This window comes from Sphingopyxis sp. (assembly GCF_050725655.1).
Lineage (GTDB): Bacteria > Pseudomonadota > Alphaproteobacteria > Sphingomonadales > Sphingomonadaceae > Sphingopyxis.
Map to the genome: position 1 here is coordinate 57672 of NZ_JBOHHT010000070.1, position 56431 is coordinate 114102.

Below are 56431 nucleotides of genomic sequence, written 5' to 3' on the forward strand. Positions count from 1 at the left end.
GCACGGCCGTCGCCTTCGGCCTCGCCGGTGCCCATCATCGCCTTGCCCATTTCGCGCATCACGCTGCGCACGTCGGCAAAGTCGAGGTTGATGAGGCCGGGCATGACCATCAGGTCGGTGATGCCGCGCACGCCCTGCTGCAACACTTCATCCGCCATGGTGAAGGCTTCTTTGAAGGTCGTGTTGGGATTGGCGACCAGGAACAGATTCTGGTTCGGGATGACGATCAGCGTGTCGACATGATCCTGCAGCTCGGCAATGCCCGAGTCCGCCGAACGCATGCGGCGCTGGCCTTCGAAGGTGAAGGGCTTGGTCACAACGCCGACGGTCAGGATGCCGCGGTCGCGCGCCGCCTTGGCGATCACAGGCGCCGCACCGGTGCCGGTGCCGCCGCCCATTCCGGCCGCGATAAAGCACATGTGCGCGCCGTTCAGCGCCTCTTCGACCTGTGCGATGCTTTCCTCGGCGGCCGCGCGGCCGACCTCGGGCCGCGAACCCGCGCCAAGCCCCTGGGTGATCTGTGTCCCCAGCTGGATGCGCCTCTCGGCCGGCGAAGCATTGAGCGCCTGCGCGTCGGTGTTGGCGACGATGAAATCGACCCCCTCGACACGTGCCGCAATCATGTTTGCGATGGCATTGCCGCCCGCGCCGCCGACGCCGATCACCGCGATGCGCGGCTTCAGCTCATCGACCTGCGGCGGGCCAATATTGATGCTCATCAAATAGTCTCCCTGCAGCGGCGGACAGGTGCCGCTTCCCCAACCTTGCGACCCAGCCGGGCGGTAGTCCGTCCGCCCGGTTTTCTACTACCGCATTGCACTATTGTGACGTGGGAATCACCCAAAAAATTAACCTTTTCGTCGCTTGTCATCTAAAAACTGCTTTTCAATGCTGCCATCAACCGGTGCAGGATCGACGTGCCCGCGGGCTTGTATACATCCTGCGCCATCATCGGCAGATCGCGGAGGTCCACGGGGTCCGACGCGGCATAGAGAACCAGACCCGCGAGCGTCGCGAAAGCGGGGCCACTATGCGCATCGGGCAGACCGTGCAAGCCGCGCGGTCGCCCGACGCGCGCGGCGCGGCCGAGCGCGCTTTGGGTGTAGTCGGCGATGCCTTTCAGGTCAGCACCACCACCGACGAGCACAACCTGACGCCCGATCGGGCCGACGAAATGCAGGTCTTTCAGTGTCCGGCCGATCTCGCCCATCATCGCGTCGAGCCGCTGGCGGATCACCGCCACCAACTGCGCGCGCGTGATGCGCGGGGAATCACCGTTTGTCGGAGCGCCCGGTTCGAGTTCGATGATCTCGTTATTGTCGCGCGGGCTGGCCGAGGCCGAGCCGTAGAAGCTCTGGAGCCGCTGCGCCTGGCTGCGGCGAATGCCAAAGGCCGAGGCGATGTCATCGGTGATGTCGCTGGCGCCGAAGGGCAGCGACGCCATTTCGACCAGCATCCCGCCCGCATAGAGCGACACCGTCGTGACTGCTGCACCGAGTTCGACCAGCGCGACGCCGAGGTCGCGCTCCTCGTCCGAAAGGCAGGCGAGCCCGGCGGCGATCGGCGAGGCGACGACCGCGTTGACGTCGAGATGCGCCTGCCGAACCGCGGCCTCGAGGTTCCGCACCGGGGCGCCGTCGGCCATGATGATATGAATATCAACGCCGAGGCGGTCGGCGTGGAGGCCGATCGGGTTCTTGACCCCCGTCAGCCCGTCGAGCGTGTAGAGCGCGGGCTGCGCATGGAGGATCATGCGGCCTTCGGGGTCGATGCCTGCGCGGCCCGCGGCGAGCAGGTCGTCAATATCCTCCTTCTCGATACGGTGACCGCCGAGTTCGCTTTCGATCGGCGCGACGTCGCTCAAAAGGCCGCCAGCCGAGAAGCTGACCCACACGTCGTCGATGTTCAGGCCCGCGATGCGTTCTGCCTGTTCGATCGCCTCGCGCACGATATGCTCGGTCTGTTCCATGTCGGCGACATAGCCGCGCTGGACCCCGCGGCTCTCGCGCTGTCCGGTGCCGAGCACGTGCAGCTGGCCGTCGGCGGTCTGCCCCGCGATCAGCGCGCAGACCTTCCACGACCCGACATCGAGCGCGGTGATGATCTTTTCGATGCGCGGCGGCGCCATGGCTTATCCCTTCTCCGCCGAGGCTTCGGCGACGGCATCGACCGCGGCGCGTGCATCGTCGAGTTTTGCGGGTGCCACCTGCCCTTCGTGCGGCAGGCGTAGCACGAAGCGCGCGGGGTCGCGCATGTCGAAGCGCAATATGCCGCGCCCGAGTAAACGGTTGGCGCCGTCCATATGCGCGAATTTGGCGAGCGCGGCCTTCGCCTCGGCCTCGCCTTCAGGAAGCGACAGCGTCTCGCCGCTGCGGAAACGCAGATCCCAGCGGCGGTTGCCGACCCAGGTTGCGCCCGCGAGCAATTCCTTGAGGCTGCTCGCCTCGGTCAGCAAACGGTCGAGGTCTTGCGAGCGCTGGTTCGCCTTCGGCCCGATGACGAGCGGCAGGTCGGGCATCATCGCAACGGTGACGGGTTCGAGCACCACGCCCTTTTCGTCGATCAGCGACAGGCGGTTGTTGTGCTGCCAGATCGCCGCCGGGGTGCGCTCGACGATATCGACGACGAGCGTGTCGGGCAGGCGGCGCGACACGCGCGCATCCTTGATCCAGCCGTAGCGCATCAGGTGGTCGCGCACGTCCTCGAGGTCGACCGCCGCCATCGAGCGGTCCTTCTGCGCGAGTGCGATGTCATAGACTTTGAGCCGGTCGATGCGGTCGGCGCCGACGACTTCGACCTTCTTGACCTGGAACCCCGCGCGGCCGACCGCCTGCGCATATTCCTCGTGGATCTTCGCGGTCACGCCGGTGGCATGTGCGCCGATCGCGACGACAGCGCACAGGCTGAGACCGATCGTCCAGTTGGCGACCTTTTGCAGCCGCTGCGGGCTGATCGGCAGCGCGTTGATGATCGCGTTGAGGCGCGAGGTCTGAACCTTCCGCCGCTTCTTCGGCGCGCGCGCCGGGCGGCGCGGCGGCGCCTTCCCCCGCTTGATCTGTGTCTTGCTCATGATAACGCTTCCCCCACGATGCGTTCGACCAGTTCGGCATAGTCCATGCCCATCGCCCTCCCCTGTTCGGGCACGAGGCTGAGCGCCGTCATCCCCGGTTGGGTATTGACCTCGAGCAGGAAAATGCCCGCGAGGCCATGTTCGTCGTCCCAGCGGAAATCCGAGCGCGAGGCGCCCTTGCAGCCGAGCAGCCGATGCGATTGCAGCGCCAGATCCATCATCCGCTGCGCAACGTCGGCGGGGACGTCGGCGGGGCAGACATGCTCGGTCAGCCCGTCGGTATATTTGGCGTCATAGTCGTAGAAACCAGACTTGACGCGGAGTTCGGTAACCGCGAGCGCCTGATCGGCGAGCACCGCGACGGTCAGTTCGCGTCCCTTGATGAAAGGTTCGGCGAGCAGGCGGTCGAACTCCTGCCAAGGGCCGACGGCTTCGCGCGCGATCGGGTTGCCGTAATTGCTGTCGTCCTTGACGATCGCGACCCCGACCGACGAGCCTTCGTTGACAGGCTTCAGGACGTAGGGGCGCGGCAAGGGGTCGACTGTAAAGAGGCTTTCGCTGTCGACCATGGTCCCCGTCGGCATCGGGATTCCATGCGGCACAAGCGCCTGTTTCGTCAATTCCTTGTCGATCGCGATCACCGAGGTGACGAGCCCGCTGTGCGTATATTTGAGGCCCATCAGGTCGAGCATGCCCTGCACGGTGCCGTCCTCACCCGGGACGCCGTGGAGCGCGTTGAACACGACGTCGGGTTTCGCCTCGGTCAGCCGCAGCGCGACGTCGCGGTCCATGTCGATGCGCGTGACCTTGTGGCCGCGGCTTTCCAGCGCATCGGCGACACCGTTGCCGCTCATCAGCGACACTTCGCGCTCGGCCGACCAGCCGCCCATCAGGACCGCGACGTGCCACGGACCCCGGCTCATGAATTCATCCTTTGGCTGTAAAGTGGGGGCTGCGCAGCGATAACAGCCTCGTCGCAACCCTCCTCCCACGGGAACAGACGCTGTTCAACACCCGGCCAGACGATCTGAAACGCCGTTTCCATCGGACGTCCCAATTCGCGCCGATGCACCCACATCGCCGAATTGAAATAGTCTGCGAGATTTTCGTTCAGAACACGGCGGGCAACACAGGAGTAGCCTTCGATCAGACCCTCGAGGATTTGCTCATCGGTCAGGACAAGGCCCTTCCGGTACTGGGCCGCCACTTCATTTATCATGAAATGCATCAGGTCCTTTGGCAGACCGAAGACAACAATGTCGGGCTGTCCGACCGAAACCGGCAAGCCGGCCGAATAGGAGAAGGATTTGATCTTGTTCGCCGGGTCGAAGACGTATGTGACCTGACAGTCGTGATTTTCGATATTCCGAAGCAGCGTGGTTTCATATTCCGTAAGGGTTGGATCAGCGGTCACGTTCCCACTCCTACGCGCTGAATCTCCCATTGCAGTTCGATGCCGCTCTTGTCCCTCACCCGGCGGCGGACTTCCTCGCCGAGTGCTTCGATGTCGGCGCTGGTCGCATCGCCGGTGTTGATCAGGAAATTGGTGTGCTTCTCGCTGACCTGCGCGCCGCCGACGGCAAAACCGCGGCAGCCCGCATCGTCGACGAGCTGCCAAGCCTTGTGGCCGTCGGGATTCTTGAAGGTCGAACCGCCGGTCTTCGAGCGTAGCGGCTGTGAAGCTTCGCGGCTCGCCGAGATGCGGTCCATTTCGGCCTGGATGACCGTGGGTTCGCCGGGCTGCCCCCGGAAAGTCGCGCCAATCACGACCGCGCCTTTGGGCAATTCGCTGTGGCGATAAGTATAGCCGAGGCCGGCGAGCGGCAGCGTCCTCTGATCGCCCGAACGCAGCACGACGTCGCAATCGATGAGGATGTCCTTTACCTCAGCCCCATAAGCGCCGCCGTTCATGCGCACGAAGCCGCCGACGGTGCCGGGGATCGAGCGCAGAAATTCCATGCCCGCGATACCCGCGTCGCGCGCGGTTGAGGAAACGAGAATGCCCGACGCGCCACCACCGCACCGGAGCGTCGTTGCGTCGACAGCTTCGACTTTGGCGAACGCCTTGCCAAGCCGGACGACGACGCCCGGAAAGCCGCCGTCGCGGACGATGAGGTTCGATCCGAGCCCGAGCGCCATCACCGGCGCCGCGGGATCGAGTTCGCGCAGAAAATCGGCAAGGTCGTCGGCGTCCTTGGGCTCGAACAGCCAGTCGGCAGGGCCACCCGACTTGAACCAGACGAGCGGCGCCAGCGGCGCTTTCGCCGTCAGCTTGCCGCGCACGGCGGGGAGGGTGTCGGCAGCGCTCATGCCGCCTCCACCGCCGCGGCGAGACCCGCCGCCATTTTGGTGATATCGCCCGCGCCGAGGCAGATGATCTTGTCGCCTGCACCGAGGTCGCCGGCGGCGATGTTCGCAGCGATGGCGGAGGCCAGCGCGCCGGCATCGGCGACGACATTCGCCTGGCGGTGACCGCGGTCGCGCAACCCTTCGACCAGAGCATCCGAAGACACGCCGTCGATCGGCGCTTCGCCTGCCGCATAGACGGGCAGCGCAAGCACGATGTCGGCGTCGTTAAACGCCTGCTGGAAATCGTCCATATGATCGCGCAGGCGCGTGAAACGGTGCGGCTGGACGACGCCGACGACGCGGCCCGCGCCGACGCCTTCGCGTGCGGCGGACAGAACGGCGCGGATTTCGACGGGATGATGCGCATAGTCGTCGATCACCGTCACTACGCCGTCACCCGCGGCGATCTCGCCGACCTTGGTGAAGCGGCGCTTGACCCCGGCAAAGCCGTGGAAACCCGACACGATCTTGTCGTCCGAAACGCCCATGTGCAGCGCGACCGCAATCGCCGCGAGCGAGTTCTGGACATTGTGGCGGCCCGACATCGGCAAATGAATGCCCTCGATCGTGCGGCTGTGGCCGTCGCGGTCGCGTACGACGACGTCGAAGCGGTTGCCGTTGGATCCCGGCGTCACATTGGTGCCGCGCACGTCCGCTTGGGCAGAAAAACCATAGGTGATGATCCGCCGGTCGCGGATGCGCGGGATGATCGCCTGCACCTCGGGATGGTCGAGGCAGAGCATCGCGGCGCCATAGAAAGGCACATTCTCGATAAACTCGACGAAGGCGTCCTTGATTGCGTCGAAGCTGCCATAATGGTCGAGATGCTCGGGGTCGATGTTGGTGACGACCGCGATCGTTCCGTCGAGGCGCAGGAAACTGCCGTCGCTCTCATCGGCCTCGACGACCATCCAATCCGACGCGCCGAGCCGAGCGTTCGAACCATAATTGTTGATGATGCCGCCGTTGATCACGGTCGGGTCGATCCCGCCGGCGTCGAGCAAGGCCGCGACAAGGCTGGTCGTCGTCGTCTTGCCGTGCGTGCCGGCGATCGCGACGGTCGATTTGAGCCGCATCAGTTCGGCGAGCATTTCGGCGCGGCGGACGAGCGGGATGCGGCTGGCGAGCGCGGCTTCGACCTCGGGATTGCCGCGCTTGACCGCGGTCGAGGTGACGACGACCGCGACGCCGTCAACGTTCGATGCCTCATGGCCGATCGCGACCTTGATGCCTTTTTTGCGCAGGCCCTCGACGACGTAGCTATCGGCGATGTCGCTGCCCTGCACCTGATAGCCGAGGTTGTGCATCACCTCGGCGATCCCCGACATGCCGATGCCGCCGATGCCGATGAAGTGGATGGTGCCGATGTCGGTCGCGACGCCGCGCATCATTCGCCTCCCGTGCGGGCAGAGGCCATGCCACTTGCGGCCGCACGCTGACCCGAGGGCGCACCGACGCGGATCACGTCCATCATCGGCGGCGCGGCGAGCGATTCGACTAGATCGGCAAGATCGCGGGTCGCGTCGGGCAATCCGCAGCTTGCCGCACGTTCCGCCGCATTTTCCAGTGCGCCGGGTTCGAGCGCCATGCGTTGAATATGCTTCGCGACCTCAGCCGGCGTGAAATCGGGCTGCCGGAACGAAATCGCCCCGCCCGCCTCGACAAGGTCGACGACATTATAGGTTTGATGATCGTCCATCGCGCTCGGATAGGGAACGAAGATCGCGGGGCGCCCGGCACACGCCAGTTCGGCGACGGTCGACGCGCCGGCGCGCGCGATCACGAGATGCGCCCAGCGCAGCCGCTCGGGGAAATCGGCGATATAGGGGGCACATTCGGCCGCGACGCCGAGTTCGGCATATTTGGCGCGCACCGTCTCCAGATCGGCCTCGCGGCACTGCTGCACGACTTGCAGGCGGCTGAGCAGTGCCGGGGGCAACATCGCGATGGCGGCCGGAACAACCTCGCTGAGCACCGTCGCGCCGAGGCTACCGCCGACGACAAGGAGGCGAACAATGCCATCCTCGGGCAGCGGCGGGTAGCCTTCTTCGCGGATCGCGATGATTTCGTCGCGCACCGGGTTGCCGGTGATATGCTTCTTGAGTTCATGCCCGGCGGGATAACGCTGAATATTATGATAGGCGACCGCGACGGCATCGACGCGCGGCGCCATCATCCGGTTGACACGGCCGAGCACGGCATTTTGCTCGTGGAGCACGCGCGGCCGTTTCGTCGTGCCCGCGGCGAGCAAACTGGGGAGCGAAGGATAGCCGCCAAAGCCGACGACGACCGCAGGGTCGAACTCGCGGATCAACTCGATCGCCATGCGGCGGCCCTTGCGGATCGCGAGCGCGGCCTTGAGCCAGCCAACCGGCCCGCCCGATACGCGGCCGGCAGGCAGGACGTGTGTTTCCATCTCGGCAGGGGCGCCGGGAATCTTGAGTCCGCGGTCGTCGCTGACCAGCGCGACGCGGTGTCCGCGCGAAATCAATTCGCCCGCGAGGGCGTAGGCGGGCAGCATATGTCCTCCCGTCCCGCCGGCGGCGAGAAGGAAGTGGCGCGTCGCTGTCATTTTTGGGCGCTCATTTCTTGTTCCAGTTGCGGGTCATCGACACCCGTGCCGCATAGGGGTTCCGCCGGGTCAGCGACAAGAGCAAACCCATGCCGATCGACAAAGCGATGAAAGAGGAGCCGCCATAGCTGATGAAAGGCAAGGTCATCCCCTTCGACGGGAATATCTGCGTGTTCACCGCCATGTTGATCACCGCCTGCCCGCCGAACTGCGCGATCAGGCCCGCGACCGCGAGGATCAGGAAGCTGTCTTCCTCATCGAGCAAGCGGACGAGGACGCGGACGATGATCGCAAGATAGAGCACCGCGATCGCGATGCACGCGATCATCCCGAATTCCTCGCCGATGACTGAGAAAATATAATCGGTGTGCGCCTCCGGCAGTTGGAACTTCGCGAGACCCGCGCCGGGGCCGGTGCCGATGAGGCCGCCCGCGGTCAAAGTCGCATGCGCTTTGTCGACCTGGAAGCTGTCGCCCTCGGCGAAAAGCCAGATGTTGATACGCTGCTGCGCGACAGGATAGAAGAAATAGGCGAGGACAAGCCCGACAACCCCGGCCCCTGCAAGGCCGGCGAGGATGCGCATCGACAGACCCGCAACCATCACCAGCACCAGCCAGGTCGCGACGAAAATGACCGTCTGACCGAGGTCGGGCTGACCCATGAGGAGCAGCGCGATGACGCCGGTGAGCGCGAGCGCCAGTGGCACGACCGGCAGGCTCTGGTCGTGCAGCCGAAGCGACAGCACCCATGCGAGCGCGACCGCGAAGAAGGGCTTGAGGAACTCCGACGGCTGAAGGCGGAACACCCCGCTGCCGATCCACCGCTGCGCGCCATTCACCGACGTGCCGACCAGCGGCACGAGGAAGAGCAGGAACAGAAAGGCGATGGTGCCATAGATGGCGAAGCGCCGCGCCTGTGCCTTGGGCAGCATCGATACCATCAGCATCACCGGCACGCCGACGATCACCCACATCAGCTGGCGATAGAAATAATAGAGCGGGTCGAGCGACGCGGTCGACGTCGACAGCTTTTGCGCCGCAACGGGCGAAGCGGCCGCCACGGCGACCAACCCGACCGCGACGAGAATCGACACGAGCAGCAGCAGCACACGGTCGATTTCCCAGAACCACAGGCCCAGCGGGGTGCGGTCGGCGCGGCTGAGGCGCGGGCCGCGGCGTTTCGTCGTACGCGTGGCGGCGATCACCGGCCTTTCGGTCGTGGCGTCCATATTGTCCCCCCCGCTCATGCCCCGAGCGCCTGCACGAGGGTGCGGAACATGTCGCCGCGCTCCTCATAATCCTTGAACTGGTCGAACGACGCGCACGCTGGCGACAGCAGCACAATGTCTCCAGGCTTCGCGGCCGCTGCGGCATGCGCGACCGCGGTCGCCATGTCGCCTGCCCGGTCGACGGGCAGCGCGTCGCCGATCTCGGCCGCGAACGGCTCCATCGCCTCACCGATCAGATAGGCCCGTTTGACATGGCCGAACCAGGGGCGGCACGCCGCGAGGCCGTCGCCCTTGGCCTTGCCGCCGGCGATCCAGTGAAGACGCTGGTCCGGCGCCGGCGGGAAAGCCGCCAGCGCCGGTGCAGCGGAAGCCGCGTTGGTAGCCTTGCTGTCATTGAACCAGCTGACCCCCCCGACTTCGCCGACCAATTCCATACGATGCGGCAGCGACTTGTACGTCGCGAGGCCGCGTTCGATCTGCTCGTCATTCAGCCCCAGAACGCGGGACACGGCGATCGCGCACACGGCGTTCTGGGCATTGTGCGGCCCCTGCAATGCGGGCCAGCGCGCCTGATCGACCGGGTCGACATCCTTTGCCGACACGCGGTGGAGGCGGTGATTGATCCGGCTCGCGACCATCTTCGACGGATCATCGTCAATCGCGACGATCGCGACCTGATCGCGGTGCTGGAGCGAGAAGAGCCGTGCCTTCGATGCGGCGTAACCGGTGAAGCCGTCGTAGCGGTCGAGGTGATCGGGGCTGAGGTTGGTGAGCACCGCGATATCGCACGCGAGGCTTTGCGAAAGGTCGATCTGGTAGCTCGACAGTTCGAGCACATAGACGCCGCCTTCGGGGAGCGGGTCGCGCGACAGGATCGGCAGCCCGATATTGCCGCCCATCAGCGACGGCACCCCGGCGCTTTCGAGCACATGCTGGACGAGCGCGGTGACGGTCGATTTGCCGTTGGTGCCGGTGATGCCGACGACCTTGTGCGCGGGCAGCTCGTCACGCGCCTCGGCAAAGAGTTCGATGTCGCCGATCACCGGCACATGCGCCTCGCGCGCGTGCGCGGCGATCGGGTGGCGGTTGAGCGGCACGCCGGGCGACACGACGACGCCGGCAAAACCGATCAAATCGATCTCGAGTGGATTGCCGATGTCGGCGCCGAGCGCCATCGCGTCGTCGCGCGCTTCCTCGCGGTCGTCCCACGCGGTCACGCCCGCGCCACTGGCGACGAGCGCCTCGACGGTCGCCAGACCCGAGCGCGCCAGTCCCAGCACCGCATAGCGGCGACCAGCAAAGACGCGCGAGGAGATCACCGGAGTTTCAAGGTCGCGAGTCCGGCAAGCGCGAGGACAATCGAGACGATCCAGAAGCGGATGACAACGGTGGATTCGGGCCAGCCGAGCTGCTCGAAATGGTGGTGGATTGGCGCCATGCGGAACACGCGCCTGCCCGTCCTTTTGTACCAGAAGACCTGGATGATGACCGACAGCGCCTCGACCACAAACAGCCCGCCGATGAGGACGAGGACAAGCTCATGCTGCGCCGTCACCGCGATCGTCGCGAGCGCGCCGCCCAGCGCAAGGCTGCCAGTGTCGCCCATGAAGACCGCCGCTGGGGGCGCATTGAACCAGAGGAAGGCAAGGCAGGCACCGATGATCGCGGCGGCGAAGATTGCCAACTCACCCGCGCCGGGAACATGTGGGATGCCCAGATATTCGGCAAACTTCACGTTACCCGACAAATAGACAATGACCAGCATAGCCATGCTGGCGATGAGCACCGGGAAGGTCGCGAGGCCGTCGAGACCATCGGTGAGGTTCACCGCATTGCCGAAACCGACGATCAGCACCATCGCAAAGACATAATAGAGCGGCCCAAGCTCGATCGCGACGTCGCTGAAAAAGGGCAGGTACAGGTCGGTCCCGGTACGCGACACAATCAGGAACACCGCGACCGCGGCGATCAGGAATTCGACCAACAGGCGCACGCGTCCCGGAATTCCGCGGTGGCTGGCCTTCGTCACCTTGTCGAGATCGTCAAGGAAGCCGACCGCCGCGAAACCGCCAGTGACGAACAGGCAGGCCCAGACGAAACGGTTAGACAGGTCCATCCAGAGCAGCGCCGAAATCATCAGCGAGATCAGAATCATCAGCCCGCCCATCGTCGGCGTGCCCTTTTTGGCGAGATGGCTTTGCGGGCCGTCCTCGCGGATCGGCTGCCCCTTCCCTTGCCGCATGCGCAGCATCAGGATGAAGCGCGGGCCGATCCACAATCCGATAATGAGTGCGGTCGCAACCGCAGCCCCTGAGCGGAAGCTCAGGTAGCGAATGAGGTTGAGAGCCCCCGGAAAGCCAAGCCATTCCGCCAGCCAATATAGCATCAATAGTCCCCGTTGGTCAGCGCCGTCACGACATGCGACAGCCCGACGCTGTTCGACCCCTTGACCAGCACGGCGTCGCCCGGACGGATCAGGTCCTTCAGCCGCCCTACCGCGGCCGAGTGGGCGGGCACATGCTCGAAATCGATGCGTCCCTCAAGCGCTTTGGCGAGCGGCGCCATCTCTTCACCGACAAGCAGGGCGAATTGCACCCCCGCCGCGACGAGCGGAGCCGCGAGATCGGCGTGATACGCCTCCCCGTCCGGCCCCAGCTCCTTCATCGCGCCGAGAATCGCGATCTTGCGGTCGGCGGATTCGGTCGCCAGCTGGCCGATCGTCGCGGCCATCGAAGCGGGGTTCGCATTATAGCTTTCGTCGATGACCAGGATGTGCCCGCCCGGAACCTCGACGCGGTGACGCACGCCGCGACCGGCGAGCCCGCCCATCTCGGCGAAAGCGAGGCCCGCCGCGGGAAGGTCGCCGCCGACCGCCTTGACGGCCGCGAGCACGGCGAGTGAATTGGACACCCAATGCGCGCCGGCCTGCGCGATGGTGAAGCAGAGCAGCGAATCCTGCACCTGCGCGGTGACGAGCGAACCGCCCTTCCCGTCCGAGAGCCAGTCAACCGCACGCACATCGGCGCCCGTGCCAAGGCCGAAACTCACGATATGGGCGGCGTGCTTTTCCGCCTTGGCGCGCAAGCGCGCATAATGCGGGCTATCGAATGGGACGATCGCGGTGCCGCCGGGTTCGAGCCCTTCGAAAATCTCGCCCTTGGCGTCAGCGATAGCCTCTTCGCTGCCAAAATATTCCATATGCGCCGGGGCGATGGTGGTCACGATGGCGACATGCGGCCGAACCATACGCGTCAGCTCGGCGAGTTCGCCCGCATGGTTCATCCCCATTTCGAAGATGCCGAAATCGGCGGTCGAGGGCATGCGCGCGAGGCTGAGCGGAACGCCGACGTGGTTGTTGTAGCTTTTGACCGAGCGGTGAGCCTTGCCGGGACGAAAACGATCGAGCGCGGCGAACAGCGCTTCCTTCGTCCCGGTCTTGCCCGCCGAGCCGGTGACGCCGATGATGCGGCCATGGCTGCGCGCGCGCGACGCGGAGCCGAGCGCGTTCAGCGCCTCGGCGCTGTCGGCGACGCGAACATGCGGATGGTCGATCGCGCTTTCGCAGACGATGCCTGTGGCGCCCGCCGCGATCGCCTTGTCGATGAACTTGTGCCCGTCGGTCGCCTCGCCCTTCATCGCGACGAAGAGGTCGCCCTTCGTCACTTCGCGCGAGTCGAAGGCGACGCCCTGCACGGTGAAGTCGGCGCTCGCATCGCCCCCGGTGGCAGCAGCAATGGTGCGGGCGGTCCAGAGCGGGTTCATGCCGCCTCCTCACGCGTAACGGTCACATCGTCGAACGGAATGACGCGTATCGCGTCGCCGCGGCCGACAATCTGGCCCTGTTCGTGGCCCTTGCCCGCGATGCAAATAATGTCGTCGGCGTTTGCTTCGGCGATCGCGGCGGCGATCGCGGCGCGGCGGTCGCCGATGACCTGCGCATTGGGTGCGGCGGAAGCGATTGCGCCCCGAATGACGGCGGGATCTTCGCCGCGCGGATTGTCGTCGGTGATGATCAGCACGTCAGCCTTGGCAACCGCCACCTTGCCCATCTCGGGACGCTTTGCCCGGTCGCGGTCGCCGCCGGCGCCGAAAACGAGGATCAGACGGCCGGTTGCGTGCGGGCGCAGCGCGTCGAGCGCGGCCTCGATCGCGCCGGGGGTATGCGCATAGTCGACATAGACGGGCGCGCCGATCCGGGTGATCGCCGCGCGTTCGAGGCGGCCGCGCACCGGCTGCAGCCGCGCGAGATTGCCGAGCGTCTGCGCCGCATCGCCGCCGGTCGCGATGACCAGCCCGGCCGACACGAGCGCGTTTGCGACCTGATAGGCGCCGATCAACGGCAGGTTGATCTTTTGCGTGAGGTCGCCCGCCGCGATGACGAGCGCCTGGCCGAGCTGGGTCGGCTCACGCGAGACGAGGCGGAGCGTTTCGCCCTTGCTGCCTACGGTCAGCAGACGGACACTCCGCGCCGTCACCGCATCGATCACTTCGGCCGAATAGGCGTCGTCGGCCCATATGACCGCCGCGCCGTCCCGCTCGACCACCTCGTCAAAAAGCCGCATCTTGGCGGCGAGATAGGCATCCATCGTGCCGTGATAGTCGAGGTGGTCGTGGCTGAGGTTGGTGAAGGCGGCCGCCTTCACGGGCAGGCCCTCGGTGCGATACTGGTCGAGGCCGTGGCTCGACGCTTCGAACGCGGCGTGGGTGATGCCTTCGGCCGCGAGACCCGACATGTTCGAGAGGAAGGTGACGATGTCGGGTGTCGTCAGTCCCGTCGAGGCGCTGTCCTGCGAGGTCGTGATGCCGAGCGTCCCGATCGACGCGGCGTTGAACCCGGCCATCCGCCAGAGCTGACGCGTCATCTCGACGGTCGAGGTCTTGCCGTTCGTGCCCGTCACCGCGACGCAGGTCGCGGGAAAGCGGTGGAAGAAGCGCGCGGCGATATGCGCAAACGCGCGGCGCGGGTTGGCGTCGGCGATATGCACCGCGCCCTCGACTCGCGCTTCCGGACGCGCGACGATCGCGACCGCACCCGCTTCGACGGCAGCCGCAATAAATTCCTCGCCGTTGAACTTTTCACCGACGAAGGCGCCAAAGATGGTTCCGGGCGCAACCTTGCGATGGTCGATTGCGAGTCCCGTAACGACGGGATCGCTGCCCTCCAGCGCCTGATCTTCGAGCAGCGCGGCGAGACGCATCAGTGCGTTTCCTCGCCTCTCCGCAGCAGCGGGGTCAGTTCGGAGACATCAACGTCGCGGCTTTCGTCGGGGAAGACGCCCAACATCGGACCGGCGCGCGTTACGACCTTGCGCACCACCGGCGCCGCGGTCCAGCCGGCGGTCCGCTGGCCGGAGCTGAAGGCATTGCCCTTGGGCTCGTCGATCATCACCAGCACCACATAGCGCGGATTGTCCATCGGGAAAGCCGCCGCGAAGGTCGAGACGAGCGAATGACGGCGATAACCGCCCGCGCCCGGCTTTTCGGCCGATCCGGTCTTGCCACCGACGCGGAAGCCCGGCGCCTCGGCCTGCTTGCCGGTGCCGTCGGATACGATCAGGCGGAGCAGTTGGCGCATCCGCGCGCTGGTCGACGCCTTGAACACGCGGCGGCCCTGCGGCGGCGCCTTGTCGCCAAGCTTGAGCATCGTCGCCGGGCGATACATGCCGCCGTTGACGAGCGCGGCGTAGGCGCTGGCGAGGTGCAGCGGCGTTACCGCGATGCCGTGACCATAGCTGGTCGTCATCGTGGTCAGGCGCCCCCAATCCTTGGGCCACAGCGGAAAGGCACGCTCCTTGAGTTCGATTTGGGGGCGTTTGTCGAAGTCGAGATTGCGGAACAATTTTTCCATATTCTCGCGGCCGAGTTCGTCGGCGATGCGCGCGGTTGCGATGTTCGAGCTTTCGATCAGCGTTTCGGGCACATTGTACCAGCGCCCCGGGTGGCTGTCGCGGATGCGGAAGCCGGCGATCGCAAGCGGTGCCGAGGCATCGTAGCGGCGCGCCATATTGGTGATCGTGCCGTCGTCGATGGCGGCGCCGATCGAGAGCGGCTTGAAGGTCGAGCCGAGCTCGTAGAGATTATAGGTCACGGCGTTGCGGCGCGTCGCCGGATCGCTGCCGGTCAGCTTGTTCGGGTTGAAGGTCGGCAGCGAGGTCATCGCCGCGACTTCGCCGGTGTGGACGTCGAGGATGATCCCCGCGCCGCCGATCGCCTCGAGGTTGGCGACCGCCGAGCTCAGCTCGCTTTCGAGCACGCCCTGCACGCGCGCGTCGATCGACAGCGCGAGCGGCTCGCCGCGCGTCGCCTTGTCGATCAACCGCTGGTCGAATGCACCCTCGACGCCGGTGACGCCGTGCCCTTCGGCATTGGTGAAGCCGAGCACATGCGCGGCCAAGGTCAGCTGCGGATAGAGACGTTCCTTTTCGCGCGGGAAGTCGAAGCCGACGTCGCCGATCGCATTCACCGCCGCGACCTGATCGGGCAGCGCGCGGCGGCGGATATAGGTCGGGCGCGACCCGCTGACCTTTGCGAGCAGTTCCTCGCGCGGCATGTCGGGGAAAATCTTGTGCAGTTCGTCGGCGAGATATTGCCGGTTGTTGAGCAGCTTCGACGGGACGACGCGGATCGAATAGCCGTCGATCGTGCGTGCGAGCGGCACGCCGTTGCGGTCGACGATATCGGCACGCGCCGGGACGAAGGCGGTCGCCGCATTGGCGCTCGACGAGGTATCGAACAGCGCGAAATAGAGCAGCCGCACCGACACCACGAAAAATGCCGCCATGAACAGCAGCATCAGGATCATCAAACGCTGTTGTGCGGTCAGCAATATCTGCTGCCGCACCCCAGCGGTTCGAACCCGTGTTGGACGGACGACCAGCGTGTTCATCGGCCGGACTTGCCTCCTGCCGCTTCCACCGCCGCCGCGCGCTTGAGGTCGGCGAGCGTCGATTCGGCGAGCAACTGATCCTCGATCATCTTCAGCTGTTCGCGGCGGCGCGTCGGCGCCATCCGCGGCGGGGTGTCGCTGCGGATCGCGGTGTCGGCCTGCGCCAGGACGACCGGCTTGGCGGTGACAGGCTTCACCGCCGCGGGTTTGCTGGCCACCGGGCTTTCTTTCGGCGCACTAACGGCTGGCGTGCCAACGGGCGACACCATTGCCATCAGCACCGGCGCGACCTCATTGGCGCCGCGGGCGCGCGGCAGGCGGTCGAGCGACGCAAGCTGGCGCTCGTTCGCCAGATACTGCCCCGCATCGGGCGCCGAATAGCCGAAGGTGTCGGCATTCCACTGCTCGAGCTGGCGCATCGAGGCGCGCACCGCGAGTTCGGATTCGAGGTAGCGGATATTGTCGCGCGTCCGGTCGATCTGCCGTTCGATGCGCGTCAATTCGCTGCGTGTCGCCGCGACTTTCAGCGACACGGGATAGAGCATCATCGCGAAGATGAGCACGAGCAGGACCAGGCCGATCCCCTGGAGCTTGCGGGCCGCCATCAGCATGACATTGCCTCCTTCCCTGAATTTCCTCGGGTCGAATACGCCGGAGCAGCAGTCCGGATCGCACTGCGCAGCGTTGCCGAACGAGCGCGCGGGTTGCGCGTCTCTTCGGCCTTGCCCGGGCGCACCTTGCGTGCCGGGGTTTCGAAAGTTGCGGCCCGCGCCAGAGGGAGCGGCGCGGGCCGGTGGCGCGAACCCGCGGCATCGCCACCGCTGCGTTCGCGCAGGAAGTTCTTCACGATCCGGTCCTCGGTGCTGTGGAAGCTGACCACCGCCAGCCGGCCGCCGGGACGAAGCAGCCGTTCGGCGGCATTGAGGCCGGCGATCAATTCGTCGAGTTCGCCGTTCACATGGATGCGGATGGCTTGAAAGCTCTTGGTCGAGGGATCCTTGGGCGCGCCCGGCGGATGGCGCAGCGCCTTGCGGATCACCGTCGCGAGCTCATTGGTCCGGGTGAGCGGACGTGCCGCTACGATCGCGCGCGCAACGCGGCGCGACTGGCGCTCGTCGCCATAGTGAAAGAGCACGTCGGCGATGACATGCTCGTCGGCGCTGTTCAGCCAGTCAGCGGCGCTTTCGCCTTCCTGCGCCATGCGCATGTCGAGCGGCCCGTCCTTCTGGAACGAAAAGCCGCGCTCACCCTGGTCGAGCTGCATCGACGACACGCCGATGTCGAAGGTGATACCATCGACCGCCTCGACCCCGCGCTCGGCGAGCAGCCGGTCGATCTCGCCGAAGCGGCCGTGAATCAGCGTAAGCTTGCCGCCGGCCTCGGCGACCAGCGCCTGCCCCCCGGCAATCGCATCGGGATCGCGGTCGCAGGCGATGACGTCGGCGCCCGCGGCGAGCATCGCACGCGTGTAGCCGCCGGCGCCGAAGGTCGCGTCGACGTGGCACTCGCCCGGGGCGATGGCGAGCGCGGCGAGGACTTCTTCACGGAGGACCGGATCGTGGCGGGAATCCTGAGGGAGATCGGAGGGAAGGTCGGTCATTTGCGCCCCTTCCCTTTCGTCGCATCCCAGGAGGCGGCGAGGCGCTGCAGCACCGGGTCCGCCTCGGCGCATTCGGCCAAGGTCGGCAGCCACCAGATTTCGAGACGGCGGCCCGAGCCGATAAAAGCGGTCGCGCCGGCATCGCCGACGCGGTCGCGGTGGATGAAGCTGGGAAGAAAACGACCGCTATCGTCGAGCGTATAGGGTTCGGTGTAGCTGAAGCGCTTCTTGAATTCGGCATCCTCGTCGAAGTCGAGGTTGCGCAGTCGCGCGGTTTCGCGGTCGCGCTCGATTTCGCCGTTCAGCCGATCGTACTGGTCCTGGCCATAAGCGACGAGGCACGGCAGCTTTTCGTGGAAACCGACCCAAAGCACGCGCTGGCCGTCCGCAATGAGGGGCACATTGTTGCGGAATTGTGAGGGGACGGCGATGCGCCCCTTGCCATCGATCGCGGCGAAACTGGTGCCCGCATACTGGCCGGGCGTCACAATCGCCATCGCTCTGCCCCCCCGTATTCGCGCCACCGGGCAAAACTTCCCCGTCCCCGGAATCGCGTGATTCCAGCTAGTTCGGCACGGGTGGAGAATGCCCCTCTCCGATTCCTGAGTATCAACTATAGATCAGGGTGGAAAGGGGTAATTTAGGGCAAAATAGGGAATCTAACCCCCATTTACCGCAAAAAGCCCTCTGAATTGGGTAAATACCCGTCCCACGGCGCACAGCGGCACCGCGGGACACGCTTCGATCGGGGTAAATGGGGCGGATACGCCCGACTCAGTTGGAAGGGGTGCGAATCCACAGCGGGCGGAGCGGGCCGTATCCCGCGCCGGACCACAGGCGCGCCGATAACCATTCCATTGTGTCGGCCTGTCGCAGATGATGTGCGCCCGGAACAAGCGGACGCCATAGCGGCGCGAAAAGCAGGTCCGCATCGCCGATCAGCCAAACCTCACCCTGCCCTATCCGGCACTCCGCCGCGCGGCGATCGGCGTAGGCACGGCATTGCGGCGGCAGACGGTCCAGGCGTCCCGCACTGAACAGGCGAAGGCGCGAGCCGTCGACATCGACCGGCAGCGGCTTGCTCTCCCCGGCGGGCGCGGCACCCAGCCTCACGCCCCAATGACCGAGCAGCGGCGTGAGCAGGCTCGTCACCGGCGCGTTGCGCGGATCGCCGAGCGGATGGCGCGCCGGCCAGCCCGACAGCGCATCGGCCAGCACGACCGCGCGCCCGCCGCCCCGAACGAACGCGTCGATCGCGACCAGTTCCTGCGGCGCCAGCGCGCGCGGATGCGCGATCAATAACGTTCCGCCCGGCGGCGGCACATGATCGGCGATGCTGTCGACCAGCGACACCGGCCCCGCCGCCGCCAGCCGCTTGAGCGCCGGATCGTCATTCATGCCCTCGGCGATCATCGCCGCGATGCTCGGGCTTGCCGACCAGCGCAGCGGCAGGCCGGTGAGCATGGTGACGGCGGGCGCGTCCGCCAAAGCCGATGCGGGCCGATAGAGGACTCCGAGCAGCGCGTGCCCCGCCCCGAACCAGCCGACCGCGAGCAGTAGTCCGGCGAGCGATGGTAGCAATTGGGACCGGCTGCGCCATTGGATGAGCCGGTCCGCCAGCCATGCCGCGACGCCCCCCGCAATGATCGTCAGGAACAGTTGCAACCACGCCGCCGATCCGGCGAGCATGATGCCGAGCGAAGCCTGGGCTATCACCACAAGCGCTAGGGCGAGAAGGCCGGCGCGCCGACGCACCGCGACGGGCTCACCGCGCTGCCACCAGGCCAAAAGCAGCATTGGGGGCGCGAGCAACGGGATCGCGAGCGCGGGATCGGTGCGGCCAAGCAGCGCCTGCCCGCCCGCGACCCAGGCCAGCGCGACTATCATGGCGGCGACTATGAAAGCGCGCAGCATGGGCCGGCGCGATGCCGCCGTCACTGGTTCGACTGGCGCGCGCGCTGAAGTGCGGGATCGGGCTCAAGGTCGGGCACGGTCGACGACGGTGGCGTCGCCTGCGGCACCTTTACCGGCGTCGCGGCATTTTCATCCTTCGACGAGGGCGACACCGCCTGGACGCCCAACTCTTCCAACGGCGCGCCACTGGTTTTTTCTTCATCTCCCGGCATCTTTACTTCGGCGGTAGACGTCGTGTCTCCGCCCGCGCTTTCCCGGGCGCGATCGCCGATCAGCCCGGCCATGCCGACGAGCAGCAACACCGTGAGCACCCCCGCGATGCCGATCTGCAAGCGGCGCATCGTGTCGTTGACGGGCGCGGTGGCGGGTGGCGGCGGCGCCTCTTTGGGCGACGAGGGAATTTCGATCCGCACGCTCATGCCGCTTGCTCCAGTCCTTTGCTCGCCAGCCATTCGGGGTTGTAGAGCGTCGAGAGATAGCGAAATCCGCTGTCGCAGAGAATAGTTGCGATACGCTTGCCCGGACCTAGCTGCCGCGCGAGCGCCATCGCCCCGGCGACATTGATCCCCGACGACAGGCCGAGGCATAGCCCCTCTTCGTCGAGCAGTTGGCGAACCACCGCGAGCCCCTCGGCATCCGAAATGCGGAACTGGGTATCGATCGGCGCGCCGTCGAGATTGGCGGTGATGCGGTTCTGACCGATGCCCTCGGCGACGCTGCTGCCTTCGGCGCGCAGCTCGCCGCATTGATAGTAATTATAAAGCCCCGCGCCGTGCGGATCGGTGAGCGCGATGACGATGTCGGAATTATGCGCCTTCAGCCCCAGCCCGGTGCCTGCGATCGTGCCGCCGGTGCCCGCCGCGCAAGTGAAGCCGTCGATGCGGCCGTCCATCTGCTCCCATATCTCTTCGGCAGTGCCGAAGATGTGCGACTTGCGGTTGGCGATATTGTCGAACTGGTTGGCCCAGATCGCATTGTCGGTTTCTTCGGCGATGCGGCGCGAGGTGTGGACGAAATGGCCGGGGTTGGCGAAGGGCGCGGGCGGGACGAGCACCAGTTCGGCACCCAAGGCGCGGATCGTCGCCATTTTCTCGGCGCTCTGGTTGTCGGGCATGACGATGATCGTCTTGTAGCCGAGCGCATTGCCGACGAGCGCGAGGCCGATGCCGGTATTGCCTGCGGTCCCCTCGACGATCGTGCCACCAGGCGCCAAGCTCCCGTTCGCTTCGGCATCGCGGACGATATAGAGCGCGGCGCGGTCCTTCACCGATCCGCCGGGGTTGGCATATTCGCACTTGCCCCAGATTTCGCAGCCGGTGGCTTCGCTCGGCCCCTTGAGCAGCACCAGCGGGGTGTTGCCGATGAGGTCGAGGCTGTTTGCAGCAATAGTCATGCGCATGATCTAGGGCGCCGCCTGCGGCCCCGCAAGACAGCTTCGCTTGCCCTGCCAATGTTCGGCCTTTGTCGACCAACGGCCATCGAAGTCCGACGAACGACAGCCATGGGCCACGTCAAGGGTTGCGATTGTAACAGTATATCATTACTGCCGCGTCAACAGGTCGCCGTAACAACAGGACTCTCCCCTTATGCGTTTGCTTTGCTCTGCCGGTTTCACCTTTGCCGTCTTCCTCGCCGCCCCCGCCTATGCGCAGGACCGCGCCGCCGCGGGCAGTGACGACGATGTGCACACCGGCGAGCCGATCGTCGTCACCGCGCCTTACGTCCGCAGCCTCGACATCCTCGGCAATGTGTCGGTGCTCGAGGGTGACGAGCTGGCGCGCGACATTCGCGGGCAGATCGGCGACACGCTGACCCGTCAGCCGGGCGTGTCGGCGACGAGCTTTTCCCCCGGGGCTTCGCGCCCCGTCCTCCGCGGCTTTTCGGGCGAACGTGTGCGCGTGCTGACCGACGGCATCGGGTCGATCGACGCGTCGAACACCTCCGCCGACCATGCGGTGACGATCGATCCGCTGACGGTCGAACGCATCGAGATCCTGCGCGGCCCCGCGGTGCTGCTGTTCGGCAGCCAGGCGATCGGCGGCGCGGTGAATATGTTCGACCGTCGAATCCCCAGAAAAGTCCCCACCGACCATGTCCATATCGACGCGATCGGCGGCTACGCGACCGCCGCCAACGACCGCAACATCGGCAGCTCGATCGACGTCGCGCTGAGCTCGCAAATCGTTGCGCATGTCGACGGCAGCTGGCGCAAGACGGGCGACGCCCGCACCGGCGGCTTCGTCTATGCCCCCGACATTCGCGGCGACCTGCTTCACCTCGCCGAACATGCAGTCGAGGACGGGCATCCGGGCGAAGCGGCCGAACTGAGCGAACAGGCGGGCAAACGCGGCAAGATCGACAACACGCAAAGCGAGACCTGGACCGCGGGTGGCGGCCTGTCGCTGATCAACGACGGCGGGCAGCTCGGCATTTCGATCGGCTATTTCGACACCAATTACGGCGTGCCCGACCGGCCGAACACCGCGCATGATCATGGCGGCGAGGAAGAAGAAGGCGGCCATGAGCATGGCGAAGGCCCCGTCACCATCGGCATGAAGCAGTGGCGCGCCGACCTGCGCGGCGAAGTCGAGCTGGGCGACGGTTTCTTCGACAAGCTGCGCATCCGTGCGGGTTTCGCCGATTACAAGCACACCGAGTATGAGGGCGACGAGGTCGGCACCGTCTTCACCAACCAGGGCGTCGAAGGCCGGATCGAACTGGCGCAGAACGACCGCGGCGGCTGGCGCGGCGCGAGCGGCGTGCAATACAGCCACCGCGACTTCGATGCGGTCGGCGCCGAGGCGTTTGTGCCGCGGAACCTGACCGACCAGTTCGCGCTCTTCACGCTGCAGGAATATACGATGGGTCCGCTCGGGCTCGAAGCCGCGGCGCGGTATGAAAAGACCGATGTGCGCGCGCAGACGGTGGGCTTCGACCGCAGCTTCGACAGCTTCTCGGGCGCGCTCGGCGCGACCTATGACATATTCGAGGGCGCGAAATTCGGCGTCTCGGTATCGCGGGCGGTTCGGGCGCCGTCGGCCGAGGAACTGCTGTCGAACGGTCCGCACATCGCGACGCAGAGCTTCGAGCTGGGCGATCCGAATTTGAAGCGCGAATCGAACTGGGGCGCCGAAGCCTCGTTCAAGATCAAGACCGACGCGTTCAACCTCAGCCTGACCGGCTATTCGAACTGGTTCGACAATTTCATCTATTCGGCCGCAACGGGCGCAGAAGAGGATGAATTGCCCGTCTTCCAATATTTCCAGCGCGACGCGCGCGTCTATGGCTTCGAAGCCGAGGCGAGCGCACGGCTGGCGCAGATCGGCGGGTTCAACATCGTCGGCGATGTGACCGCCGACATGACGCGCGCCAAGATCAAGAACGCCGGCCTCGACCGCAACGTGCCGCGCATTCCGGCGCTGCGCGTCCTCGGCGGGCTCGAAGCGCAAGGCGAACGCGTCGATGCGCGCGTCGAGGTCGAATGGACCGACGACCAGACGCGCGTCGCACAGTTCGAAACGCCGACCGACGGCTTTACGCTGGTCAACGCCTCGCTCAGCTGGCGCCCACTTCCCGACACGAAGAATCTGACGCTGAGCCTGTCGGCGAACAATATCTTCGACGTCGAAGCGCGCCGCCACGCCAGCTTTACCAAGGATTATGTGCCACTGGCCGGCCGCGATTTCCGGCTGACAGCCCGGGCGAGCTTCTAACCCCTCTCTCCGCTCGTCCCGAGGGCCGGGTCCGGTTTAACCGGATCCGGCCCGTTCGGGTTCAGAAGGCAAGTAGCTTGCGCTTGTTCCAGTAGATCGAGGTGGCCGCGGCATAGGCGCCAACCTTTTCCCATGCGGCGCCGTCGACCTTTTCAATGTCGACACCGCTTTCGACATAGGCTTGGACGATCTTCATGATCTGATCCTCGGTCATGTCGCCCGACAGATCGGGGTTCGCGCCGCCGGGACCGAAATCGAGCGCCTTGTCGACGGTCACACTCGACAGACCAAGTTTTGCGATGTCGCCCATCAGCCATTCGCGCGAAATGCGCGCGAGGCTGTAGTCGAAATAAACGCCCTGTTGTTCAGCCGTGATGCCATGGCGCGTAACGCAATCGTCGGCGACCGCGCCAAGCTGTTTGAACAGGGCCTCGCGCGATGCTTCGTCGCCGCCACCGGCCATCGCGGCGCCGATCGAGTTCCTGGTGCCGCTGGGAACCGACGTGACGACGCAATCGAACTTCTCGCCCTCCTGCGCCCGAACCCCGCCCGGCAGCGTCGCCAAGGCAAGCGCAACGCCCGCCGTCAGACCCTTGTGCATCGACGAATCCTTCCGCCTTCGAGGTGCGACCCCTCAGGACAGCATGGCCATCCCGCCGTTCACATGCAACGTCTGACCGGTGACATAGCCCGCTTCTTTCGACGCCAGATAGACAACGGCGGCAGCAATATCGCTCCCCTCACCCATCCGGCCGGCCGGAATGCGCTGGTTGAGCGCCTCTTTCTGGGCGTCGGGCAGGTCGTCGGTCATCGCGGTGGCGATAAAGCCCGGCGCGATGCAGTTCGCGGTGACGCCGCGGCTCGCGAGTTCCTGCGCCAGCGCTTTGGTCATGCCGGTGACACCCGCCTTCGACGCGGCATAATTGGCCTGCCCGGGGTTGCCGGTGGCGCCGACGACGCTGGTGATCGAGATGATGCGGCCGAAACGCGCCTTCATCATCGGCTTGGCGGCGGCGCGCGCGAGGCGAAAATTGGCTTCGAGGTTGATGCGGATGACGTCCGACCATTCGTCGTCCTTCATGCGCATGATCAGATTGTCGCGCGTCACCCCGGCATTGTTGACGAGAATATCGAGCTGGCCAAGCGCTTCAACCGCCGAGGGGACGAGCGCATCGACCGCGGCGGCATCGCCAAGGTTGCACGGCAACGCGACATGATCGCCGCCCAGCGTGTCGCGAAAGGCGTTCAGCTTGTCGGCATTGGAGCCCGACACCGCGAGCCGCGCGCCATGCGCCGCAAGCGCCTGCGCAATCGCCGAACCGATACCGCCCGAAGCGCCGGTGACGAGGGCGGTCATGCCGGTAAGATCGAACATCTGAATTCCTCCTGAAATCATTAAATTAGAGCGTCTTCAGTAGCGCTTCGATGTCATCCATCGAAATGACGCTGACCGTCTCGACCTCTTCGCTCGCGCTGCGCTTGACCATCGGCGAGAGGACCTTGCCGCCGAATTCGACGAACTGTGTGACGCCGATGCCTGCCATCGCGCCGACGCTCTCGCGCCAGCGGACGCGGCCGGTGACCTGCTGGACGAGCAGGTCGCGGATCGTGTCGGGGTCGCTGACGGGGCTTGCTGTCACATTGGCGACGACGGGGATGAGCGGCGCGACGGGCGGATTCGCTCCCAGCGCCTCCGCCATCGCGTCGGCGGCGGGCTGCATCAACGGGCAATGGAAAGGCGCCGATACTGGCAGCAACAGGCCGCGCTTGATACCGAAATCCTTGACCAGCGCGACCGCGCGCTCGATCGCGCCCTTGTGGCCCGAGATCACGACCTGCGACGGGTCGTTGTCGTTGGCGACGGTGCAGACCTCGCCTTCGGCGGCCGCATCGGCGAGCTTCTGCGCGGTATCGACATCGGCGCCGATCAATGCGGCCATCGCGCCGATACCGACGGGCACCGCCGCCTGCATCGCCTGCCCGCGCGTTTTAAGAAGACGGGCGGTGGTCGCGAGGTCGAATGCCCCCGCGGCGCACAGCGCGCTATATTCGCCAAGGCTGTGGCCCGCGACATAATCGGCCTTGGCCGAGAGCGTCACGCCGCCTTCCTTTTCGAGCACGCGCAGCGTCGCAACGGCATTCGCCATGATCGCCGGCTGGGCGTTTTCGGTGAGCATCAGATCTTCCGCCGGTCCTTCGCTCATCAGCTGGAACAGCTTCTGGCCGAGCGCCTCGTCGACCTCCTGGAACACTTCGCGCGCGACCGGCGAAGCGTCCGACAATGCCTTGCCCATGCCGACGGCCTGGCTGCCCTGACCCGGAAAAATGAATGCGCGCATATTGCGTCCCCTGCGGTGGTATTCGTTACCGCGCGCCTATTCCTTCACCCCGCGCGATGCAAGCCGAAGGGCACGACCTTGTTCGCCGCATCGTGGCCGATGTCCGCGCGGCCGAGCCAGGGGATGCCGGTGCGACCGCACCAATCGCGGGCGATCTCGTCGGCCTCCATTCCGAAAGGACGGTCGTTTTCCGGAATGTCGCCGACCCGCCCCAGCCGCAATCCCGCCAGCCCGCGCGGGCCGAGATATGTCGCGACATGAAAGAAGGCGCGGTCGAAGGCGTAGAGATATTCGCTCACCTCCTCGACCAGCACGACATGGCCTGAAAGATCGGGTTCGAGCGGGGTGCCGAGCAGCATCGACAGCGTCATCAGGTTGAACGCCGCATGGCGCGCGCCGTGCTGCAGGCCGGGCTCGCACGCCGCCGGATCGCGCGCGACGAGCCAGTCGAGCGCGCGCAGCACCGCCGCATCGCCGCCGTCGCGGCGGATATCGGCAACCATCGGCCCGTGCGCGACATGGTCGAACCCCTCGCGATAGAGCGCACCGAGCAGATTGCCCTGATCCGAATAGCCGAGGAATGCCTTGCGCCGCGCGACGTCAGTCATCGCCGCGACGGCGTCCTCGGCGATCCGGCACGCGCCATAACCGCCGCGCGCGAACCAGATGGCGTCGATATCGGGACGGTTCGCCATCTCGACGAGCGCCGCGAAGCGGTGGCCATCCTCGCCCGCGAAATGACCGTGGACGGCGAAGCATTGCGGGTCGAATATGAGTTCGACGTCGGGATAGCCGAGGCTTGCGAGCGCGCGCACGGCCTCCGCATCATCGGGCAGGATCGGGGTCGACGGGGCAGTAATGCCGATACGCATGGACTGGCTGATTCCTCGATCCGCTCGACACGAGCGGTTATTGCGGCGGGTGCGGTTGCAAAGCCTTCGTCAAAGCCATATCGCGCCGCGATGGCCGAAAACAAATCCTATTTCTTCTGCGGCATCGGCGGGTCGGGCATGCTGCCGCTCGCGATGATCGTCGCCGCGCGCGGCGACGCGGTTTCAGGGTCGGATCGCAGCCGCGACCAGGGCCGGACGCCCGGGAAATTCGCCTGGCTCGAAAGCCAGGGCATCGCTTTCTATCCGCAGGATGGCAGCGGACCCAAAGCCGGCCAGATACTCGTCGCGTCGGCGGCGATCGAGGATAGCGTTCCCGATATTGCTGCGGCCAATGCGCTCGGCCTGCCGCGGATGACGCGCGCCGACCTCAATGCCGCCTTGTTCAACGCCGCCGACAGCGCGATCGGTGTTGGCGGGACGAGCGGCAAGTCGACCGTCACCGGAATGATCGGCTGGATCCTCGAAAGTGCGGACAAAAAGCCGACGGTGATGAACGGCGCGGTGATGCGCAACTTCGCAGGTGCCGACATGCCCTTTGCCAGCGCGCTCGTCGGCGACGCCGCCATCTACGTCAGCGAGGTCGATGAAAGCGACGGGTCGATCGCACTCTACCGGCCCGATGTCGCGGTCATCACCAACATCAGCCTGGATCACAAGAGCCTCGCTGAATTGCACCAGCTCTTCGGCGACTTTGCCGCGAAGGCGCGGGTCGCGGTGGTCAATGCCGATGATGCCGAGTCCGCGCCGCTGTTGTTGGGGCACAATGTCGTGACCTTTGGCTTCGACGACGCGGCGACGATCCGCGGCAGCGATTTCGAGGCGCTGTCCGACGGCTGCCGCTTCGCCGTCCATGCCGATGGCACCGCCTATCGGGTGAAGCTTCGCATGCCCGGCCGCCACAATGCCGCCAACGCGCTCGCCGCCATCGCCGCCGCGCATGCGGTGGGCGCCACCGTGGCGCAGGCTGTTGAGGCGCTGGCGGATTTCGCCGGCCTTGCGCGCCGCTACGAAGTGCTCGGGCAAGCGGGCGGCGTGACGGTCATCGACGATTTCGCGCACAATCCCGACAAGGTCGCGGCGACGTTGGCAGCGGTTGCCGAGCTTCCGGGCCGTGCCATGCTCTTCTTCCAGCCGCACGGCTATGGCCCGCTACGCCAGATGGGCAAGGAACTGGCGGCAAGCTTTGCAGCCGGGATGCGCCCCGATGACCGGCTGTTCGTGTGCGACCCCGTCTATTTCGGCGGCACCGTCGACCGCAGCATCGGCAGCGAGGCGCTCGTCGCCGACATCGTCGCGGGCGGCGCCGATGCGGTGCACATGACCACTCGCGCGGCGTGCGGTGCAGCGATACTTGACGAAGCAAAAGCAGGCGACCGCATCCTCATCCTCGGCGCGCGCGACGACACGCTCACCGAATTCGGGCGCGAACTGCTGGGAAAGCTGGCGCTCTCCGCTTGATTTCCGCCCGCGAATCTGTATAGGCGCGCTCATTCGGGGCGAGGCCACGTTGCCATCGCCCCGTTTGCTTTGCACCAATCCGTAAAGCTTGACGACAGCCGGAGGGGTTTTGCGATTGGCGCAAAACCAGCGATCGGCCAAATCGAAGGAAGCGCACCATGCCGTTTTACGAGCATGTTTTTATCGCGCGTCAGGACCTGAGCCAGGCTCAGGTCGACGCGTTGGCGGAAACCGTCACCAACGTCATCGGCGAATATAAGGGCACGGTTCACAAGACCGAGACCTGGGGCCTGAAGCAGCTCGCCTACAAGATCCAGAAGAACCGCAAGGGTCATTATGTGATGTTGTCGGCCGAAGTGTCGGGCGAAGCCGTGGCAGAGATCGAGCGTCAGGCTGCGATCAACGAAGATATTATCCGCTGGCTCACGATCAAGGTCGACGAACTCGAAAAGGGTCCGTCGGTAATGATGCGCAAGCAGGAACGTCGGGGCGGTCGTGGCGGCCGTGACCGCGACGGCGAAGAATAAGGATAACGATCATGGCACGACCCTTTTTCCGCCGCCGCAAGACCTGCCCCTTCAGCCAGAAGGACGCACCGGTCATCGATTTCAAGGACGTCCGTCTGCTCCAGGGTTACCTCTCGGAGCGTGGCAAGATCGTCCCGTCGCGGATCACCGCGGTGTCCACCAAGAAGCAGCGTGAGCTGGCGAAAGCGATCAAGCGCTCGCGCCACATCGGCCTGCTCCCCTACATTGTGAAGTAAGGAGGGCTGGTCCGATGGAAATCATCCTGCTCGAACGTATCGAGAAACTCGGCGGCATCGGCGATGTCGTCAACGTCAAGAACGGCTTTGCCCGCAACTATTTGTTGCCCAACAACAAGGCGCTGCGCGCGAACGACACCAACCGCAAGCTGTTCGAAGCGAACCGCGGCAAGATCGAGGCCGACAACGCCGAACGTCGTGGCGAAGCCGAAGGTCGCGCCAAGGACTTCGACGGCAAGCAGATCGTCCTGATCCGTCAGGCGTCGAATACCGGCCAGCTTTATGGTTCGGTTTCGGTCCGCGACATCGTCGACGCCCTTGCCGAAGACGGCATTACCGGCCTCGGCAAGTCGATGGTCGAACTCGAACGCCCGATCAAGGCGCTCGGCCTGGTCGACGTCAAGGTCAAGCTGCACCCCGAAGTCATCGTGACCGTCGGCGTCAACGTCGCGCGCTCGCCCGACGAAGCCGAAATGCAGAAGCAGGGCATCGACGTCATCACCGCGATGTTCGAGGAAGAGCAGGCCGAGGCGGTCGCCACGGCGCTGGAACCCGACAGCGAAGACGAATTCGAAGACGCAACGCCGCCTTCGGAACGGGCTGCCGAGGAAGCTCCGGCTGCGGGCGAAGACGAGGCCGACAAGGAATAATCCATTCCTTCTCTTCGCTTTGCGAAACAACGAAAAAGGCTCCGGAACCCAGCGTTCCGGAGCCTTTTTCTTCATCGCTATTCCTGCGAAGGCACAGGCGACAAGTCACCCATCGCTGGTCAGATCATCTTTTCCGCCAGGATCCAGGCCCATACCGCGAGCGTCAGCGCACCGCCGGCGATCGTCAAGCGCACCGCAGCGGACAGCAATTGCGCCTGCGCATCGATCGAATGGGTGAAGGCCGCGAACAGGCGCTGCCGCAACCCATCGGCCTTTTCGAGCCCGTCGCTGTCGAATTCTTCGCCGAGCAGCAGGGCGCGCAAGCACAGGAAGCTTGAGAGGATCAGCGGCACGATGCCAATCAGACTGGCGATCGTTAGCCACGGCTGAGTGACGGCATCAAGGCTGAGCGGCGCGCCGGGGCTGGCCGAAACCGGATGCGTGCCGATCGTGATCGCCAGCGCATTGAACGCCAGGAGCCCGCCGAGGCGAACGGACAGGTCCAGGTCGCGATTCTCGAGAAACTCGAGATCGGCGATAAAGCCCGCATCGGGTGCCTCGCCGCGCATTTCCTGAAAGGCGCGCAGTCTGGCACGGAACGAATGGTTGCGCCGCCGCCGCCAGCGCATCGTCAATAACCCATCAGGCTCAGCACTTCCTTGCGGCTGCTCTGGTCGTTCAGAAAACAGCCGAGCAACCGGCTTGTCACCATGCCGACCCCCGGCGTGCGCACCCCGCGGCCGGTCATGCAGCCATGCTGCGCATCGATAACCACGGCGACGCCCTGCGGCTGGAGATTGTCCCAGATGCACTTGGCGACTTCGGCGGTCAGCCGTTCCTGCACCTGCAACCGCCGCGCATAACCGTTGAGAACCCGCGCGAGCTTCGAAATGCCGACGACCCGGTCGCGCGGCAGGTAAGCGATCGACGCCTTGCCGGTAATCGGCGCCATATGATGTTCGCAGTGCGACTGGAACGGAATGTCGCGCAGCAGCACGATCTCGTCATAGCCGCCGACTTCCTGGAAGGTGCGCGACAGGTGGAGCGCAGGATCGTCGGCATAGCCCGAACAATATTCCTTCCACGCGCGCGCGACGCGGCGCGGTGTATCGAGCAGTCCTTCGCGCGCCGGATCGTCGCCCGCCCACTCGATCAGCGTCCGCACCGCGTCCGCGACATGGTCGGGGACGACCACCTTGCCGTCCGGTCCCAACTCGGTTTTGCTGTCGCTCATCGCCCCGCTTTCACTGTTGCCATCTTGTCGCACATTTCGACCCCCAAGAGCCGATAAGCAAGACCCGGACAAGAAGAATTTATGCCAGCCCCGCAAGTTTACGTTGCGGAATCTTGGCTTTTTGTCGGTTCCAAGACGCGCGGTTTCGCGTCCTTTTTTGGGCCTAACAAGTCACTTGACGCTTTCGTCAACTCGGCGCACCTTTGGCGCCATACAGAACTCGCTCAAGCGGGTCGTATTCCGGAGAGGCCGGCGTTTTCCCCGACGCCGGTGGGAGAGGACGATGACCAGCACAGCTGGCAAGTGGGATTCACGAGGGCACATGGCCGCTTTGGCCCGGTGCCCTTTGCCATGTCTGGTCGTTTCCCCTCCCCTTACCACAATTTGACGTTGGGCGGCCCCGCACCTCGCGGGATCGAAAAAGGGAGGCTATAGATGAAGTTCAAGGCACTGATCGGAACCTCGATCCTTGCGATGACGGTGGCGACGCCGGCATTTGCACAGGACGCGGCGGAAGAAGTGGAACGCGATGCTTTCGGCGGCGAAATCGTCGTCACGGCGCAGCGCCAGTCGGAGCGTCTTCAGGACGTGCCGATCGCGGTCAGCGCCTTCTCGACCGAGGCGCTCGAAGCGCAGCAGATCAAGACCCCGTCGGATCTTCAGCTGACCCTGCCCAACGTCACCTTCACCAAGACCAACTTCACGGGCGCCAGCTTCACGATCCGCGGTATCGGCGATCTTTGCGTCGGCACGACCTGCGACAGCGCGACCGCGATCCACCTGAACGGCGACCCGCTGTTTTCGACCCGCCTGTTCGAAACCGAATTCTATGACCTCGAACGTATCGAGGTGCTGCGCGGACCGCAGGGCACGCTGTTCGGCCGCAACGCGACGTCGGGCGTGGTCAACGTCATCACCGCCAAACCCAAACTCGGCAAATTCGAGGCGGCCGCCGAAGCCGAATATGGAAATTATGATTCCATGAAGGGCAAGGCGATGGTCAATATCCCGCTTGGCGACACGATGGCCTTCCGCGTCGCGGGCATTTACCTCAACCGCGACGGCTACACGAAGAACAGCTTCCTCGACACGCGCATCGACGACCGCGACCTTTATTCGGTCCGCGGTTCGCTGCGTTGGGAGCCTTCGCCCGACACGACGATCGACCTGCTGGCGTCCTATTTCCGTGAAAAGGACAAACGCACGCGCATTCAGAAACAGCTTTGCCAGCGCGACCCGACCGGCATTCTGGGTTGCTTGAACAGTCGCCTCGACAATTCGCCCTTCAACGGCAACGCGACCTTCACCGCGGCGCTGACCTCGCGCGAATTCCTGGCGATCCGGGGCATTCCGCAGGCGTTTGCGCTGGGCAGCCTGTACGGCCCCGACGTCTATGCCAACACGACGATCCCGTCGGACCCGCGGACGGTAAACACTGCCTACACGCCCGAATATTTCACCAGCGAACTGACGCTGCAGGGCCAGATCGAGCATAATTTCGGGCCGGTCTCGCTGCAGGTTTCGGGCCAGTATCAGAAGGTCAAGCTGGACGCCTCGCAGGACTATAACAGCAATGTCGGTAACCGCGCGCTCTATGCGACCGGTCTCGCCACGTTGCAGGCCGCAGCGAACGGCGCCCTCGGCGCGGCGTTCACGCCCTATTTTCGACCCGTCGCCGCGGCGATCATTCCGAACGGTCCAGCGGGCCAGCTTTGCGTGTCGCAGGCGGAAGAAACCGGATACGGCAGCTTCGGCGGCAACAAAATCTGTAGCGACCAGTCGCTGCAGTTCGACCGGTCGAACCAATATAACAGCAGCTGGTCGGTCGAAAGCATCCTGTCGAGCGACCTCGATGGGCCGTTCAACTTCCTGGTCGGCGGCATCTATGCCGATTATCACCTGACCGAGAACAGCTATTATGTGAACGCCTTCCCGATCGATTATCTGACGGGCGTGTTGGGCGCATTCACAGCGGCAACCAATCCACCGGCCGCAGGCGGACCACTCCCGCCGTCGTTCCTGGCGACTCCCTTCTTCCGCAACAACACCGACGATCTGAAGATCACCTCCTACGGTTTGTTCGGCGAAGCCTATTTCGAGTTTAGCGATCGCCTGAAACTCACCGCGGGCCTGCGCTACAACAACGACAAGAAGAGCGTGACGGCGCGGTCGACGCTGGCAAGCTTCCTTGCTCCGCATGGCGGAACCGGAAGCGTCTTTGATTCGCCCTTCGTCGGATCGTTCGACGCCGATCCGGGCACGCCGGGCAATCAGATCATCCAGGCGCGCACCGTAAAATTCAACAAACTCACGGGCCGCGCGGTGCTAGACTTCAAGATCACCGACGATAATCTGATCTACGCATCCTACTCGCGGGGCTATAAATCGGGCGGTATCAACCCGCCGCTGCAGCCGATTTTCGCGGTGCCCGAATCGTTCAAACCCGAACAGGTCGACGCTTTTGAAATCGGATCGAAGAACAGTTTCGGCAACGGCGCGCTCCAGCTGAACCTGACGGCCTTCTACTATAAATATAAGGACCTTCAGCTCAGCAAGATCGTCGCCCGCACCGCGGTCAACGACAATGTCAGCGCCGATATCTACGGCTTCGAAGCCGAAGCTATCGTCCGCCCCGATCCCGACGTGGTCGTCAATCTGGGCTTCAGCTATCTGCACAGCAAGGTGACCGACGACAAGTTCACCAGCAACCCGCGCGATTTTGGCGGCGGCCGGGCTGATGCGGTGATCATCAAGGACATCACCAACGCCGCAAACTGCGCTGTTGGTTCGCGGACGGGCAATGCAGTCGGGGTCAACGCCTTCGTGAACGGGGTTCAGCAGGTCATCAACGGCGGCTTCGTCCCCGGGGTGCAGGCCGGCGCCGGCCTGCGGCCGACGACGGTCTTCCCGAGCGACGGCGGCATCGCTTCGACCGGTGCATTCAGCATCTGTTCGGTGATGGAAGCCGCGGCAGCCGGGGCGTTCGCCGCGGCGGGCCTCACTCCGGCAAACTTCGGCGGGATCGAATATTTCTCCGCCGGTGTCCCGGTCAACATCAAGGGCAACCAGTTGCCGCAGGCGCCGAACTACAAGTTCAGCGCCGGCATCCAGTATACGGCGCATCTGGGCGGTAACGACATGACGCTCGTCCCGCGTGTCGACCTCGCCTATACGGGTGAAAGCTATGGCAGCATTTTCAACGGCAACGTCAACAAGATCAAAGGCTATGCCCAGGTCAATGCCCAGCTGCAGTTCAACGGGCCCGACGACAAATGGTATGTCAAAGGCTTCATCCAGAATGTCTTCGACGCCAACAGCGTCACCGGCCTGTATATCACCGACCAGTCGTCGGGTAATTACACCAATATCTTCACGCTCGAACCGCGCCGCTATGGCATCGCGGCCGGTGTGAAGTTCTAAAGCGCAGGCGGCAACGCTAACAAAAACCCCGGCCTCTCGATCGAGAGGCCGGGGTTTTCTTTTTGTCTTCCGTGTGCAGCCGGGGAGCGAGAAGCGCCCCAGCCCTGCTCACGATCAGAATTTGTAGCGAATGGTCCCGCCGTAAGTGCGCGGCTGGCTCGGGTAGCCCGAGACGCTGCCCGCCTGCGCCACCGCCGGGAAGACCGTCGTGAGGTACTGCGCGTTCGTGAGGTTGCGGCCCCACACGCCGACGTCGAGGCCGTTGGTCAGGCGGATCGTGAACGATGCGTTGAGCGAGTTGACCTCGCGCTTCAGATTCTGCGCGATCAGCAACCCCTGCGCCGGCGGGAATCCGCCGAGACCTTCGACGATCTGGACCGGACTTTCATACGCATAGTCGACGTGCGCGATCGCCTTTGTCCCGCCCGCAAATTCATGCGTGTAGGTGCCGCCAAGCGACATCGACAGTTCGGGGATGCCCGCGGGCGTCGAGCCCGAGATGTCGCCGAACGCCGAATTGATAAAGCTGTCGTACTTCGCGTCGAGGTAGGTCGCCGCCAGCGTCAGGTTGAGCCCGTCGACCGGACGCACCGATCCGTCGAACTCGATACCGAACGTCGACTGCTTGCCCGCGTTCGCGAGCGCGAAGCCCGTGCCGGTAAAAATGTTCGACTGGAAGCCCTTGATCGACTGTTTGAACACCGCGATGTTCACTGCCGCAACGTCCCACTGGCCCTTCAAACCGAATTCATAGACGGTCGATTCTTCAGGATTGGCGAAGCGCGAGCCCGAGGTCAGGTTCGGCACGCCAAGCCCGCCCGAGATGATCGCCGGCAGGTCCGACGCCAGCGGACGGCTGTCGCGCGACAGGTTGACCGAGCTCGCCTTGAAGCCCGTCGCATAGGTCGCATAGATATTGACCGTGTCGGTGAGCTCATAGGCGGCACGCACGCTGTACGAAAGGTCGCCGTCGTTGGTCTTGCCATCTTCGACCGCGTTCGGGACGTTGAGGAACGGCGGCAGGAACTGCAGCGGCCGCAGTGCCAGCAGCGGATTGACCGCCGGGTTGTTCTGGTTCGCGGTTGCGAACGCTGCTGCCCCGGCACTGATCTGGCCGAACGCGGCAGGTTGCGCCTGCGCAAAGCCGCCGACTTCGGCCGCGGTTGCGGGACGCCCAAGACCCAGTGCGTTGCCGACGGTCGTCGCGATGCCCTGTTGGGTGATCGCCGTGCGACCCGTCGACACCAGGTCGAGGCCCGAGAAGCGATCGGTGCTGATGACGTTGGTCGAGAAACGCTTGCGGTCCTTGGTATAGTTGGCACCGAGCGTGAAGGTCAGCCGGTCGGTGACTTCGAAATCGACCGTCCCGAAGATCGAGAAGGCTTCGTCCTTCAGGCGATAGGCTTCGTCGAGGCCGTCGCCCTGCCGAAAGAACTGACCCGCAAACTGCGCCGGATTGCCGAGGATGCTGCCGATCTGCTGTTCAAGACCCGAAACCACCGCGTTTCCGGCCGCCCGCGGATTCGGCGAGGTCAGAACCGCCGCGGGATTGATCAACGCACCGGCATAGGGGCGGAAATCGGCGCCGAAGCGGATGTCGTTCTTTTGGTCGATCTTTTCGTTGAAATAATAACCGCCGATCAGGAAGTTCAGCGGGCCGTCGAAATCCGAGGTGACCCGGAATTCCTGCGTGAAGGTGTCGATCCCCAGATCCTGACTGTTCTCGCCAATCAGGTCGGCACCGGTGAAGTCCGAATCCTGGTTGGTCAGCGCCTTGACCTTGCGGTACGCGGTGATCGAGGTCAGCGCGAGATTGCCGAGATCATAGTCGATCTGGGCCGAACCGCCGTAATTCTCGATCTCGTTCATCGACAGGAAATTGTTGTAGACGTCGTACGAGAAGGGATTGTTGGCGTCGACGCTGGGACCGCCGGCAAGCGCGTTGGTGATCGCGACGGTCGGGCCGGCGATGACGTTGCCCGCGATGCAGCAATTTTCATCGATCTTGTCATAGTCACCGATCAGGCGGATCGACAGCGCGTCGGCCGGTTCGAACAACAGCTGGCCGCGCACGCCCCAGCGATTGCGGTCGTTGACGTCGGTGTCGAGCTTCAGATCCTGCGCATAGCCGTCGCGGCGGTTGTAGCTGCCGCCGATCGAGAAGGCGACGGTGTCGCTGATCGGGCCGGTCACGTTGCCCTTGACGGTGATCGCGTTGTAATTGCCGTAGCTGACTTCGGCCGAGCCGCCGAATTCATATTGCGGCTTCTGGGTGACGATGCTGATGACGCCTGCCGAGGCATTCTTGCCGAACAGGGTCGACTGCGGACCGCGCAGCACTTCGATGCGCTCCACGTTCGGAAGATCGCCGATCTGGGCGGCCGAACGCGAACGATAGACGCCGTCGATGAATACGCCGACCGACGGTTCGATGCCGGCGTTGTTGGCACCGTTACCGAAGCCGCGAATGATGAAGTTGGTGTTCGCGCTCGACTGGAGCTGCGACACGCGCAAGCTGGGGACCGACGACTGCAGATCGATGAGGTCGCGGATCTGCGATTCTTCGAGCGCCGCTGCCGTCGTCACCGAAACGGCGACGGGCGTGTCCTGCAGCGTCTGCGAACGCTTGCTGGCGGTGACGATGATGTCGTTGCCATAATCGGTGTCGTCGACCGCCGTTCCGGCGTCAGCCGGCGCGGCGTCCTGGGCGAAGGCATAAACGGGGGTGGTGGCGGCGCACAACACGGTGGCGCCCAACAAAATGTTGCGCAAAGTCATATTCAGTCTCTCTCCAAACCCACCGAAGCGCAGCCAAAGGCTTATCGGGAGATGCCCAGTGGTAAGCGCCCGGTCTAACGCGCCGCCCGGCGACGTCAACGCGCGCACGCGCGAAACGGCCGATTTCCGTCAATTCGTGACTAAAAAGCAACAGTTTACGTTACGGCGAAGGTTCGAGTTGGTTACACTTATGTGTCAAATGCGAAACGTGTATTAGGCAATCTGCCAAATAGCTCAGGCCCGGAAGACGAAGGACAAGCGATGCGGGCCCAGCCCTTGCCGAGCCCGACCACGCTGGTCAAAACACTGCTGCTGGCATTCGGCCTGGCCTTTGAATTTCCCGGGGTCGCCGCGCGGATTGCCATGCTGGGGCCGTCACCCCCTCTCCTGCTCTATGCCGGCCTGTATGCCGGTCTGGTCGCCTGCCTGTGGGGCGCGGCTTTCATCCGCAGCCCGCTGTTGCGCTGGGGCTGGGCCATGGTGTTTGCGCTCGCCGCCATCCTCGTCGGCAGCTTTCAGGATGCGACGGCCGATGCGATGAGCTACGACGCCTTCGTCACCATGATCCATTCGGCGGGTTTCGCCGACGACGCCTTGGCGCAATATGGCGCCTCGATCGCATGGGCCGCGGCCGGCGCATTCTTCCTTTTCATCGGCGTCGGGCTGAAACCGGGCGCACGGACGCGCTTGCCGGCCGCCGCCGCGGCGCTCGCGCCACTGGCGGGCCTCGCGATGCTGACCATCCTGCTGTTCGTGCGCGGGGGTGAAGGCGGCCGCGGACTGCCGAACGCCTGGGTCGGAACCGCCTATTCGGCGCTCGCGGCATTCGAAGCCACGACCCAGCCGTCGATGACGCGCCAAACGGTAACCATCGCGCATGGCCCAGAACCGGATCGGGGCGACATCGTCTTGATCGTCGACGAAAGCATCGCCGGCCGATACCTCGACATCAACGATGCCGCCGGCGTCCGGTCGGGCCTGGCATCGCCGCCGCCCGGCATCGTCGTCAGCAATTTCGGCCTCGCCGCCTCGATCGCCAATTGCAGTTTCGGAAGCAACCTGACGCTTCGATATGGCGGAACACGCGACGCCTATCACCGGATCAATGCGACGATGCCGTCGATCTTCGCCTATGCGAAGCATGCCGGGTTCGCGACGATCTACATCGACGCGCAGCGGACCGGCGACGCCTATCAGAACGGCATGGACGATGCCGAGCGGCGTCAGATCGATCGCTTTGTCCAGTTCGGCGATACGCCCGTCGTCGACCGCGACATGGCTGCGGCGGATGCGCTGATTGCGGCGCTGGGCAACGATCAGCGCGAATTCATCCTCGTCAACAAGATGGGCGCACATTTCCCAGTCGCCGACAAATATCCCGACAGCGCCCATATCTTCAGCCCCGCGCTGCCGCGCGACGAAACCGCCATCGTGACCGAAACCCAGCTTCCGGAAAATCTGTACAGCGGCGCCGAAAGCTGGCGTCTCTATCGCAACGCCTATCGCAACACGGTGACATGGACGGTGGGCGGCTTCTTCGACAGATTGTTCGCCGGCGCCCGGCTCAACGGGGCGCTGATCATCTACACGTCCGATCACGGGCAGAATCTGCACGAGCGGCGCGATTCGGGAACGACCACGCATTGCAGCCCGTCGCCCGCCAGCGAGGAGGGCACGGTGCCCCTCGTGGTCATCGACACGTCCGCCCGCTGGGAGACCGCCGCGAAGCGCCATGTCGATGCCTCGAGCCACTATCGCATCTTTCCCACGCTGCTGAATGCGATGGGCTATGATCGGGCGGTGGTGCGCCGCCAATATGGCCGAGCGCTCGACTCCGACGCCCCCGATCCGGCGACGTTCAACAGCCTGTTCAATGCGCGGCTGGGGCGCAAGCCGATATGGGTCAAGGTCGAGCGCGCATCGGTGGCCCGGCCGCCGGTTGGCGACTATACCGCGCGCAAAAGCGGCGCTGCGCCGCGATGACACGCGCGTGCAATGCTTTGCCAACGAATAGTTGCTAGTCTGGCCGTCATGTCAGGTCCCTCCACTCCCCCCGAAACGGCACTTGTCCCGGATACCGCAACCGAACCCGATTTCGGTCAGAGGATCCGCCGCGCCGTGATCTGGCGCTCCGGGTCGCAGATTGCGGGGCAAATCGTCGCATGGGCCTCCACCTTCCTCGTCATCCGGATCCTGACGCCCGAAGATTATGGGCTGTTTGCGCTCACCCAGGTGATGTTGATGCTGCTTAACCTGCTCAACGGCTACGGCCTCGCCAGTGCCGTGATCCAGCGCGACGAGGTTACCACGCACGAGCTGAGGCAGATTTTCGGGCTCCTATTGCTGCTCAACGGCGCGCTCGCGGTGGCCCAGATTGCCTGCGCCCCCTTGGCGGCCGCCTATTATCGGCAACCGATGGTCGCCGATCTGCTACGGGTGCAGGCGCTGATCTATCTCACCATCCCCTTCTCGGCGCTGGCCTATGCGCAGCTCGCACGCTCGCTGGAGTTTCAACGTCAGGCGCAAGTCAACCTCGTCTCCGCGCTGATCGGCGCGGGCGTGGCGCTCGGTGGCGCGCTGGCCGGCTGGGGCGTGTGGGCGCTGGTCTGGGCGCCGATCGCCATGTTCGCGACGCGGGCCTTGGGCCTGACGATCGCGGCGCGCAGCTGGATGTGGCCCAGCTTCGACTTCCGCGGCGCGGGTTCGATCGCGCGCTATGGCGGGCTGATCGCGGTCGCGCAGTTTTTCGGCTTCGTCCAGAGCCAGGCGGACATATTGGTCGCCGGCCGCTGGTTCGAGGCGCATCTGGTCGGCATCTATACAACGGCGCTGCTGCTGACGCAGATCTTCAACAACAAGGTCGTGCCGCCGCTCAACGAGGTGGCCTTTGCCGCCTATTCACGAATGCAGAACGACCGCGTGGCGCTGGCCGCCGGCTTCACGCGCTCGACGCGCGCCATCATGGTCGCAGCCATGCCGTTCTTCTTCGGCCTCGCCGCGGTGGCGGAACCGCTCGTTCTTACCCTGCTCGGCGGCAAATGGCGCGAGATCGTGCCGCTGCTGCTGCCGCTGGCGCTCGCCATGCCCTTCTGGACCTTGTTCACCCTGCTTCGCCCCGCAACCGACGCGCTCGGCCGCCCGGGTATCGCGTCGGGCAATGCCGCGGCAGGGGCGCTGCTGATGCCGGTCGTATTTCTGGTCGGCGCGCAGTGGGGAATCATCGGCATCGCATGGGCCTGGCTGATCGCCTATCCGTTGCTGCTCGCCTTTGCCGCCGTCCGGAGCTTGCCCGTTATCGGCATCCGGGCGAGCGAGCTGTTGCGCGCGGTGGCGCCGCCGGTTCTCGCCGCCACGGCCATGGCCGCAGTGGTGATGCTGGTCGATCGCATGCTGCCCGCGCTGCCTGAGCCCATGCGACTGGCGGTGCTCGTCGCAACCGGGGGGCCGATCTATTGCCTGTGGCTGGCGCTGTTCGCGCGCGAGACGGTGCGGGACCTGATCGAACTGGTGCGCGGACGACGCATGCCGGTCGCCCCGGTCGTCGCCTAGGCCCGACCCAGCGCCGCGATCGCTGTACGCGTCGCGTCGATATAGGCGTTGCCGCTAAAGCGATAGCTGCCGATGAAATGGACGAACCGTGCGTCGGACGGCACGCCTTCATCCCAGAAGTTGAGATAATGATCGTAAGGCAGCAGCAACGGATCGGGTTCGTTGGCGATGACGATGTTCGAGGTCACCTGTTCGCTGCCCCATCGCGCCCAGCGCTCCGCTCCGAGCAACCGTTCCGCCTCGCGTGAAAATGCCTCTGCGAGCGCGCGACCGTCGCCGCCACGCGCGAAACCGGCAAAGCCCGCACATCCCCGCACGTAGAGCGCGTTCGTGAGCGTGGGCAGCGAAACGCGGTCGAGACCACATTCGATCGCACCCTGCACGTGCGCCGCGGGATTGTAGAGAAATTCGTCGTCATCGGACTTTGCCGCCATTTCGGCAAAGGACAACAGCTGGGAATCCGGATCACCACGCAATGTGAAGCTGCGATTTTGCATGATCGCGGCGGCGATCTCCGGCACGTCGCCCAGCGTTATCGTGTCCGAATCAAGCTGGATCACATAATCGCTTGCCCGCATGTCCAGAAGCGTGAGGAGTCGTTCCCAGACCTGGCCGCGCGGACAAGGGGCGGTATCAATATCCGCGACCGACACGATGTGCGGTTTTCCAAGGTGCGTCGCCAGTATTTGCCGGTCGGCGTCGGTTAATGTACCGTCGTCGAGGATGACGATGCGCCCTTTGCGAAGCTGCGCGTGCAGCGATTTAACCGCGACCAGATACGGCAGCAGAACCCGCGTGCCGATCATGGAAAACAGGACCAGTCCGTCGTCGGCGGGCACGACCGGGGGTGTATCCAGCACCGCACCTGCCGCAGCGCGGTGCGCGCGTTCCTTCCACAACCGGTTGAGTTTGTTCACGATCCTGTTCATGGCGCGGCAGTAACACGCACGACAACCCATTGGTAGAGACGAAAATCCACGCATTTGCGTCCTTTCAGGACGTTTCTTGCCGGCGATATTCGGGTGTTTGCGGGCGATAGCGATCAGCGTGCGGTACGCGACATATCCGGAAGGAGGAAAGTGGTGCCCGGGGACGGGGTCGAACCGCCGACACTGCGATTTTCAATCGCATGCTCTACCAACTGAGCTACCCGGGCACGGCCGCTGCGACCGGTCGGTCGCGCTGGCGAGCGGCGGCTATAGGCAGGGCTTTGCATCCTGTCCAGAGGCTTTGTGACGCTCGATTTCGGGGTCAGCCTTCGTCGAAACGATCGTCCTCGGCAGTGCCGTCGGGCGCCTGATCGGCCGGTACGCGATACCCTTCGCCGAACCAGGTCAAGAGATCGCGATCACGGCAGCCGCGGCTGCAAAAGGGCTTATATTCGGGCTCGCGCGGCTTGCCGCACAGCGGGCACGCCTGCGATTTTGCGGATGTCTTATTGGGCATGGCCCATTCCTTTGCTCTGGGCGTCGGCGATCAGTTCGACGGGCCGGCCTGTACGTCTTTGCAGCATTTCGATCCAGAGCGGCTGGCCGCCGATATGATCGATGACCGCAGGGCGCGCGGTCAGTTTCAAAACCCCTGCTCCCACCGCGCGTTCCGCCTGCCGCAACAACAAGGCGCCGTCGGTGGCGACGGGATCGAGCCGTATCTGTTCGATCAGCGAGGGCCGTACGCGGCGACGGATGATCTGCATCAGGCCGAACCCGTTCATCGCGGTGCGCTCGAAGGGCTGCGGCAAAAGCGTGTCGATCAGCGCATCGATCGCAAGCCGGTCGGCCCGGCTTGCCAGCGACGGAAAATCGATTCCGATCGACCCCGTGATGTCGCAGCAGCGGATCACTCTGACAGCAGCTGCCGCGCCCGCCTTGGCCAGCGCGAGCGGGTCAACATCGCCGTCGATGTCGATCAGCACCATCGCCGGTGTCGCGTCGACCCACAGCGCGCCGTCGCCAAACGGCCAATGGCCGCTTCGCACATGGCCGACGATCTCCGACCAGCCCGCCTCTTCCAACCGGTCGGGTCCGGGTGCCCCGAGATCGACGACCTTCACCCCGGTCATCGCGATCCGCGCGCGCAGGTCGGGACCGGGCCCCACCGCCGCGTCGGGATCGGCGATCTTCACCCGCCCAAGCTTGTCGCGGCCGCGCTCCATCAACCCTGTGCGCGTGGTTTCCACCTTCAGCCGCGAACCGATCGAGGTTCCGGGCGGCAATTTGGCCAGCGAGACAAGCGGCTCGCCGGACCCGTCGAGCATGACCAGCGGCCTTTTCCCCGCCTCGATCAGCCGGGCATGTTGCACGGTGCCAACCGGCGGTCCTTCGCCATCGCGCTCGATCCGCGCTTCGACGATCGCGCCATCCTCGACCAGCGCCGCGCGCGCTTCGCCGATTCCGGCTTCGTAAAGCCACTCAGCCAAGCGCGATCCCCGCGCTGGTCAGCAGCGTGCGCGTTTCGAACAGCGGCAGGCCGACGACGTTCGAATGGCTGCCCGACAGGAAACGCACGAAGGTTTCGGCGCGGCCCTGGATCGCATAGCCGCCCGCCTTGCCCATGCCCTCGCCCGATTCGACATAGCAGTCGATCTCGGCGGCGCTCAGCGCCTTGAAAGCGACGACGGTATCGACGACGCGCACTCGGACCTTTCCATCGGTCCCGACAACGCAAATTCCGGAATAGACATGGTGCCGTCGGCCCGACAACAGCCCGAGCATCCGGCGCAGATCGGCCTCGTCGGCCGGCTTTTCCAATATACGGCGGCCAACCGCAACGGTGGTATCGCCCGCGAGCACGACCTCGCCCGGCGCACGCTCGACGGCGAGCGCCTTGCCCTTGGCGAGCCGCGCGACATAGTCACGCGGCAGCTCGGCCTTCAGCGGTGTCTCGTCGATTTCAGGCGCGGCGATGCGCGCCGGCACAAGGCCGATCCGCGCCAGCAATTCGCGCCGGCGCGGCGATGTCGAAGCGAGCACAAGTGCCGACATTGGCGCGGGAGAGTTCGCCGCGCCGCTCACTTGAAGCGATAGGTGATCCGACCCTTGGTCAGGTCATACGGGGTGAGTTCGACGAGCACTTCGTCGCCCACCAGAACGCGGATTCGGTTCTTGCGCATCTTGCCGGCGGTGTGACCCAGAATCTCGTGGTCATTTTCCAGTTTGACGCGAAACATCGCGTTGGGCAGCAGTTCGACCACTTGGCCGCGCATTTCCAGAAGTTCTTCTTTCGCCATCAGTCCTCTATGGGCTCAAAATCAAGGATGCGGGCCCATAACGCCAATTTGTGCCAATTGAAAGCAATCTGTCACAAGCGGTTTCAGGAGACGAGTTTGAGCCTGCGCGCGATGCGCCAGCCGACCGTCTTCACCCAGGCATAGCTCGGCCAGCGCGGCGGCATCGCGGGGTCAAGCCCCATGCGGCGCAGCGTCGCATTGGCGGCGTGCGCTTCGGATTCGCGATAGCTCCACTCGCTGCGCCAGGTGATCGACAGCGAAATCGACGGCGCATCGCCATTGGCGACGAAATGCGGCGCCATCACCGGCACCAGCACCGCGTCGCCGGGGCCGAGCGGCACCTGTTGCGCATCGCCATGATAGTCGTCCTGCCAAGGCAGGTTACGGTGGCCGCCGGTGTGGTAGCGTTCGTGCTCGCGGCGGTGCGCGAAGCGTTCGTCGCCCGAAGGCCAGACGTTCATCACCTTCGCGCCCTTGAGTTGCAGCAGGATATTATGCTCGGGATCGAAGTGGAACGGCGTGATCGATCCCGGCGACGAGATGAAGATGAAGCCCTGCGGCGTCAGCATCGCGCCGGTGTGCGGTTCGACAACCGATTTCAGCTCGGCGAGCATATCCATGAGCAAAGTGCGATAGGCATCGACATTCTCGATATTCTTGAGCACGGCCCAGCTGCCGTTGCTGTCTATGGTGCGGATCGTCTCGCCGATCGACAGGCCGTTCGACGGGACATCTTCGGGCCGAATGCCGATCGGCACATTGCCCGGATTATATTCGACCTCGCTCGCGGGCAGGCTTTCGCCAAGCTGAGCGAGTGCCTCGATCGACAACAGCGGATGGTCGGGAAGATGATGGTGCAGCAACCCCGCCTGCAACGGATAGAGCGTCGCCATCCGTTCCAGCGTTTCGGCGGGGAATACCGGGCGAGTGATCGGCTGATGCGCGGTCATGACGGGTTTTCCATTTCATTTTCCGGCGCCGCGGCACCCTTCCAGCGCCGCCAGAACCGCTCGGCCTTCGTCAACAGGGCAAAGCGGAACCGGTCGGATGCTGCCGACAGCGGAACATTCACCCACACCAGCGCGCGGCGTTCGCGCCAGACGCTGTCGATCATCGGATGGCCGGGGGCGGCGCAGCTGTCGACCCAGGCGATGTGCGGGTCGTAAAGCAGGTCGAGGTTCGCCTGTTGCAGCAACACGCCGGGGGAGAAACGGGCATAATCCTCGTCGAACGCGGTCTTGAACGAAAAGCCACCGGGCGGGCAAAGGAAGTTGACGAGCATGGCGAGCGGGCGGTCACCGAGATCAAGCGAGCGCATGTCGAGCCGGCCCGCATCGCCTGCCGCGGTGAGGATCGCGCGGAACCATGCCTGGGTGTCGTTTTGGCTCGCGAGCGCTGATTTGGCGCGTCCCTTCCAGCCCCGCGCCTCGAGGTCGAGGAAGGCATCGATCCACGGATCGATCGCCTCGCCCGGCCGCCAACGGCGAAATTGCACCGTGCCCTGCTCGGCAAGCCGGTTCGCCTGCCGCCGCAACTCCTTGCGCTTCTTTGCGCGCACCGCGGCGTCCCAATAATCCTCTGGTGACAGATTGCTTTCGAGCAGCGCGCGTTCCTCGCGGTGCACCACCTCGGCCTCATCGCCGCGCATCCGTGCGACATCGACCAGCGCGCGGTGGAGCGGGCCGTCCTCGGTCAGCCGCGGGAAATGCACGAGCGTCCGCGCCCACGGCGCCGCATCACACCACGCGAGCAGGATCGACCAGAACAGGCTTTCGAAGCCTGCGCGCACGAGCGGTGCGCCGTGAAAATGATTATGATGCGTCCAGCCGGTGACGTGCCGCAACGGTATGCGGCCATAACGCGCCGCTGACGCAAGCGGCATGATGCCAATCACCGACCCATCGCTGCCATCGCGCACGAGGACAAGGCGTGCTTCGCGGTCGGGATCGAGCAGGTGCAGCGCCGATTGCAGACACCAGCGCTCGGCAAAGGGATTGGGTTCGCTCGCCTCGTCGGCCAGCCGGTCCCACGCCGCAGCGAGGTCGTCCGACAGCGACAGCGGATCGACGACGCGGACCGTGAGCGGTGCGTCGGCGAGGGGTGTCGCAGCGGCGTCGGCAGAAAAGGCGGGATGCACCGTCATCGGCAGCGAGCCTAGCAGCCAAGCGTTAAGGATGGGTGGCAAATCAACCAGGCCCGTCCCCGCTACTACCGGACCAATATGAACAAAATCGACGGGCTGCGGACATTTGATCCTCCCTGTGCCGCAGGCATGGGGAGGTGGCAGCGCGAAGCGCTGACGGAGGGGCTTTTGGCGCCGACCTCGCGGCCCCTCCACCACTCGCTCCGCGAGCGGTCCCCCTCCCCATCGCTGCGCGACAGGGAGGATCTTATCGGCAACTTCCCACCCCAATGCGGTCAATCACAACCGCATAGTCTCAAACGACCGCATCAAATCCCAAAAAGCTTGGCCAGCGACTTCTCCAGCATGAAAAATTGCCAGATCAGCCGGCCGTGATCGCGTCGGCCCGACTGGTGCGCGGCGACGATGCGTTCGATTTCGGCCATGTCGAACCAGCCCGAACGCGCGAGCGTCGACGAGGTCGCCAAGCCCTTCGCTGCCTCGACGAGCGGGCCGCGAAACCACTGAGATACCGGAGTCACAAACCCCATCTTGGGCCGATAGAGGATGTCATGCGGTAGATAGCGTTCCATCGCCTGCTTCATGATCGCCTTGCCCGTCCCCCGCTTCACGCGCATCGACGCGGGCAGGCTCGCCGCGAACTCGATCAACCGGTAATCGAGCAGCGGCTCGCGCGCCTCCAGGCTGACCGCCATGCTCATCCGGTCGGTCTTGGTCAGGATGTCGCCGGGCAGCCAGATTTGCAGGTCGGCATATTGGGCGCGATCGAGCGGCTCGCGCGCGGGCGCCTCGGCCATCGCCTTCCAGTATCGCGTCTCGGCAACATGATCGCCGAGCGCATGATGCGCCGCATCGTTGAACAGGCGCGAGCGTTGTGCAACTCCCGTCACCCCGACCGCCTCGGCATAACCCTCCGCCCCGCTCTTCGACAGGCTGGCGAGCGTCGCGCGGGCGCGGAGCGGGCGCGGCGCCCAGTCCATCTGCGGCCAGACATGCGACAGCGGGCCGAGCACGCCGCGGCGCAGGAAGCCGGGGATCAGCCCGCGCAGCTTCTCCTCCTGATGCTGGAACACAAGGCGCCGGTATCCCGCGAACGCCTCGTCGGCGCCGTCGCCCGAGAGCGCCACCGTCACCTCTTCGCGGGCGAGTTCGCACACCCGATAGGTCGGGAGCGCGCTCGCATCGGCAAAGGGTTCGTCGAAATGATCGGCAATCTTGTCGACGAGCGTGAAGTCGCCCGACGACACGGTGCGCGTGCGATGATCGGTCGCGAAACGCTCGGCGATCTGCTGGGCATAGGCGGTTTCATCGAGCGCCGCCTGATCGAACCCGATCGTGCAGGTCTTGACCGCCTTTGTGCTCGCCTCGGCCATCAGTGCAACGACCGCGCTGCTGTCGACCCCTCCCGAGAGGAAGGCGCCGAGCGGCACGTCGGATACCATACGGTCGGTCACCGCCGCGCGCATCAGTTGGACAAGATGCTCGGCCGCCTCGCCTTCGCTGGCGCGGATACGCTTCGAAAAATCGGGGGCCCACCAGCGCGTCGGTGCCGGCACGGGCTTGCCGCGCTCGAGCATCAGATAGTGGCCGGCGGGCAGCTTCTCGACGCCTGCGACGATGCAATTGTCGTCGGGGACGTAACCGAAGGCGAGGAAATCCTCGATCGCTGTCAGATTGGCTTCCTGCCGTAGCAGCGGATTGCGCAGCAGTCCCTTGAGTTCGGATGCGAAGGCAACAGATCCATCGGACAGGCGAACATGGTGGAGCGGCTTCACGCCCAACCGGTCGCGCGCCAGAAACAGGCACCCACGCTGATGATCGTGGATCGCAAAGGCGAACATGCCGTTGAGCCGCGACAGGCAGTCGACACCCCATTGGCGCCAAGCGGCGATGATGACCTCGGTATCGCCGCTGGTACGGAAACGGTGGCCGCGATCCTCAAGCTCGGCGCGCAGCTCGCGGAAATTATAGATTTCGCCATTGTAAGTGAGCGTGACGAGCTCGTCGTCGCTCGCCATCGGTTGCGGGCTGCCTGCGATGTCGATAATCGAGAGGCGAAGATGGCCAAGCCCGACCCCGGGCGCGGTCCACTCGCCCGATCCGTCGGGGCCGCGGTGCTGCATTGGCTGGAGCATCGCGCGGAGGCGTGCGGGGTCGACCGGTTTCGCCGTTTCCAAATGATAGATGCCGACGATCCCACACATATAGGAACCGCCCTTAACGCGTTTTCAGCGCGCGGTCAGCCATTGCATTGGCTCCACCCGACGCGGAAAGGAAATCCTCTATCGCATTGCGGCCGCCGCGCCGCTCCTCGCTCGATATAATCAGCGACAATGCGCGCGGGTCGCCACCGAGCAGCCGCGCCTTGAGTCCCGCGAGCTTCGCGCGGCGCGGATCGCCAGTGACATCGTCGCCAACGACGTACCAAGTGGCGGCATCCCGCAGCACCGGACCGGGGTGCAGCAGCCGCTCGGTCTTCGCGCCCTCGACCGCGGGCACCGAGGCGCTCCAGGCCCATTTGCTGTCGGGATCGATTGCGCCTTGCCCGAAAGCGACGACCTCACGCCCCTCCGCCTGGCGCTCGTACCCGCCGATCGCGACTGTCACCACCTGCCCTCTGTCGTTGGCGAACTGGCGCAGCAACCGTTGATCGGCGCCATCGAAGCGCGGCTGCCATTCCACGGTTTCGACGCGCGCCTCGCCCCAGCCCGGCGGCGCTTCGACCGTCATCGTATCGGGCAAGGGTGCGCTGCGTCCGCCGACCAGCGTCCCCCAACCGGCAAAGAGCAACGGAACCGCGAGTGCGACCGGCAGCACCGCTTTCGCTGACCCGGCAAAGCGCGGCACCCCCCCTAGTCCGCGCACATCGACCGCGGCGTCGTTCGCCGGCCGGTCGAACCAGCGGCGCGCGACAAGCATGACGAGCAGGATCACGGCACCAAAGAAGAACCAGCCATAGAAGATATGGTCGATCCCGCCCGCCGCCTCGATCCCCCAGATTTCCGCCGCAACCATCGTACCATAGGCGCGTAGCGCATTGGCGAGGATCGTCGTCGCGAGCGCAGCCACGACGAAGACGATCCGCCGCGTCCAGCTCTGGAAACAGAGATGCGCCGCAAATATCGCGTAAGCGAGCATCGCGATCAGGAAATTGACTCCCGAGCATGCTTCGGCAACCTCGAAGAAACCGGCGGGTGTAGTGATGAACACGCCTTCCATGTCCGCCGGGATGCCCGACAGATGGAGCAGGGCCATGCTGATATGCGCGGTGAGCGTCTGGAGCAGCGGCACCAGTTCTTCGCCGAACGGTACGAGCAGCAAGGCATAGCCAAGCGGAAAAAGCAGCGCGCGCACGAGCTTTTCGCCGAGCGTCGCCGCGACGGCGCCCTGCAATATCAAGACCAGGCCGAGTTGGCGGAACAGTCCGACCCCTGCGGCCTCACCGACCAGCCACACCAGCCCCGCCCCCGCCATCCATATGAGCGCAGGCCACCAATAGACCGGCGTCAGCGGCCGCAGCAGCGCCACGCGCTGCGATACCAGCCACCCGATCATCGGCACGATCAGCAGGCAATGGGTAAAGGTCGAACTGTTCCACCAGATACCCGCCACGTCGGCGGCCTCACGCCAGAAGATCGCGAAGATCGCCGCCGACGAGAACGCGAGCGCGGCAAGATGGCGTTGCCACGGCGTCACGCGGGCAGTCCCAGCAGTTCACCGAGCGGCGCGAGACGCGCCCCCCAGCCATAGCGCGCGATCATCCGCGCGCGCGCCGCTTGGCCCATCTTTGCCGCCCCGGCTCGGTCGTCGAAGAGCCAGCACACGGCATCGGCTATCGCGGCCGCGTCGTCGGCAACGAGCAGATGCTCGCCCGGCGTCGCATCGATCCCCTCGGCAGCGGCGGCGCTGGCGACCACGGGCCGCGCCATCGCCATCGCCTCGAGCAGCTTGTTCTGCACCCCCCGCGCGAGCAGCAGCGGCGCGACCACGGCATCGGCGGCGACGAGCCACGGCCGCACGTCGGGAACCTCGCCGGTCACCGTCACACCGGGTAGTTTTGCGAGCGCACGCACATCGTCGGCCGGTGCACGGCCAACGATTGCGAAGCTGGCTTGCAGGTGGCGCTGACGGATCAGCGGCAGGATGTCATTTGCGAACCAGCGCACGGCGTCGATATTGGGGCGGTAATCCATCTGACCGGTGAAGACGGCAAGCGGTCCTTCGCCAGCTTCGACCGCATCGAGCTGGATCGCCGGGTCGAACCGGTCGGTGTCGATGCCATTCTCGACCGCGCGAACCTTGTCGGTGCCGAGTTCGCTCTGCTTGCAAAACAATGCCGCCTCGGCCTCGCTCACGAACAGGCTGACATCGACGCGGCGTGCCACCTCCACCTCATAAGCGCCCAGAACGCGAGCCTCGCGTTTGTGCACCCAATTCAGCGGCTGGCGTTTGTCCTGTTCGGCATAAGTCGCGAATTTGGCCGAATCGACGTCGACAAAATCCATCAGCACCGGGCCATCGAAGCGGGCGGGCAGATATTGCGCCATCTGGCCGGAGAATGCGACGATATGGCTGACGTCGCCCCGCCCGATGAGCGCATCGACATGGCGCGCCAGCGCGGCGCTGCGAAACAGGCGGTTCGAGACCGGCTCGCCGTGCAGGATTGCCTGCGCAAGCGTCAGCGGGCGCGACGCATGGCGCACTTCGATCACCAAACTCTTGCAAAGCGGTGCCATCTTCGCGCGCGCCACAGCGGCCTCTTCCGCATTGTCGGCGAGCGCCGCAACGTGCACCGGCGCGAGCTTCGCCAGCGCCTCGAACATGTGCCAGCTGCGGATCCGGTCGCCGCGGTCGGGGGGCCAGGGTGCGCGGTGAACGAGAAACAGGATTTCGGGCACTAGCCGAGCCCCTAACCCAGCCCACGCGCGATCGGCGGGCCGATCCGGTTCGCTGCCCATAGGGGCAGCTTCTTCCAAAGATCGACCTGCAGCCGGTATTTGGCGCTGTTCGGATTGGTGTCGCGCGCGGTTTCACCCGGCGCCAGCCAGCGCGCGTAGACCAGCGGTTGCGGCTCGAATCCCCAATTTTTCTTGTAGGCGAAGGGTCCGGTGCCAAGCTTGGAGCGGCCGAAATCGAAGCGGGTGCAGCCCTTCGCCCGTGCATGGCGCATCAGCGCGAAGTACATGAGTTCATTGGCGCGCAGGCGGCGCGCATCGGCGGTGCCGCCGCCCCAATAGGGCATGACGGTGCCGCGCCACGTGAGGCTGAGGATGCTTGCCACAACTTCGCTATCGTTGCGCACATTGAGGATGTCGGCGTCGTCGCCGAAGGCTTCAATCACACATGAAAACAATGATTTATGGAAAACGGGAGTGCCAAGGTTGCGGACGCTGGTCGCATAGATGCGATAATGGTCGCGGCGGTCCTGTTCGGAACGGCCGGTGGTGACGGTGAGGCCGCTTTCGAACGCCTTGCGGACCTCGGCGCGCTGTTTGCGCGGGATGGCGAGGAGTTCGGCATCGTCGTCGGCGGCGAGGTCGCGTGCGAAGCCGGCGTAGATGCCCTCCTCGCGGGTCCAGCCCGCGCCCCCGGGTAGCGGGCCACCGCGCAGTTCGACCGATGGAACGCCGAGCGATCGGGCCAGGTCGGCTGCGCCCCCAGCCAGCGTTGCAGCCACGGCGGCATTGTCGGCGAGGATGCCGCCATCGACCGCGAAGCCGCTGCCGACCAGCGCCTGTCCGAACAGCGGCGAACGGATATGATGGAGCGGGAGGAGGCCGGTCAGCGCGCCGTCGGCGTCGCGCGCGGTAACGAGATGGCAGCGATGGCCTGTGGCTTTGGTGATCGCCTCGCACCAGGCTCGGGTGTGGAACGGCGTCGCATCCGGGTGCGCGGCGATATAGGCGTCCCAGGCCGCTGCATCGGACAGGGGCATGCCCGAAAAGCCGTCCTTCATGGGAAGCGTTGGCGCATTCACGCCGCAGCGCGCCAGGGCTGCGCGCGTTGCTGCTGCGCGGGGAGCAAGGCGTCGGCGCGGGTCCATTCGAAATCGGCGAGCAGCTTTTTCAGCTTGCCAGCCATGGCCGACAAGCCGCTGTAATGGCGGATCTTCGACCTGATCGGCGCGTCCGCCACGCGCGGCTGGCCGGGATCGATTTCCCACGGATGGAAATAGAGGATCGCCGGATGGCCCTCCTCGTTCATCCGCGCGATCGCCCAGCGCGTGAAGCCATAGGGCAGCATCCGCATGAAGCCGCCGCCGCCCGCTGCCAACGTCCGCCCCGCAAAGCGCGCGGTGGTGACCGGCCATTCGACGAGGTCGCTGTCGGCCAGCGGGCGCCACGCATGGCGCGGGCTTTGCGGCCAGCCATAATGGTCGTGGACCACCGGCGCGACGCTCGACGAATAGGAATAGCCCTGTTCGGCCAGCACCGCGTGCGCCCAGGGCGTGCGCGTATCGACCGAGAAGCTTGGCGCGCGATAGCCGCGGATCGCCACCCCGCCCAGATCCTCGAGGATCGCCCGCGTTTGCTTCAGGTCGGCGGCGAACTCGTCGGCGGTCATGTGGAACACGCGCTTGTGGTCATAGCCGTGGCTGGCGAGTTCGTGCCCCGCCGCGACGATGCGCTTGATCAGCGCGGGATAGCGTTCGGCCACCCAGCCCAAGGTGAAGAAGGTGCCCTTGACGCCGGCGTCGGCGAAAATCCGCAGCACCGCGTCGCAGTTGGCCTCGACGCGGCATTCGAGCGTCGGCCAGTCGGCACGGTCGATCGTGCGCTCAAAGGCGCCGACCTGGAACCAGTCCTCGACATCGACCGACAGGCCGTTCTGCATTTTTCCTCACCTTCATCAGCCCGATAGCGGATTATAGCCGGGCTGTCAGGCGGCCCAGGTCCGCGAATTGGCCGGGTTCGGCGCATTGTCCGGATCGCGCTCGACCCATTCTATCAAGAGGTCGAGCACGCGGCGCAGCGCGGCATCCTGTTCGATAAGCCGCGCTTCGAGCGAGGCGATCTGTCCCTCCAGCGCCGCCAGATGTTCGGGATCGATCGCGGGTGCCGCCGGAGCGGCTGCTTCGGCCGCGGCTTCGGGCGCAAGTTCCAGAACCTCGGCCTCGGGCTCCGCCGGCTTGGGCGGGGTCAGCGTGACGACGCGCGCCGGTTCGGCGGGCGCGGCGAAGGGCGGACGTCCATCGGCGGCGGGCTCGGCGGCACGCTGCGGCCATTCGAGCGGCGCTTCATTCGCGGGCGTCGGAACGGCGAAGGGCGCGGGGGTCGGTGCCACGGCCACAGCGGCCGCCGCAACGATCTGGTCGACGGGCAGCGGTGCGAGCGTCGTCGCGTCGATGCCGCGATCGGCCTCGATCTCGGCGACGACCGAGCGCACATTCTGCGCGGTGATACGGTTCATCTGCTCGACCGCGCCATAAAGCAGCAGGCGGCTGACCAGCACGTTGAGCTTGCGCGGCACGCCCTCGCTATAATCGAAGATTTCTTCGAACGCGTCGGGGCTGAAGCTGGGATTGCCCGTCCAGCCGACCTTGCCGAGACGATGAAGGATATAGGGTTCGACCTCCTCGGGCTCCATCGGATCGAGGTGGTGCGTCGCGATCACGCGCTGGCGCAGCTGTTCGAGCGCCGGCGAGTGGAAGAGCGTCTGACGGAATTCGGGCTGGCCGAGCAGGAAGATTTGCAGCAGCGAGTGACCGCCAAGCTGGAAGTTCGAGAGCATGCGCAGCTCTTCGAGCGCCGAGATCGCGAGGTTCTGCCCCTCGTCGACGATCAACAGCGTGCGGCGGCCGGCGCGCGCCTGTTCGCGCAGATATTGCTCCATCGAACGCAGCAATTCGGCCTTGCTCTGCCCTTCCCACTCGATGCCGAACTGTTCGGCGACGAGACGCAGAAGGTCGTCGCCCTCGACCTGCGTCGACACCAGCTTGACCGCGGTCAGGCGGTTGGCGTCGATCGTGTTCATCAGGTGGCCGACGAGCGTCGTCTTGCCCGCGCCGACGTCGCCGGTGATGACAATGAAGCCTTCGCCCTGCGCAAGGCCATAGCCGAGGTAGGACATCGCCTTGCGGTGCGTGCCGCTTTCGAAATAGAAATGCGGGTCTGGCGTCAGCTGGAACGGACGCCCGGTGAAACCATAGAACTGATCGTACATCGCAAAAATTCCCGTTGCCTGGTCAGAAGTTGTAACGCAGTCCCACCAAAGCTGATCCAATAAGCTGACTGTTGAAGCCTTCTTGGTCGAAGGCGTTGATGCTTGCCGCCGCGGTCCCGGTGAGACCGCGCCAGAAGCGCCGCGAATAGGATGTGGTCAGGCCGGCCGACTGAACGTCGCTCGCCCCCGGCGCGCCATTGTCGAAATAATTGACGTAACCCGACAGGGAGAGGTCGGAATCGACGTCGAGCTGGCGCGCCGCCGACACGAAGAGATAATAATTCTCGTCCTTGATCCCGTTGAGGTTGGCGATCGGCGACAGCAAGGGCGCGAGCAGCTTGCGCTGGTCGTAACCGAGGCCGACGCCGTAGCTCCAGCCGGCGAAGCGCGACGACAGCGTCGCCTGCACGCCGCGGCTGCGATATTGCGCCGAGGTCGCGTTGCCGAGCTGGTTGTTGAGGCAGCCGCCGCCCTGTTGCCCAAAGACGCACGGGTTGATCGCACCGCCGATCGGGTTGCGCGTCGGGTCGAACTGCGTCGGCAGCGCGGCAAGTCCGCTCGACAAGCCGCGGCCAAGGCTGGACAATCCGTCGTAGACGCCAACCTGGATCGAGGTCGCGTGATCGGCGCGATAGGTGAAGCTGCCGGTGTAGATGGTGTCGCCGTAACGGCGCCCGACGCGCGCGGTCAGCGAGGTGCGGCGGCTGGGCTGCCACATCACGCCGGCGTCCCAGATCAGCCCGTCGGTGTCGAAAGACAGCTGACGCGGGGTCGATTTGTCGGTGATGAAACGGCCGTTCGCATCGCGAACCGGGACACCATTGGCGTCGACCACCGGATTGCGCTGCCCGATCTCAATATCCTCGTAACCGACGCCGCCGAGCAACGCGACCGTCGGGCCGATCGGCACCGTCACGTCGGCGCGGGCATATTTGCCCTCGAACCGCTGATCGAGCTGACTGGCGTCCTCGCGTTCGTAACCGCCCGACACCTGCCAGCCGAACGGCAGGTCGCCCGGCCGCGCGCCGACGCTGGCCCAGGCGACATGGTTGGTCGAGCTGTCGAAAATATCCTGCGGCTGCGAACCGGGCGACAGGATCGCCGGCTCGTCGACGTCGACCTTGGTATAGCCAAAGCGATAGCCCGCCCCGACGTCGAGCCCGCCGAGGCGGCGGGCGAAGGTCGGACCGGCGTACACCGAATAGAGGTTCGCGACATTGCTGGCGTCGCCGATGAACAGGCCGCTGTCGGCGCCCTGCCCGTCAGCGCGCGAGCGCGTCGCGAGCGCGCCGCCTTCGAGATTCAGGCCGCGCGCTGCCTCGATCCGGCCGCGGGCGAGGCCGCTGATCGTGTCGGAATCGCCAAGGCCGCCGTTCCATCCGATGCGATGTTCGTAGCGCAGCGTGCCGGCGAGTTCGGCGCGGTTCGTCACGATCGCGGCGTCGACGCCGACCGCAAGGTTCGTATAGGTGAGGACGTCGCCGCCGTTCTTGAGGTCGGCGGTCAGCACCTGATCGACTTCGAGATAGGGGCTGACGTCGACCTGGCGCTTCGCGCGGCGCCCTTCGGCGCGCTTCGCTGCACGGCCTTCGGATGCCGGCGCGCCGGCCGAAGGCGGGTTGCCGCTGCCCGTTCCGGGATCGCCCGAAAATTGCGCGTGCGCACCCGTCGCGGTTCCCGCGAGCAAAAGGGCCGCGAACGCAGCAAAAGGCCGGTATGACCACGCCCTTCGAACTTGAGACGAAGGATAGAGATCGGAAGTGGTGCGCATCACGCGCCTCCTTGTCCGTAATAAGTCCCGAAGCGGCGTCCGCCCGGCGAGAATTTGACCCCGTTGAGGAGCAGCTGGATGTGCGGACACGCGCCCATCAGGCCGATCGCGTCGCGCAGCGCGGATTCGAGCGTTTCGTCGGCGCGCACGACCATGATCGTCTGCCCGACATGCCCCGCGAGCACCGCGGCGGGCGACGCGGCGAGCACCGGCGGCGAATCGATGATGAGGATGCGCCCCGGCGCGCCCTGTTCGAGCTGCGCGAGCAAAGCCTCGGTCCGCGCCGAGGCGAGGAGCTCGGTATCGTGCATATGCCCGGTGCCCGCGGGCATGACTTTCAGGCCCGGAATGTCGGTCTGGATCAGGCAATCGCCGAGCGGCAGATGCGGATCGGCGAGCGCGTCCATCAGGCCGGGGCCATCGTCGAGCCCCAAGGCTTCGAGCACGCTCGGCTTGGCGATGTCGGCGTCGATCAGCAGCACGTCATGGTCGGCCTCGACCGCGAGGCTGAGCGCAAGATTGACCGCCGAGAAGGTCTTGCCCTCGCCCGGGTTCGCCGACGCGATCAGCACGCGGTGGCCGCGCGGCAGGATCGGGCGATTGCCGACGCCGCCGAAATTGCGGATCAGCTCGCGCTTCACGATGCGATATTCTTCGGAGATGCCGGTGACGGGCGTACCGGGCACGATCATGCCGCGCGACGCGAGGC

50 protein-coding genes and 1 tRNA gene (2 of these 51 only partly in view) are annotated in these 56431 nt (G+C 65.2%); 8 read left to right on the plus strand and 43 right to left on the minus strand.

Annotated features, from left to right (window positions below):
• From ftsZ to ACREBX_RS09995, 20 genes are all read right to left on the minus strand, one after another.
• Positions 1-719, minus strand: partial view of a cell division protein FtsZ gene (gene ftsZ, locus ACREBX_RS09900; protein ID WP_431561575.1) — the beginning only. It extends 742 nt beyond the left edge of the window; 719 of the gene's 1461 nt are visible here — the first part of the coding sequence; the start codon lies at positions 717-719; its stop codon lies off the left edge, out of view.
• A 152-nt stretch (positions 720-871) separates the two neighbouring features.
• Positions 872-2128, minus strand: a complete 1257-nt coding sequence (ftsA, locus tag ACREBX_RS09905) for a cell division protein FtsA (RefSeq protein ID WP_431561576.1) — start codon at positions 2126-2128, stop codon at positions 872-874.
• A 3-nt stretch (positions 2129-2131) separates the two neighbouring features.
• The gene (locus tag ACREBX_RS09910) at positions 2132-3070 is read right to left on the minus strand and encodes a cell division protein FtsQ/DivIB (RefSeq protein WP_431561577.1); all 939 of its coding nucleotides are present in this window, start codon (positions 3068-3070) and stop codon (positions 2132-2134) included.
• Positions 3067-3993 carry a D-alanine--D-alanine ligase gene (locus ACREBX_RS09915; protein ID WP_431561578.1) on the minus strand — a complete coding sequence of 309 codons (927 nt, stop codon included), beginning with the start codon at positions 3991-3993 and terminating at the stop codon, positions 3067-3069. The genes ACREBX_RS09910 and ACREBX_RS09915 overlap by 4 nt, the downstream gene beginning before the upstream one ends.
• Positions 3990-4484 carry a DUF4262 domain-containing protein gene (locus ACREBX_RS09920; protein ID WP_431561579.1) on the minus strand — a complete coding sequence of 165 codons (495 nt, stop codon included), beginning with the start codon at positions 4482-4484 and terminating at the stop codon, positions 3990-3992. Before ACREBX_RS09920 ends, ACREBX_RS09915 begins: the two co-directional genes overlap by 4 nt.
• On the minus strand, positions 4481-5380 hold the full coding sequence (murB, locus tag ACREBX_RS09925) for a UDP-N-acetylmuramate dehydrogenase (protein ID WP_431561580.1): 900 nt from the start codon (positions 5378-5380) through the stop codon (positions 4481-4483). Before murB ends, ACREBX_RS09920 begins: the two co-directional genes overlap by 4 nt.
• Positions 5377-6807 carry a UDP-N-acetylmuramate--L-alanine ligase gene (gene murC, locus ACREBX_RS09930; protein ID WP_431561644.1) on the minus strand — a complete coding sequence of 477 codons (1431 nt, stop codon included), beginning with the start codon at positions 6805-6807 and terminating at the stop codon, positions 5377-5379. The genes murB and murC overlap by 4 nt, the downstream gene beginning before the upstream one ends.
• A complete protein-coding gene (gene murG / locus ACREBX_RS09935) occupies positions 6807-7991 on the minus strand; it encodes an undecaprenyldiphospho-muramoylpentapeptide beta-N-acetylglucosaminyltransferase (RefSeq protein WP_431561581.1) in 1185 nt (394 codons plus the stop codon). Before murG ends, murC begins: the two co-directional genes overlap by 1 nt.
• Positions 7992-8001: 10 nt before the next feature.
• Positions 8002-9237 (minus strand): FtsW/RodA/SpoVE family cell cycle protein, encoded by a 1236-nt coding sequence (locus tag ACREBX_RS09940; RefSeq protein WP_431561582.1) that lies wholly within the window; start codon positions 9235-9237, stop codon positions 8002-8004.
• A complete protein-coding gene (murD, locus tag ACREBX_RS09945) occupies positions 9234-10538 on the minus strand; it encodes a UDP-N-acetylmuramoyl-L-alanine--D-glutamate ligase (RefSeq protein ID WP_431561583.1) in 1305 nt (434 codons plus the stop codon). The genes ACREBX_RS09940 and murD overlap by 4 nt, the downstream gene beginning before the upstream one ends.
• Positions 10535-11605 carry a phospho-N-acetylmuramoyl-pentapeptide-transferase gene (gene mraY, locus ACREBX_RS09950; protein WP_431561584.1) on the minus strand — a complete coding sequence of 357 codons (1071 nt, stop codon included), beginning with the start codon at positions 11603-11605 and terminating at the stop codon, positions 10535-10537. The genes murD and mraY overlap by 4 nt, the downstream gene beginning before the upstream one ends.
• A complete protein-coding gene (locus ACREBX_RS09955) occupies positions 11605-12981 on the minus strand; it encodes a UDP-N-acetylmuramoyl-tripeptide--D-alanyl-D-alanine ligase (RefSeq protein ID WP_431561585.1) in 1377 nt (458 codons plus the stop codon). Before ACREBX_RS09955 ends, mraY begins: the two co-directional genes overlap by 1 nt.
• Complete coding sequence (locus ACREBX_RS09960) at positions 12978-14417, minus strand: UDP-N-acetylmuramoyl-L-alanyl-D-glutamate--2,6-diaminopimelate ligase (protein ID WP_431561586.1); 1440 nt, start codon at positions 14415-14417, stop codon at positions 12978-12980. Before ACREBX_RS09960 ends, ACREBX_RS09955 begins: the two co-directional genes overlap by 4 nt.
• On the minus strand, positions 14417-16105 hold the full coding sequence (locus ACREBX_RS09965) for a peptidoglycan D,D-transpeptidase FtsI family protein (RefSeq protein ID WP_431561587.1): 1689 nt from the start codon (positions 16103-16105) through the stop codon (positions 14417-14419). The genes ACREBX_RS09960 and ACREBX_RS09965 overlap by 1 nt, the downstream gene beginning before the upstream one ends.
• A complete protein-coding gene (locus ACREBX_RS09970) occupies positions 16102-16716 on the minus strand; it encodes a hypothetical protein (RefSeq protein WP_431561588.1) in 615 nt (204 codons plus the stop codon). The genes ACREBX_RS09965 and ACREBX_RS09970 overlap by 4 nt, the downstream gene beginning before the upstream one ends.
• Positions 16710-17705 carry a 16S rRNA (cytosine(1402)-N(4))-methyltransferase RsmH gene (gene rsmH / locus ACREBX_RS09975; RefSeq protein WP_431561589.1) on the minus strand — a complete coding sequence of 332 codons (996 nt, stop codon included), beginning with the start codon at positions 17703-17705 and terminating at the stop codon, positions 16710-16712. The genes ACREBX_RS09970 and rsmH overlap by 7 nt, the downstream gene beginning before the upstream one ends.
• Positions 17702-18202, minus strand: a complete 501-nt coding sequence (locus tag ACREBX_RS09980; protein ID WP_431561590.1) for a division/cell wall cluster transcriptional repressor MraZ — start codon at positions 18200-18202, stop codon at positions 17702-17704. Before ACREBX_RS09980 ends, rsmH begins: the two co-directional genes overlap by 4 nt.
• A 277-nt stretch (positions 18203-18479) precedes the next feature.
• Positions 18480-19592: a Gldg family protein gene (locus ACREBX_RS09985; protein ID WP_431561591.1), complete on the minus strand. Its 1113-nt coding sequence runs from the start codon at positions 19590-19592 to the stop codon at positions 18480-18482.
• A gap of 47 nt (positions 19593-19639) precedes the next feature.
• The gene (locus tag ACREBX_RS09990; protein WP_431561592.1) at positions 19640-20038 is read right to left on the minus strand and encodes a hypothetical protein; all 399 of its coding nucleotides are present in this window, start codon (positions 20036-20038) and stop codon (positions 19640-19642) included.
• Positions 20035-21012, minus strand: a complete 978-nt coding sequence (locus tag ACREBX_RS09995) for a cysteine synthase A (RefSeq protein WP_431561593.1) — start codon at positions 21010-21012, stop codon at positions 20035-20037. The genes ACREBX_RS09990 and ACREBX_RS09995 overlap by 4 nt, the downstream gene beginning before the upstream one ends.
• A gap of 193 nt (positions 21013-21205) precedes the next feature.
• Here ACREBX_RS09995 and ACREBX_RS10000 point away from each other — a divergent pair, with 193 nt between their 5' ends.
• The gene (locus ACREBX_RS10000; protein ID WP_431561594.1) at positions 21206-23332 is read left to right on the plus strand and encodes a TonB-dependent receptor; all 2127 of its coding nucleotides are present in this window, start codon (positions 21206-21208) and stop codon (positions 23330-23332) included.
• Positions 23333-23393: 61 nt separating this feature from the next.
• On the opposite strand, the gene ACREBX_RS10005 is transcribed toward ACREBX_RS10000, so the two are convergent.
• The 4 genes from ACREBX_RS10005 to ACREBX_RS10020 are packed head-to-tail and all read right to left on the minus strand — an operon-like array spanning position 23394 to position 26543.
• Positions 23394-23933 carry a hypothetical protein gene (locus ACREBX_RS10005; RefSeq protein WP_431561595.1) on the minus strand — a complete coding sequence of 180 codons (540 nt, stop codon included), beginning with the start codon at positions 23931-23933 and terminating at the stop codon, positions 23394-23396.
• 33 nt (positions 23934-23966) lie between these two features.
• A complete protein-coding gene (gene fabG / locus ACREBX_RS10010; protein WP_431561596.1) occupies positions 23967-24707 on the minus strand; it encodes a 3-oxoacyl-[acyl-carrier-protein] reductase in 741 nt (246 codons plus the stop codon).
• Positions 24708-24732: 25 nt separating this feature from the next.
• Positions 24733-25671, minus strand: coding sequence for an ACP S-malonyltransferase (gene fabD / locus ACREBX_RS10015; RefSeq protein WP_431561597.1), 939 nt, complete (start codon positions 25669-25671; stop codon positions 24733-24735).
• 44 nt (positions 25672-25715) lie between these two features.
• Entirely contained in the window at positions 25716-26543 is an 828-nt protein-coding gene (locus ACREBX_RS10020; RefSeq protein ID WP_431561598.1) for an LD-carboxypeptidase, read from the minus strand.
• Positions 26544-26633: 90 nt separating this feature from the next.
• Here ACREBX_RS10020 and ACREBX_RS10025 point away from each other — a divergent pair, with 90 nt between their 5' ends.
• The 4 genes from ACREBX_RS10025 to rplI all read left to right on the plus strand — a co-directional run bounded on the left by ACREBX_RS10025 (position 26634) and on the right by rplI (position 29435).
• Entirely contained in the window at positions 26634-28022 is a 1389-nt protein-coding gene (locus ACREBX_RS10025) for a Mur ligase family protein (protein WP_431561599.1), read from the plus strand.
• A 158-nt stretch (positions 28023-28180) separates the two neighbouring features.
• Complete coding sequence (gene rpsF / locus ACREBX_RS10030; protein ID WP_431561600.1) at positions 28181-28549, plus strand: 30S ribosomal protein S6; 369 nt, start codon at positions 28181-28183, stop codon at positions 28547-28549.
• Positions 28550-28560: 11 nt separating this feature from the next.
• Positions 28561-28785 carry a 30S ribosomal protein S18 gene (gene rpsR / locus ACREBX_RS10035; RefSeq protein ID WP_431561601.1) on the plus strand — a complete coding sequence of 75 codons (225 nt, stop codon included), beginning with the start codon at positions 28561-28563 and terminating at the stop codon, positions 28783-28785.
• Positions 28786-28799: 14 nt separating this feature from the next.
• Positions 28800-29435 carry a 50S ribosomal protein L9 gene (gene rplI / locus ACREBX_RS10040; protein WP_431561602.1) on the plus strand — a complete coding sequence of 212 codons (636 nt, stop codon included), beginning with the start codon at positions 28800-28802 and terminating at the stop codon, positions 29433-29435.
• A 119-nt stretch (positions 29436-29554) separates the two neighbouring features.
• Here the strand turns inward: rplI and ACREBX_RS10045 are convergent, their stop codons facing one another.
• Together ACREBX_RS10045 and folE are read right to left on the minus strand one after the other, a co-directional pair.
• On the minus strand, positions 29555-30064 hold the full coding sequence (locus tag ACREBX_RS10045; protein WP_431561603.1) for a hypothetical protein: 510 nt from the start codon (positions 30062-30064) through the stop codon (positions 29555-29557).
• A 2-nt stretch (positions 30065-30066) separates the two neighbouring features.
• On the minus strand, positions 30067-30669 hold the full coding sequence (gene folE, locus ACREBX_RS10050; protein ID WP_431561604.1) for a GTP cyclohydrolase I FolE: 603 nt from the start codon (positions 30667-30669) through the stop codon (positions 30067-30069).
• 435 nt (positions 30670-31104) lie between these two features.
• Between folE and ACREBX_RS10055 the strand changes: the two genes are divergently transcribed.
• Complete coding sequence (locus tag ACREBX_RS10055) at positions 31105-34089, plus strand: TonB-dependent receptor (protein WP_431561605.1); 2985 nt, start codon at positions 31105-31107, stop codon at positions 34087-34089.
• A gap of 114 nt (positions 34090-34203) precedes the next feature.
• Here the strand turns inward: ACREBX_RS10055 and ACREBX_RS10060 are convergent, their stop codons facing one another.
• Positions 34204-36867, minus strand: a complete 2664-nt coding sequence (locus ACREBX_RS10060; protein ID WP_431561606.1) for a TonB-dependent receptor — start codon at positions 36865-36867, stop codon at positions 34204-34206.
• Positions 36868-37128: 261 nt separating this feature from the next.
• On the opposite strand from ACREBX_RS10060, the gene ACREBX_RS10065 reads away from it, so the two are divergent.
• Positions 37129-38850: a sulfatase-like hydrolase/transferase gene (locus ACREBX_RS10065; RefSeq protein WP_431561607.1), complete on the plus strand. Its 1722-nt coding sequence runs from the start codon at positions 37129-37131 to the stop codon at positions 38848-38850.
• Between the two features lie 48 nt (positions 38851-38898).
• Positions 38899-40416, plus strand: a complete 1518-nt coding sequence (locus tag ACREBX_RS10070; RefSeq protein WP_431561608.1) for a lipopolysaccharide biosynthesis protein — start codon at positions 38899-38901, stop codon at positions 40414-40416.
• Here ACREBX_RS10070 and ACREBX_RS10075 read toward each other — a convergent pair.
• The 16 genes from ACREBX_RS10075 to ACREBX_RS10150 all read right to left on the minus strand — a co-directional run.
• Positions 40413-41399, minus strand: coding sequence for a hypothetical protein (locus ACREBX_RS10075; protein ID WP_431561609.1), 987 nt, complete (start codon positions 41397-41399; stop codon positions 40413-40415). The genes ACREBX_RS10070 and ACREBX_RS10075 overlap by 4 nt on opposite strands.
• A gap of 97 nt (positions 41400-41496) precedes the next feature.
• A tRNA-Phe gene (locus ACREBX_RS10080) sits at positions 41497-41572 on the minus strand.
• A 95-nt stretch (positions 41573-41667) separates the two neighbouring features.
• Positions 41668-41862 (minus strand): DNA gyrase inhibitor YacG, encoded by a 195-nt coding sequence (locus tag ACREBX_RS10085; RefSeq protein ID WP_248454014.1) that lies wholly within the window; start codon positions 41860-41862, stop codon positions 41668-41670.
• The gene (locus ACREBX_RS10090) at positions 41852-42835 is read right to left on the minus strand and encodes a ribonuclease (protein WP_431561610.1); all 984 of its coding nucleotides are present in this window, start codon (positions 42833-42835) and stop codon (positions 41852-41854) included. Before ACREBX_RS10090 ends, ACREBX_RS10085 begins: the two co-directional genes overlap by 11 nt.
• Entirely contained in the window at positions 42828-43400 is a 573-nt protein-coding gene (locus ACREBX_RS10095; RefSeq protein ID WP_431561611.1) for a Maf family protein, read from the minus strand. Before ACREBX_RS10095 ends, ACREBX_RS10090 begins: the two co-directional genes overlap by 8 nt.
• 26 nt (positions 43401-43426) lie before the next feature.
• Positions 43427-43645: a translation initiation factor IF-1 gene (gene infA / locus ACREBX_RS10100; RefSeq protein WP_010162480.1), complete on the minus strand. Its 219-nt coding sequence runs from the start codon at positions 43643-43645 to the stop codon at positions 43427-43429.
• Between the two features lie 83 nt (positions 43646-43728).
• Positions 43729-44595: a transcriptional regulator gene (locus ACREBX_RS10105; RefSeq protein ID WP_431561612.1), complete on the minus strand. Its 867-nt coding sequence runs from the start codon at positions 44593-44595 to the stop codon at positions 43729-43731.
• Positions 44592-45788 (minus strand): GNAT family N-acetyltransferase, encoded by a 1197-nt coding sequence (locus ACREBX_RS10110; protein WP_431561613.1) that lies wholly within the window; start codon positions 45786-45788, stop codon positions 44592-44594. The genes ACREBX_RS10105 and ACREBX_RS10110 overlap by 4 nt, the downstream gene beginning before the upstream one ends.
• A gap of 308 nt (positions 45789-46096) precedes the next feature.
• Positions 46097-47992, minus strand: coding sequence for an XrtA/PEP-CTERM system amidotransferase (locus ACREBX_RS10115; RefSeq protein WP_431561614.1), 1896 nt, complete (start codon positions 47990-47992; stop codon positions 46097-46099).
• 13 nt (positions 47993-48005) lie between these two features.
• Entirely contained in the window at positions 48006-49484 is a 1479-nt protein-coding gene (gene xrtA / locus ACREBX_RS10120) for an exosortase A (protein WP_431561615.1), read from the minus strand.
• Entirely contained in the window at positions 49481-50686 is a 1206-nt protein-coding gene (locus tag ACREBX_RS10125) for a TIGR03087 family PEP-CTERM/XrtA system glycosyltransferase (protein ID WP_431561616.1), read from the minus strand. Before ACREBX_RS10125 ends, xrtA begins: the two co-directional genes overlap by 4 nt.
• An 11-nt stretch (positions 50687-50697) precedes the next feature.
• Positions 50698-51723, minus strand: coding sequence for a FemAB family XrtA/PEP-CTERM system-associated protein (locus ACREBX_RS10130; RefSeq protein WP_431561617.1), 1026 nt, complete (start codon positions 51721-51723; stop codon positions 50698-50700).
• A 38-nt stretch (positions 51724-51761) separates the two neighbouring features.
• Positions 51762-52622: an XrtA system polysaccharide deacetylase gene (locus ACREBX_RS10135; RefSeq protein WP_431561618.1), complete on the minus strand. Its 861-nt coding sequence runs from the start codon at positions 52620-52622 to the stop codon at positions 51762-51764.
• Positions 52623-52667: 45 nt separating this feature from the next.
• Positions 52668-53951, minus strand: coding sequence for an XrtA/PEP-CTERM system-associated ATPase (locus tag ACREBX_RS10140; RefSeq protein WP_431561619.1), 1284 nt, complete (start codon positions 53949-53951; stop codon positions 52668-52670).
• Positions 53952-53973: 22 nt separating this feature from the next.
• Positions 53974-55722, minus strand: a complete 1749-nt coding sequence (locus ACREBX_RS10145) for a hypothetical protein (protein WP_431561620.1) — start codon at positions 55720-55722, stop codon at positions 53974-53976.
• Positions 55722-56431 carry the 3' portion of a P-loop NTPase gene (locus ACREBX_RS10150; protein WP_431561621.1) on the minus strand. Its footprint extends 334 nt past the window's final position, so 710 of the gene's 1044 nt are visible here — the last part of the coding sequence; its start codon lies off the right edge, out of view; the stop codon is at positions 55722-55724. The genes ACREBX_RS10145 and ACREBX_RS10150 overlap by 1 nt, the downstream gene beginning before the upstream one ends.

What these genes read in the sequence shown, in the direction of transcription:
- ftsA (WP_431561576.1), bottom strand. Translation starts at nt 2,128, where the DNA reads ATGGCGCCGCCGCGCATCGAAAAGATCATCACCGCGCTCGATGTCGGG.
- ACREBX_RS09910 (WP_431561577.1), bottom strand. Translation starts at nt 3,070, where the DNA reads ATGAGCAAGACACAGATCAAGCGGGGGAAGGCGCCGCCGCGCCGCCCG.
- ACREBX_RS09915 (WP_431561578.1), bottom strand. Translation starts at nt 3,993, where the DNA reads ATGAGCCGGGGTCCGTGGCACGTCGCGGTCCTGATGGGCGGCTGGTCG.
- murB (WP_431561580.1), bottom strand. Translation starts at nt 5,380, where the DNA reads ATGAGCGCTGCCGACACCCTCCCCGCCGTGCGCGGCAAGCTGACGGCG.
- murC (WP_431561644.1), bottom strand. Translation starts at nt 6,807, where the DNA reads ATGCGCGGCGTCGCGACCGACATCGGCACCATCCACTTCATCGGCATC.
- murG (WP_431561581.1), bottom strand. Translation starts at nt 7,991, where the DNA reads ATGACAGCGACGCGCCACTTCCTTCTCGCCGCCGGCGGGACGGGAGGA.
- ACREBX_RS09940 (WP_431561582.1), bottom strand. Translation starts at nt 9,237, where the DNA reads ATGAGCGGGGGGGACAATATGGACGCCACGACCGAAAGGCCGGTGATC.
- mraY (WP_431561584.1), bottom strand. Translation starts at nt 11,605, where the DNA reads ATGCTATATTGGCTGGCGGAATGGCTTGGCTTTCCGGGGGCTCTCAAC.
- ACREBX_RS09955 (WP_431561585.1), bottom strand. Translation starts at nt 12,981, where the DNA reads ATGAACCCGCTCTGGACCGCCCGCACCATTGCTGCTGCCACCGGGGGC.
- ACREBX_RS09960 (WP_431561586.1), bottom strand. Translation starts at nt 14,417, where the DNA reads ATGCGTCTCGCCGCGCTGCTCGAAGATCAGGCGCTGGAGGGCAGCGAT.
- ACREBX_RS09965 (WP_431561587.1), bottom strand. Translation starts at nt 16,105, where the DNA reads ATGAACACGCTGGTCGTCCGTCCAACACGGGTTCGAACCGCTGGGGTG.
- ACREBX_RS09970 (WP_431561588.1), bottom strand. Translation starts at nt 16,716, where the DNA reads ATGCTGATGGCGGCCCGCAAGCTCCAGGGGATCGGCCTGGTCCTGCTC.
- rsmH (WP_431561589.1), bottom strand. Translation starts at nt 17,705, where the DNA reads ATGACCGACCTTCCCTCCGATCTCCCTCAGGATTCCCGCCACGATCCG.
- ACREBX_RS09980 (WP_431561590.1), bottom strand. Translation starts at nt 18,202, where the DNA reads ATGGCGATTGTGACGCCCGGCCAGTATGCGGGCACCAGTTTCGCCGCG.
- ACREBX_RS09985 (WP_431561591.1), bottom strand. Translation starts at nt 19,592, where the DNA reads ATGATAGTCGCGCTGGCCTGGGTCGCGGGCGGGCAGGCGCTGCTTGGC.
- ACREBX_RS09990 (WP_431561592.1), bottom strand. Translation starts at nt 20,038, where the DNA reads ATGAGCGTGCGGATCGAAATTCCCTCGTCGCCCAAAGAGGCGCCGCCG.
- ACREBX_RS09995 (WP_431561593.1), bottom strand. Translation starts at nt 21,012, where the DNA reads ATGACTATTGCTGCAAACAGCCTCGACCTCATCGGCAACACCCCGCTG.
- ACREBX_RS10000 (WP_431561594.1), top strand. Translation starts at nt 21,206, where the DNA reads ATGCGTTTGCTTTGCTCTGCCGGTTTCACCTTTGCCGTCTTCCTCGCC.
- ACREBX_RS10005 (WP_431561595.1), bottom strand. Translation starts at nt 23,933, where the DNA reads ATGCACAAGGGTCTGACGGCGGGCGTTGCGCTTGCCTTGGCGACGCTG.
- fabG (WP_431561596.1), bottom strand. Translation starts at nt 24,707, where the DNA reads ATGTTCGATCTTACCGGCATGACCGCCCTCGTCACCGGCGCTTCGGGC.
- fabD (WP_431561597.1), bottom strand. Translation starts at nt 25,671, where the DNA reads ATGCGCGCATTCATTTTTCCGGGTCAGGGCAGCCAGGCCGTCGGCATG.
- ACREBX_RS10020 (WP_431561598.1), bottom strand. Translation starts at nt 26,543, where the DNA reads ATGCGTATCGGCATTACTGCCCCGTCGACCCCGATCCTGCCCGATGAT.
- ACREBX_RS10025 (WP_431561599.1), top strand. Translation starts at nt 26,634, where the DNA reads ATGGCCGAAAACAAATCCTATTTCTTCTGCGGCATCGGCGGGTCGGGC.
- rpsF (WP_431561600.1), top strand. Translation starts at nt 28,181, where the DNA reads ATGCCGTTTTACGAGCATGTTTTTATCGCGCGTCAGGACCTGAGCCAG.
- rpsR (WP_431561601.1), top strand. Translation starts at nt 28,561, where the DNA reads ATGGCACGACCCTTTTTCCGCCGCCGCAAGACCTGCCCCTTCAGCCAG.
- rplI (WP_431561602.1), top strand. Translation starts at nt 28,800, where the DNA reads ATGGAAATCATCCTGCTCGAACGTATCGAGAAACTCGGCGGCATCGGC.
- ACREBX_RS10045 (WP_431561603.1), bottom strand. Translation starts at nt 30,064, where the DNA reads ATGCGCTGGCGGCGGCGGCGCAACCATTCGTTCCGTGCCAGACTGCGC.
- folE (WP_431561604.1), bottom strand. Translation starts at nt 30,669, where the DNA reads ATGAGCGACAGCAAAACCGAGTTGGGACCGGACGGCAAGGTGGTCGTC.
- ACREBX_RS10055 (WP_431561605.1), top strand. Translation starts at nt 31,105, where the DNA reads ATGAAGTTCAAGGCACTGATCGGAACCTCGATCCTTGCGATGACGGTG.
- ACREBX_RS10060 (WP_431561606.1), bottom strand. Translation starts at nt 36,867, where the DNA reads ATGACTTTGCGCAACATTTTGTTGGGCGCCACCGTGTTGTGCGCCGCC.
- ACREBX_RS10065 (WP_431561607.1), top strand. Translation starts at nt 37,129, where the DNA reads ATGCGGGCCCAGCCCTTGCCGAGCCCGACCACGCTGGTCAAAACACTG.
- ACREBX_RS10070 (WP_431561608.1), top strand. Translation starts at nt 38,899, where the DNA reads ATGTCAGGTCCCTCCACTCCCCCCGAAACGGCACTTGTCCCGGATACC.
- ACREBX_RS10075 (WP_431561609.1), bottom strand. Translation starts at nt 41,399, where the DNA reads ATGCGTGGATTTTCGTCTCTACCAATGGGTTGTCGTGCGTGTTACTGC.
- ACREBX_RS10085 (WP_248454014.1), bottom strand. Translation starts at nt 41,862, where the DNA reads ATGCCCAATAAGACATCCGCAAAATCGCAGGCGTGCCCGCTGTGCGGC.
- ACREBX_RS10095 (WP_431561611.1), bottom strand. Translation starts at nt 43,400, where the DNA reads ATGTCGGCACTTGTGCTCGCTTCGACATCGCCGCGCCGGCGCGAATTG.
- infA (WP_010162480.1), bottom strand. Translation starts at nt 43,645, where the DNA reads ATGGCGAAAGAAGAACTTCTGGAAATGCGCGGCCAAGTGGTCGAACTG.
- ACREBX_RS10105 (WP_431561612.1), bottom strand. Translation starts at nt 44,595, where the DNA reads ATGACCGCGCATCAGCCGATCACTCGCCCGGTATTCCCCGCCGAAACG.
- ACREBX_RS10110 (WP_431561613.1), bottom strand. Translation starts at nt 45,788, where the DNA reads ATGACGGTGCATCCCGCCTTTTCTGCCGACGCCGCTGCGACACCCCTC.
- ACREBX_RS10115 (WP_431561614.1), bottom strand. Translation starts at nt 47,992, where the DNA reads ATGTGTGGGATCGTCGGCATCTATCATTTGGAAACGGCGAAACCGGTC.
- ACREBX_RS10130 (WP_431561617.1), bottom strand. Translation starts at nt 51,723, where the DNA reads ATGCCCCTGTCCGATGCAGCGGCCTGGGACGCCTATATCGCCGCGCAC.
- ACREBX_RS10135 (WP_431561618.1), bottom strand. Translation starts at nt 52,622, where the DNA reads ATGCAGAACGGCCTGTCGGTCGATGTCGAGGACTGGTTCCAGGTCGGC.
- ACREBX_RS10140 (WP_431561619.1), bottom strand. Translation starts at nt 53,951, where the DNA reads ATGTACGATCAGTTCTATGGTTTCACCGGGCGTCCGTTCCAGCTGACG.
- ACREBX_RS10145 (WP_431561620.1), bottom strand. Translation starts at nt 55,722, where the DNA reads ATGCGCACCACTTCCGATCTCTATCCTTCGTCTCAAGTTCGAAGGGCG.